Raw genomic sequence first — 53,113 nt, forward strand, 5'->3', positions numbered from 1 at the left:
GCCAGCCCCGACAGCGCGCTGCCGAGACGGCTGCGGCCGCCTTGTGTACGTCCAGTTCCGCTCATCCCAGCGCTCCCCATCCTCGGAGATCGACGATCGCTGATCCGAGCCGCACCCTACCCGCCGGTCCGCCCGCGGGTCAGCCCTCAACTGTTACCGAGTGCCCTGACCTGCGACGAGCTTCCTCCGACGCAGGACGACGACCGGCACCGCACCCGCGAGCCCCAGCGCCCCCGGTGCGACAGCCGCAGCCACGGCGCTCGAGACCGGGGTCGAGGCCCCGGCCGCAGCCGCGGCGCCCAGGCCGGGCTGGTCGAAGGTGCTGGGCACGGGCAGCGTCGACCAGCGGCCGAGCGGCCAGGCCACCACGACCGCCCGGCCGACGACGTCGTCGACCGAGACCGTGCCGTTGCCCGGGAGCTCCTGGTGGTAGCGGGAGTCCAGCGAGTTCTGCCGGTTGTCGCCCATGACCCAGATCCGGCCTTCGGGCACCTTGATCGGCCCGAACGGCTCGTCGTCGCAGGGAGTGCTGCCGGGGTGGATGTACGACGACTCGTCGAGCGCCTTGCCGTTGACGGTGACCTTTCCGCCCTGCTTGCACTCGACCGTGTCACCACCGACCGCGATGACCCGCTTGATCAGGTCCTTCTCCTCTGCGGACGGCATGAGTCCGATGAAGCTGAGGAACTTCTGCACCACGTTCGGCTCGGGGGTCTGCGTGTTCTCCAGCCAGCCGCCCGGGTCGTGGAAGACGACGACCTCGCCGCGCTCGGGCTCCGCGCCGAACCATGGCGTCAGCTTGTCGACCAGCACGCGGTCGCCCCGCTGCAGGGTGTTCATCATCGAGTCCGAGGGGATCGAGAAGGCCTGCACCAGGAAGGTCTTGATCAGGAGCGCCAGGAGCAGGGCGATACCGATCAGCAGCGGCAGTTCCTTCCAGAACGACCGGTGATTCCTCGCCGCGCCGCCGTCGGCCGACGATTCGTCGTCCGCGAAGTCGTCGTCGCCGGAACCGCCGTCGGAGGCACCGCCGCCCGACGTGCGGTCGTGGTCCGCGGGGCCATGGTCTCCGGGGCCGTCAGCCTTCCGGAAGGCGTCGCCGAATCCGCCGAATCCGCCACGGTTTCCCGAGTCTTCGGAGCCGCCAGGACCGGGGGAACGCTCCGTGAGCCGCTCGGGCCGCTCCTCCGGCTCGTCGCGTCCGGATCGTGCGCCGACCGCCAAATCCCCCACATCCACTCCTCACTCCGTGCGACCACCCGCGCCGAAAGCGGCGCAGGCCCATTACTCCCATAACGAGCGGGAGTTCCGCAGGGCTCGGGAGCAGGATCATTCCATTGGGATCCCGGGAGGACACACTATGCGACGGCCCCAGTGCCGTGGTCGTCCCGGCACGCGCATCGGGGACCGAGGCGTACGTCTCCCGCTGTTCCAGCTTGCTCCAGTGGTCGAAGGGCCACGCGATGAAGACCGCCTGGCCGACGACCTCCTCCTCGGACACCGTGCCACTGAACGGCTCCTGGAGGTGCACGCGTGAGTCGGCAGAGTTGGAGCGGTGGTCCCCCATCACGAAGAGCCGCCCGGCCGGCACCTTCACCTCGAACCTGAGTTTGGAAGGCTCGTTGCCGGGATGCAGGTACGGCTCGTTCAGCGGTTCGCCGTTGACGGTGACCCTGCCGTCCGCGTCGCAGCACTTGACCGTGTCCCCGCCGACCCCGATCACCCGCTTGATCAGGTCCTGCTCGTCGTCGGACGGCAGCAGTCCGATGAAGGTCAGCGCCTGCTTGACCTGCTTGACGACGACCGGATCGTCCTTCTTGGGAGCCTGCTCCTGCCGGAGCCAACCGCCCGGGTCCTTGAAGACGACGACGTCGCCGCGCACGGGCTTCGAGCCGAACCAGGGTGTCAGCTTGTCGACCAGCACCCGGTCGTTGATCTTGATCGTCTGTTCCATCGATCCGGACGGGATCACGAACGCCTGCACGAGAAAGGTCTTGAGCACCAGCGCGATCAGCAGCGCCACGGTGATCAGGAGGGGTATCTCCTTGACCGCGGAGCGCTGCCGCCGCCGCTTCACCTTGCGCGCCAGCTTCCGCCGCTCGGCGCGCCCCGGAAGAGGCCGCCCGCCGTCGGTGGGGCGCGTCCCGGTGGGCAGTCGTGTGTCGGACCGGTGGCTCGCGCGCCGTCCGCGGTTACCCATGGGGGCCACCGGGTTCGGGTACGCGGTCGAAGGCGGCGGTCCGCTCCAGCGCGGACCAGCGGCCGACCGGCCAGCCGATCCAGTCCGCCCGGCCGATCACCTTGTCGAGGGGCACCATTCCGCCGCCGGGCTCGCCGAGGTGGTCCCGGGAGTCGCGGGACGCACTGCGGTGGTCGCCCATGACGAACAGGGTGCCTTCCGGTACGACGATGTCGAAGGGCACCCGGGACGGGGCGTCGCCGAAGTGGACGTAACGCTCTTCGACCTGTACGCCGTTCACCTCGAGCCTTCCCTCCTTGTCGCAGCACACGACCCGGTCGCCGCTGACGCCGACCACGCGCTTCACGAAGTCGGTCTCGTCGGGCTCCGCCAGGCCCAGCGCCGCGGCCGCGCCCTGGACCAGCCCGGCGACCGCGTTCTCCTCAGGGGCTTCCCGGACGAATGATCCGGTGCCGTCGAAGACGATCACGTCCCCGCGCAGGGGCTCGGAACCGAAACGGTACGCCAGCTTGTTCACCAGGACCCGGTCGCCGACCTCCAGGGCGGGCTCCATCGAGGTGCTGGGAATCAGGAAGGGCTGCAGCACGAAGTGGCTCAGCAGCAGCAGGAAGACGCCGCAGCCGGCGCCGAGCAGACCTGCCCGCCGCAGCGAGAGGCCCGCCGGCGCGAGGCCGGGAATGCGCGCGGAGCGCGACCCCTCCTCCGCCCCGGACCCTTCGGTCCCTGATGCGGAGGAGTGGCCACGCTCCGTGTGCTGTGCTTCGGTGTCCATCGGGGCCAGATGCTATCCGGCCGCCATAAGAACCGTATGAGGCCGAAGCCCCGCGCGAATGTGAGCCGGAGCTCAGTTCTCGCGCTTCTCCTTGATCTTCGCAGCCTTGCCGCGGAGGTCGCGCAGGTAGTACAGCTTGGCGCGACGGACGTCACCGCGGGTGACGAGCTCGATCTTCTCGAAGATCGGGCTGTGCACCGGGAAGGTGCGCTCGACGCCGACGGAGAAGGAGACCTTGCGGACCGTGAAGGTCTCGCTGACACCGGAGCCCTGGCGACGGATGACGACGCCCTTGAACTGCTGGATACGGGAGCGGTTGCCCTCGATGACGCGAACGTGGACGTTCACGGTGTCACCGGGACGGAACGCGGGGACGTCGGTCCGCAGCGAGGCGGCGTTGACGGAGTCGAGCAGGTTCGACATGTTCGGCTGCTTTCTTCGCCGATGCCACAGGTCATCAGCGGTAGAGGGATCGAAATTCAGGGGCCGCGTCGTCGGAGCGGGCGTCGTGTCCCCCTGTGGCAGGGGCGCACGCCGGACGCACGGCAGCGGCCTATTCTTCCACGGCCTGCGGCCTGCGCCAAAATCGGCCGTCGGGCGAAGGCGCCCAGCCCAGGATGGAGAGGATCTCGCGGTCCTTCTTGTCGAACTGCGACGGGTCGCAGCGCTCGATGAGATCGGGCCGGTTCTCGGCCGTGCGCCGGAACGCCTCGTCCCGCCGCCAGCGTGCGATCTTCCCGTGGTGCCCGCTGAGCAGGACGTCCGGGATACCCCGGCCACGCCACTGAGGCGGCTTGGTGTAGACGGGCCCCTCGAGGAGGTTTTCCATGGCGCCGGGCGCAAAGGAGTCGTCGCGGTGCGACTCGGCGTTCCCGAGGACGCCCGGCAGCAGCCGGGCGACCGCCTCCGTGATGACGAGTACGGCCGCCTCGCCGCCGGCCAGGACGTAGTCCCCGATGGAGACCTCGTGGACCGGTATCCGGGTGGCGTACTCGTCCATGACGCGCCGGTCGATGCCCTCGTACCGGGCCGGGGTGAAAATCAGCCACGGCCGCTCGGACAGCTCGACGGCGAGCTCCTGGGTGAAGGGCCGCCCGCTGGGCGTGGGGACGACCATCACCGGGCCGTGCGCCCCGGCCTCGTAGCCGTCGGCGAGCGTCTGGTCGAGCGCGTCGCCCCAGGCCTCGGTCTTCATGACCATGCCGGGGCCGCCGCCGTACGGGGTGTCGTCGACGGTGCTGTGCCGGTCGTACGTCCAGTTCCGCAGGTCGTGCACGTGGACGTCGAGCCGGCCGCGGGCGCGCGCCTTGCCGACGAGGGAGACGTTCAGCGGCTCCAGGTACTCGGGGAAGATCGTGACGACGTCGAGCCGCATCAGGCGCCGTCCTCGTCGCGGGAGGAGGCGATCTCGGCGCGGTCGTCGATGAGCCCGGGCGGGGGATCGATGACGGCCTTCTGCTCCTTCAGGTCGATCTCGGTGACGATCTCCTCCACGAAGGGGATCATCACCTCGCTGCCGTCGGGCCGCTCCACGATGAACAGGTCCTGCGAGGGCAGATGCGAGATCTCGGTGATCCGGCCGATCTCCGTGCCGTCGGCGAGGACCACGTCCAGATCCATCAGCTGGTGGTCGTAGTACTCGTCGGGCTCCTCCGGCAGTTCGTCCGGGTCGACCTCGGCGATGAGCAGGATGTTGCGCAGGGCCTCGGCGCCGTTGCGGTCCCTTACGCCCTCGAAGCGGAGCAGCAGCTTTCCGCTGTGCACCCGTCCGGTCTCGATGGTCAGCGGTCCGGCGGAGGCCGGGTCGGTGGCCAGTACGGCTCCGGGGGGGAGCCGCAGTTCCGGCTCGTCGGTACGCACCTCGACGGTGACCTCGCCCTTGATGCCATGGGCGCGGCCGATCCGCGCGACTACCAACTGCACGCTTGCTCCTGTCATACGACGACGGGCCGGGGCGGGCCGTAAGCCCTCCCCGGCCCGTGCCGGTGTTCCGATCGAATCAGTGGACCTGGTCCACGTCGACGAGGTCGACACGGATGCCACGGCCACCGATGGCGCCCACGACGGTGCGCAGGGCGCGTGCGGTGCGGCCGTTGCGGCCGATCACCTTACCGAGGTCGTCGGGGTGCACCCGGACCTCCAGCACACGCCCGCGACGCAGAGTGCGCGAGGCGACCTGCACATCGTCCGGGTTGTCGACGATGCCCTTCACGAGGTGCTCGAGAGCCTCCTCGAGCATGCTCAGGCCTCGGTCGACTCGGCGGGAGCGGCCTCGGCCTCGTCCGCCTTCTTCTCGGTCTTCTTGGCCTTCTGGGTGATGGCCTCACCCTTGCCCTCGTCGCCCTCGAGCGCCTTGGCGAACTCGTCGAAGGAACGACGCCTGTCTTCCTTCGTCGCCGGGGCCAGCAGCGGCTTCTCCGGGGCCGGCAGGCCCTTGTGCTTCTGCCAGTCGCCGGTGAGCTTCAGGATGGCGAGAACCGGCTCGGTCGGCAGGGCGCCGACGGACAGCCAGTACTGCGCACGCTCCGAGTCGACCTCGATGCGCGACGGGTTGTAGGTCGGCTGGTACAGACCGATCTCCTCGATGGCCCGGCCGTCACGGCGGGTACGGGAGTCGGCGACGACGATGCGGTAGTGAGGCGAACGGATCTTGCCCAGACGCTTCAGCTTGATCTTGACTGCCACGGGAGTGGGATCTCCTGGTTTTGACGTGGTTGGGCACAACGAGATGCCGCGTGGGGTTGCGGACCCGATGGCCCGATGGACGCGTCAGCCGGAGGAGAGAGGGGTCCTGTGCGACTGTCGAGTACAGCTAGCCATTGTGCCACACGGCTCCGCCCCCTCAGACCCGGTCCGGTCGGCCCCCCGGCCGGGGGCGGCCCCCTCCCGCGGCTCGGGGAGCGGTCGGCTCAGCTGGCAGCGGCCACCGGCTCCGGGATTCGGAACGGCTTCCCGCAGCCGCCGCAGACGATCGGCGCCTGGGCGAGGACCGACGGCACCACTCTGACGTTGCGGCCGCAGTCGCAGACCGCCTTCACCCGCACGCCGCCGCCGGACGAGCCGTGCCGGGCGGCCGGGCCCCGGAAGGTCCGCTTGGTGTCGGAGGCCGTCGCGACCGAGTGCGCGGCGAGGGCGCGCTGAAGCCGCTCGATCGTCGGGCGATACCGCCGCTTCGCCTCGGGGTTGAGCGTGACCAGCGAGAAACCGCTGCTCGGGTGCGGCTCCTCGGGGTGGTCCAGGCCCATCTCCTCGGCGATCGCCAGGAACCGGCGGTTGTGGTAGCGGCCGGCGCGGGAGGTGTCACGGACCCCTCGGGCGGCGGCGATGCCGTGGACTGCCTCATGGAGCAGTCGCTCGAAGGAGAGCTCGTGACCGCAGGCGGACGAGGACTCTCCGATCAGGGACTCTGGCGCGGCAAGATCCGGCAGCTCGGGGTGGTGCCGCTGAATATCGGCCCACGCCTGTGCCAGCTCTGCGGCGAGAACAGGTGGTGTCGTGCTCACGTCGTGATAACGACGCCGACGGCTCGCGGGTTCCATTCCGGGGCATCCCAAATAATTTGCACTTACCCGTCAGTTGCCATTGATGCGTGGCGACGAGGGCGGGTGCGCTGATCTGCGGAGAAGTGTCACAGCTCACATCAAGGTGGTACGTAGTGAGGCGTACGCCTCGGCGCGTAGCCGGACTCCGCACGCCGGGACACGAGTGGCCGCCCGAGGCGCGGGTGAGGGGCCGGGCTCACGGGCGCGAAGGCGCCGGCCGGGCGTCGGACGTCAGGTCGGACGCCCGGTCGGACGTCAGTAGGCGCGCGCGACGATCGCGACGGTACCCGGGGCGTCATCGGCATCCGGCACCGATCCGTCCTCGGCGACCAGACACCGTACGGACACGGCCTGATCGGCGAGCACGGCCTCGCCCTCGGTGCCGAGCGTCGCCCACGGGATCCGCGCCCAGCCGCCCGCGGCCGCGGCCTCGGCGGCCTCCTCGATCGTGGTCACATCGGCAGTACGGGACTCGCGGCGTTCACGCGATTGGCTCAGCAGCAGCGCCTGGTCGTCCTCCAAGACCTTGGGCAGCAGCCCGGTGAGCGCGTCGATGGCGACGGGCTCCTTGCCCCCGGGGATGCGGCGGGCCAGCATCGCCGTACCGCTCTCCAGGTCGCGCGGGCCGACCTCGATCCGTACGGGCACACCCTTAAGCTCCCAGTCCACGGCCCGGCGGCCGAAGGGGGTGTCGGTGCGATCGTCGACCTGGACCCGAATACCGGCGGCCTTCAGCCGGTCGCCGATCTCGCGCACCTTCGCCAGCACGGCCTCGTCTCCCTTGATGGCGAGGACGACGGCCTGGACCGGCGCCAGCCGGGGTGGAACACGCAGCCCGTTGTCGTCGCCGTGCGACATGATCAGACCGCCCACCATCCGCGTGGAGGAGCCCCAGGAGGTCTGCCAGGCCAGCTCCTGCTTGCCGTCCTTCGACAGATACGTGGTGTTGAAGGCCTTGGAGAAGTTGGTGCCGAGCTCATGGCTCGTGCCCATCTGCAGGGCCTTGCCGTCGCCCATCATGCCTTCGAGCGTGAGGGTGTTGATGGCGCCGGCGAAGCGCTCCCTGGGCGTCTTGCGGCCCAGCACCACGTCGATGCCGAGGATGTTCACCATGAAGTCGGCGTAGACGTCGCGGTGGATGTGGGCGGCGTAGTCCCGTGCCTCTTCGTACGTGGCGTGCGCGGTGTGGCCCTCCTGCCAGAGGAACTCGGTCGTGCGCAGGAAGACCCTGGGGCGCAACTCCCAGCGGACCACGTTCGCCCACTGGTTGATGAGCAGCGGCAGGTCGCGGTAGCTCTGGATCCACTTGGAGAAGTATTCGTTGATGATCGTCTCGGAGGTGGGGCGGACGACGACCGGCTCCTCCAGCTCCTTGCCCCCGCCGTGCGTGACGACCGCGAGCTCGGGGGCGAAGCCCTCGACGTGCTCCGCCTCCTTGGTCAGGTACGACTGCGGGATGAAGAGGGGGAAGTACGCGTTGGACGCTCCCGCTTGCTTGATGCGGGCGTCCATCTCCTGCTGCATCCGCTCCCAGAGCCCGTACCCGTACGGACGGATCACCATCGTGCCGCGCACCGGGCCGTTGTCGGCGAGCTCGGCCTTGTTGATCAGATCCTGGTACCAGCGGGGGAAGTCCTCGGCCCTGGGCGTGAGAACGGGTGCCTTTGCCATGGCGGGAATCGTACGGCGGCTGCACCCTGGATGGGGAATCGTTCCGGGCGCGGGGGCGCACGACCGGGGCACGTCAGGCTTTGCGGCGCGACCCCTGGACGTACGGACGGATGCGGAGTTCTCTGGCATACGGGGGGAGCAAGAGCGCACGTACACGGGGGCCGTCAATCCGGGCACTTCTGACCTCTCGGCTGATTGGGGCGCTTTTCGATGGCACCTACGCTCGTCAGACACCACCCGCGTTCGGCCGCCGCCCCGGCGGACACCGCGGCGCGCGCCCGCGACTGGGCCGAGATCCAGGAGCGGATGCTGGTGCCCCTCTACGAGGCGGTGTACGAGCACGTGGAGGTCGGCAAAGGCTCCAGGCTGCTGGGACTCGGCTGCGGCTCGGGCCTCGCCCTGCTGCTGGCCGCGGCACGCGGGGCGCGCGTCACAGGCGTCGACACGGACCGTGCGCGGCTGGCGCTGGCGCGCGAGCGGCTGCTCGCCCCGGAGCCCGGCCGGTCCTGCGAGGAAGGGACGCGGCTGGTGGAGGGCGGCCCCGAGGAGGCGGCCGATCCCACGCGTCCCCGGTTCGACGTGATCACGGATTTTCAGCCGATCGGGTGTACGGCCGGTGACTCGGAAGGACTCGTACCCGCGCTGCAGGCGGCGGTTCCGCTCGCCGAGCGCGGCAGCCCGGTCGTGCTGGCGAGCTGGGGACCGCCCGAGCGGTGCGCCACGTCGGCGGTGCTGCGGGTCGCGAGCCGGCTCACCGAACGGCTGCGCACAGGCGGCGGCTGGCGCCCGACGCGGCGGGACGACCTGGAGGACGTCGCGACCCGTGCGGGCCTGAAGCCGGACGGCTCCGGCCGGGTGGCGTGCCCCTTCGGCTACGCGGACCTGGAGAGCGCGGTGCGAGGGCTGCTGTCGACCGGGCTGTTCGACGCGGCGGTGCGGGCGACGGACCAGGCCCAGGTGGAGAAGGAGGTCACCGAGGCGCTGCACGCTCATGTGCGGGCCGACGGGACGGTGTGGATGCCGAACGTCTTCCGCTATCTGATCGCGCGCACGCCGTAGGAGCCCAGGTCCGGGGGCTCGTCCTCCTAGGCCCGGCGGCGGGGCTCGTCCCCGTAGGCCCGGCGGCCCGGAATGAGCCCCCTACCCGACTCCTCCTTCATCAGGCGGACTCCTCCTTCATCAGGCGAGGGATGCCCGCAGTGCGGTACGCCTCGGCCTCCTCCAGCGTCTCGTTCGCCAGCAGCGCCTCCGCGAGCGCGTCCAGCCGGTCGCGGTTGTCGCGCAGCTGGCGGCAGGCGCTCTCGTAGCACTCGTCGACGATCCGGCGCATCTCGTGGTCCACCGCGTCCAGCGTCGCCGGCGCGGCGACGAGCCCGTACGGCTCCTGCGCATCGCCCGGGATCGCGGTGAGGCGGCCGACGCGTTCGCTCATGCCCCAGCGGCCGACCATGCCCCGGACCAGCCGGGTGGCCTGCTCCAGATCGCTCTCCGAGCCGGTCGTGACGATGCCGAAGACGACGTGCTCCGCCGCCATCCCGCCGAGCGCGCCGGTGATGCGGCCGCGCAGATACTCCTCCGTGAACGCGTACCGGTCGGCGTCCGGGGTGGAGAGGGTGACGCCCAGCGCCCGGCCGCGGGGCACGATCGTGATCTTGCGGACGGGGTCGGCGCCCGGCTGGAGCATGCCGAGGAGGGCGTGGCCGCTCTCGTGGTAGGCCGTCCTGCGGCGCTCCTCCGGAGGCATCACGAGCGACCGTTCCGCACCGAGCTGGACCTTCTCCAGGGCGTCGGAGAGCTCGCTCTGGGTGACCTCGCGCTGCTGCCGCTTGACGGCGAGCAGCGCGGCCTCGTTCGCGAGGTTGGCGAGTTCGGCGCCCGTCATGCCCGGTGTCGTCCGAGCCACTTGCGCCAGGTCGACGGTCTCGGCCAGCGGGATCTCCCGGGTGTGGATCCTGAGGATCGCCTCACGGCCGCCCCGGTCGGGCGGGCTGACCTGCACGATGCGGTCGAAGCGCCCAGGCCGGGTCAGCGCGGGGTCGAGGACGTCGGCGCGGTTCGTCGCGGCGAGCACGACGACGCCCTCGGAGCCGGTGAAGCCGTCCATCTCGGTGAGGATCTGATTGAGCGTCTGCTCGCGCTCGTCGTGGCCGCCGAGGCCCGCCCCGCCGCCGCGGACCCGTCCGATGGTGTCGATCTCGTCGATGAAGACGATGGCGGGCGCGATCTTGCGGGCCTCGGCGAAGAGTTCCCGTACGCGCGAGGCGCCCACGCCCACGATCATCTCGATGAACTCGGAGGCGGAGGCGGAGAAGAACGGCACCCCCGCCTCGCCCGCCACGGCGCGGGCGAGCAGGGTCTTTCCGGTGCCGGGCGGGCCCGCGAGCAGCACACCGCCGGGCATCCTGGCGCCCATGTCCCGATAGGCCTTGGGGTTCTTGAGGAAGTCGACGACATCGTTGAGCTCGCCCTCGACCTCGTCGATCCCGGCCACGTCGTCGAAGCTGGTGCGCTTGCCCGCCATCAGCTCGACGGGTTTGGGCGGCGCCTTGCGTCCCAGCGCCCCGGCGCCCATCCCGCCGCCCATCCGCCGGGCGAGGAACACCCACAGCAGGACGAGCAGCGCGATCGGCGCGAGCGAGATCAGCAGATTGGCCAGAAAGCCGCGCTGGACGACGACCGGCTCGGCCGTCACGGTCACGCCCTTTTGGGTCAGCTGCTGCCAGAGATCGTCATCGGCGAAGGCGGGCCGCTGGGTGGTGAACTTGGTGTAGTCGCCCTTGCCGTCCGGGAGGGGCTGTGCGTTCTTCAGCTGCCCCTGGATCGCGTCGCCCTTGGCGTAGATCTTGGTGACGTTGCCCGCCGTGACCTGCTTGCTGAACTCCGTGTACGAGACCGTCGGCTCGTCGCCGTCCCCCAGGTACGAGAGCGCCAGAAAGGCGGCGAGGAAGACGACGCATGCGGCGAGGAGGAGGGCGGGCCAGCCGCCGGGCATCTTCTTCTTCGGCGGCGGAGCTCCCTCCGAGCGCCAGGGCTGGTCGGTGCGGTCACGCGGGGGTACGGGGTTGGCCACGCTGCCCTCCTGCTCCGGTGCTCCGCTCGTCAGGCCAGATCTCCTGCCCATGACCGCACAGATCCCGGGTCCCCGCCACCGGGGCGGCCGGCTCTGCCGCGCGCCCCGGTGGACCGGTGGCCGCACGACGGAGGGCCCCGCGGTCCATGACCGCGGGGCCCGCTTCACCTACCGTCCGGGCGGATCGGCGGCCCGTGTCGGCCGCTCCCTGCCCGTGTCACCCGCCGCTGCCTGCCGGTGTCAGCCGCTGTCAGCCCATGAACTTCTTGAACTCCTCCGGGAGCTCGAAGTCCTTGGCCTGACCGCCCGCCGGGAGGCCGAACGCACCGCCCTGGGCGGCTTCCTCGCGACGGGCCGCGGCCGCCTGCTCCTCGGCCTTGCGCTTCATCGGGTTGCCGCTCTTGCGCTTGCCCTTGGCCTGCTTCTGCTGCTTCTTCTGGCGGCCGGGGCCGCCGCCCATGCCCGGGACTCCCGGCATGCCCGGCATCCCGCCGCCCTGCGCCATCCGCGACATCATCTTCCGGGCCTCGAAGAACCGCTCGACGAGGCCCTTCACCGCACTCACGTCGACACCCGAACCCTTGGCGATACGGGCGCGCCGCGAGCCGTTGATGATCGTGGGGTCGTGGCGCTCGCCGGGCGTCATCGACTTGATGATCGCGGCCGTACGGTCCACGTCACGCTCGTCGATGTTGTTGATCTGATCCTTGATCTGGGCCATACCGGGCAGCATGCCGAGCAGCTTGGAGATGGAGCCCATCTTCCTGACCTGCTCCATCTGCGCCAGGAAGTCGTCGAGCGTGAAGTCCTTGCCCTTGCTGCTCGCCAGCTTGGAGGCGACCTTGGCGGCCTCTTCCTGGCTGAAGGTCTGCTCGGCCTTCTCGATGAGCGAGAGGATGTCGCCCATGCCGAGGATGCGGGACGCCATGCGGTCCGGGTGGAACGCGTCGAAGTCGTCCAGCTTCTCGCCGTTGGAGGCGAACATGATCTGCTTGCCGGTGACGTGCGCGATGGAGAGCGCGGCACCACCGCGGGCGTCGCCGTCCAGCTTGGACAGCACGACGCCGTCGAAGCCGACGCCGTCGCGGAAGGCCTCCGCGGTGTTGACCGCGTCCTGACCGATCATCGCGTCGACGACGAAGAGGATCTCGTCGGGGCTGACCGCGTCACGGATGTCCGCGGCCTGCTGCATCATCTCCTGGTCGATACCGAGGCGGCCCGCGGTGTCGACGATGACGATGTCGTGGACCTTCGTCTTCGCGTAGTCGATCGACTCCTTGGCGACCTGCACCGGGTCGCCCACGCCGTTGCCCGGCTGGGGCCCGAAGAAGCCCACGCCCGCCCGCTCGGCGACGACGCCGAGCTGGGTGACGGCGTTCGGCCGCTGGAGGTCACAGGCGACGAGGAGCGGCGAGTGGCCCTGGCTCTTCAGCCAGAGACCGAGCTTTCCGGCAAGGGTCGTCTTACCGGCACCCTGGAGTCCCGCGAGCATGATCACGGTCGGGGACTGCTTGGCGAACCGCAGCCGGCGGGTCTCGCCACCGAGGATGCCGACGAGCTCCTCGTTGACGATCTTGATGACCTGCTGGGCCGGGTTCAGCGCCTGGGACACCTCGGATCCCATCGCGCGCTCCTTCACCTGCTTGATGAAGGAGCGGACGACGGGCAGTGCCACGTCCGCCTCGAGCAGCGCGATCCGGATCTCGCGCGCGGTGGCGTCGATGTCCGCCTCGGACAGGCGGCCCTTGCCCCGGAGGTTCTTGAATGTCGCTGCAAGGCGGTCGGAGAGGGTGTCGAACACGGTGGTCGCGGATCCTCAGGTCTCGGGGGCGGGCGGACAGATGTCTCCCAAGGGTATCCGGACGCGTGGGATGGGGTCTGCCCCCTGTCCACCGACCCGCTCGGGTTCCGTCAACCGCGCAGTGCGGTCTCGAGCGCCCGGGCCACCTCCACGGCCTCCGCGGACGGCAGTGGGGCACCTTCGGGGCCTGTGACATAGAACGCATCCACCGCATTGGCGCCGAGCGTGGACACATGCGCGCTGCGCACCCGGACCGCGGCCGTCTCCAGGGCGTGCCCGATGCGGTGCAGCAGCCCGGGCGCGTCCTGCGCGCGCACCTCGATCACGGTGGCGAGCCGGGACGCGACCGAGGCGACCGTGACCCGCGGCGGCGGCGCCGTGACCCCGCGCCGCCGCGGGTAGGCGGCGTCGCGCTCGGCCAGCCTGGCCGGGATGTCGAGGGAACCGTCGAGGGCGCGTACGAGATCGACGCGGAGCCGGGCGGCCTGCGGCAGGGAACCGTACGCCGCCGCGACCCGCCAGTTCAGGACGAGGACGGAACCCGGCCCCACCTCGCTCGGCAGCTCGATCGCGCGCAGGTCGGCGGCGCGCACGGTGAGGCGGTGCAGGGCGAGGACGCCGGCGACGGCGGGCAGCACGCCCGGCTGGTCGGGCAGGGCGATGAGCAGCTCCACGCCGACCGGCTCGGGTTCGCCGTCCGGGAGCGGGGTCTCCGCCTGGGCGTGCAGGGCCAGTACGGGCCCGCCGGTGCGCAGGGCCTCGACGGCGAGCCGCTCCTGCTCGGCGCTCGGCGCGGCGGGCTCCGGTGCGGCGGGGGCCTCTCCCGCCAGCACCCCGGCGACCCGTTTGACCAGGTCGGCGACGAGCGAGCCGCGCCACGCGGACCAGGCGGCAGGACCGGTCGCGAGGGCGTCGGCCTCGGTGAGGGCGTGCAGCAGCTCCAGGGTGCTCAGGGATCCCACGACGTCGGCGACCGAGCGCACGGTGGCGGGGTCGTCCAGGTCGCGCCGGGTGGCCGTCTCGACGAGCAGCAGGTGGTGGCGTACGAGCGTGGCGACGACGCCCACGTCGTGCTTGTCGAAGCCGATCCGGGTGGCGACGTCGCGGGCGATGGTCTCGCCGGCGACCGAGTGGTCGCCCGGCCAGCCCTTGCCGATGTCGTGCAGGAGCGCGGCGACCAGCAGCAGGTCGGGGCGGCCGACGCGCCGGGTCAGGGCCGAGGCGCGCACGGTGGCCTCGACGAGGTGACGGTCGACGGTCCAGGTGTGGACGGGGTTGCGCTGCGGACGGCACCGCACGCGCTCCCAGTCCGGCAGCAGCCGGGTGATCAGGCCTTCGGCCTCCAGTGCCTCCCACACGGCGACGGTGGGTTCGCCCGCGCCGAGGAGGGTGACGAGCTCCTCGCGGGCCTCGGACGGCCAGGGCACGGGAAGTGGTTTGGCGGCCGTGGCGAGGTGCCGTACCGCATGGAGGGAGAGCGGCAGCCCGGACTGGGCCGCCGCGGCGGCCGCCCGCAGCGGCAGCACCGGGTCGCGCTCCGGCTTGGCGGTGCGGGCGAGGACGACCTCGCCGTCCATCTCGACGACGCCTTCGGCGAGCGGGGTGCGCTCGGGCTCCGGCCGGCGACCGCCCAGCATGTTCCGCAGCCGGGGACGCGCGGAACGAGCCTTGAGCACCCGGTTCACCTCGCGCCAGGTGACGTCGGAGGCGTACGAGACGGTCCGTGCGGCCTCGTACACCTGCCGCAGCAGGGCGTCGGGGTCGAGGAGGCCCAGCTCCTCGGCGACCTGGTCCTGCTCCTGGAGGCTGAGCCGGTCGGTGGCGCGCCCGGTGGTGAGGTGGAGCGCGTCGCGGGTGTCGAGGAGGACGCGCCGCGCGTCGGCGAGCCCTTCGCGGGGTGCGTCGGCGAGCCAGGACGCGGCGACGGCGCGCAGGGCGGTGGCGTCGCGCAGTCCGCCGCGCGCCTCCTTGAGGTCGGGCTCGAGCAGGAACTGCAGCTCGCCCTGGCGTTCGGCCCGCTCGCGGCACAGCTCGTCGAGCTCGGGGAGCCGTTTGGGCGCCTGGTTGCGCCAGTCGGCGAGTACGGCGGTGCGCAGCTCGGAGACGAGGCCCAGGTCTCCGGCGACGCCGCGGGCGTCGAGCAGCCCGAGCTGCACCTTGAGGTCGTCGCCCGCGGTCTTGCGGGCCTCGCCCGGGGTCCGTACGGAGTGGTCCAGGGCCAGCCCGAGATCCCAGACCGGGTACCAGATGCGGTCGGCGAGAGAGGCGATCGCTCCCGCGTCGGCGCTGCCGTCGTGCAGCAGGAGCAGATCGAGGTCGCTGCGCGGGGAGAGCTCGCCGCGTCCGTATCCGCCGACGGCGACGAGCGCGGCCCCGCGCACGCCGATGCTCTGCGCCGCCGTGGTGAAGAGCGCGGAGAGCCAGTCGTCGGTCAGCCGTGCCAGGGCGGCACGGCGCGGCGGCCCGGACCGCGCCTTCTCCTGGAGAAGGCGCAGCCGGGCCGCCGCATAGCCGCTGGGTCCCGAGTCTTCTGCTTCCGTGGTCACATCGAGGCTCGTCACCCAGCAACTCCTGTCTACAGTGCGTCCGGGCCGCGTTCGCCGGTCCGTACCCGGACAGCGGTCTCGACCGGAACGCTCCACACCTTGCCGTCACCGATCTTGCCGGTCCGGGCGGCCTTCACGACGACGTCGATGAGCTGTTCGGCGTCATCGTCCTCGACCAGAACCTCGATCCGGATCTTGGGGACGAGGTCGACGGTGTACTCAGCGCCCCGGTAGACCTCGGTGTGGCCGCGCTGCCGTCCGTAGCCGCTGGCCTCGGTGACCGTGAGCCCCTGGATTCCGAAGGCCTGCAGGGCCTCCTTGATCTCGTCCAGCCGGTGCGGCTTCACGACTGCGGTGATGAGCTTCATGCGTCCACCTTCTTGTTCTGCGGTGCGGCTGCCACGGAGTCGGCGGGGGCGGGAGCGGCCTTGCGCGATCCCGCGCCGCCGCCCGCTCCGCTGAAGTCGTACGCGGTCTCGGCATGCTCGACCTGGTCGATGCCGGAGATCTCGTCGTCCTCGCTGACCCGCATCCCCATCGTCTTGTCGATCAGGAAGGCGAGGAGCGCGGAGACGATCAGAGAGTAGGCCAGGACCGCGAAGACACCGATGGCCTGCTTGCCGAGCTGGTCGAACCCGCCGCCGTAGAAGAGACCCTTGGCGTCGGACTGGACACCACCGGTGGCGAAGAAGCCGACGAGCAGGGAGCCGGCGACACCGCCGACGAGGTGGACGCCGACGACGTCCAGGGAGTCGTCGTAGCCGAGCTTGTACTTGAGGCCGACGGCCATGGCGCACACCAGACCGGCGATGGCGCCGATGGCGATGGCACCGAGCGGGGAGCAGGAGCCGCCGGACGGGGTGATGGCGACGAGGCCCGCGACCGCACCGGATGCGGCACCGAGGGTGGTGAAGGAGCCGTGCCGGACCTTCTCGTAGGCGAGCCAGGCGAGCATCGCGGCGGCGGTGGCGACCTGCGTGTTGACGAACATCACCGCGCCGACGCCGTCGTCGTTGCCGAGCCACGATCCGGCGTTGAAGCCGAACCAGCCGAACCACAGGAGACCGGCACCGAGCATCACCAGCGGCAGGCTGTGCGGCCGCATCGGGTCCTTCTTGAAGCCGACGCGCTTGCCGATGACGAGGATCACGCCGAGGGCCGCGGCACCGGCGTTGATGTGGACGGCGGTACCACCGGCGAAGTCGATGACGCCCAGTTCGAACAGCCAGCCGCCCGCGCCCCAGACCCAGTGCGCGACCGGGAAGTAGACGACGGTGACCCACAGTGCGACGAACAGGGCCCAGGCGGTGAACTTGACCCGGTCCGCGAGCGCGCCGCTGATCAGCGCGGGCGTGATGATCGCGAACATCAGCTGGAAGACGGCGAAGACGTACACCGGGATGGTGTAGCCGTCCCACAGCTGGGTGAGGCCGATGCCGCTCAGTCCGACGTAGTCGGAGGACCAGCCGATGAGGGAGCCTGAGTCGGTGCCGAAGGCGAGGCTGAAGCCGTACAGCACCCACAGGATCGTGACGATCCCGAGGCTGATGAAGCTCATCATCAGCATGTTCAGGGTGCTCTTGACGCGGACCATGCCTCCGTAGAAGAAGGCCAGACCCGGCGTCATGAGCATCACCAGCGCGGAGCAGATGAGCATGAACCCGGTGTTGGCGGCAGACAGCGTGGGTGCGTCTGCGGCAAGCGTGATGCCTGGGGGCATCGGCGTCTCCTCGTCGTCGTACGGCCTGTGCGGGGCGGGAGCCTGTTCGGCTGGACAACCGGTGCGGCTGGATCCGGTGCGGCTGCCTGTGGAGTCGGCCGGTTATGCGCCATGAGGTTGGCGCGCCGCGGTTTCCGCCGATGCCGCTCGATGTTTCACCGCAGTGACGAAGAGGTCAGGTGTGTTACGCGCTCATGAACTGAAGGGTCACGGGAATATCACGCGCGTACCCTCTGCGAGCAGTCCCCTGGAGCCTGGCCGGTCGCGACGGTCACCCGACTGACCTGGCGTGGGGGGCCGAGTCGGGCTGTTCGGGGTGACCGTCGCGCCGGGGTTCGGGGTGGCGGCCCGCGTCAGACCGCCTCGGCTGTCTCGGGCAGCTGGGCCGTGAGCAGATCCGTGAGGCGGACGACCTCGGCGACATCGCCGAAGTCCCTGGCCGCCGTGTCGACGGTCTTGCGCAGCCTGGTGTTGACCCGCTCTGAGCGGACCCGCTTGGCGACATGCAGGGCCTGCTCCGCGAGCTGCGTGGACTGCTCGGGCTCCCGCTTCAGCAGGTGCACCGTGGCCATGCCGATCAGGTTCAGTGCATACGAGCGCTGGTGCTCGTCGTCCTTGCCGAAGAGGTCGACGGCACGCTCCATGACGGGCTCGGCGAGCGAGGCGTACGTGGGGCTGCGGCCCGCGACATAGGCGAGGTCGCGGTAGGAGTGGGCGTTCTCCCCGTTGAGCTCGGCCTCGGAGAAGAAGCGGATCCAGTCGGGCTCGGGCTCGTGGGCCTCGAGCGCGTCGGCGAAGGTGTCCTCGGCCATCCGGACGGCCCGCTTGGTCTTGCTGGGCTGGCCCATGTTTGCGTACGCGCGGGCCTCCATCGCATACAGCATCGCCTGGGTGCGCGGGGTCGCGCAGTCGCGGCTGCCGTACTGCGCGAGATGGATGAGCTCCAGGGCGTCGTCGGGCCGGCCGAGGTGGATCATCTGGCGGCTCATGGACGAGAGGATGTACGACCCGAGGGGCTTGTCGCCGGCCTCCTTCGCGGCGTGCAGCGCGAGGACGAAGTACTTCTGGGCGGTGGGCTGCAGGCCCACGTCGTAGCTCATCCAGCCGGCCAGTTCGGCCAGTTCGGCGGCAACCTTGAAGAGCCGCGTGGTGGTGGCTTCGGGCTGGGGCTCCTGGAGCAGGTCGGTCACTTCGTGCAGCTGGCCGACGACCGCCTTGCGGCGCAGTCCGCCGCCGCACTGGGCGTCCCACTGGCGGAACATCGCGGTGGTGGACTCGAGCAGGTCGAGCTCGGGCTTGGAGAGCCGGGACGGGCGGCGCACGGCCGCGGAATCGGACGGTCCGGACTCGGCGGCGGGGCTGGGGACCAGCCAGCGCTGCATGGGCTCGATCAGGGCGGGGCCCGCGGAGAGCGCGAGCGAGGTGCCGAGGAAGCCGCGGCGGGCCAGCATGAGATCGCTGCGGGAGAACTCGCCGAGCAGGGCGACGGTCTGGGGGCCGGCCCAGGGCAGGTCGACTCCGGAGACGGAGGGCGACTGGTGGGCCGCCCGCAGTCCGAGGTCCTCGATGGCGACGACGCTGCCGAAACGCTCGGAGAACAGTTCGGAGAGGATGCGCGGGATGGGCTCGCGGGGCTGTTCGCCGTCGAGCCAACGGCGCACGCGCGAGGTGTCCGTGCTGATGTGGTGCGCGCCGATCTGGCGTGCCCTGCGGTTCACCTGCCGTGCGAGCTCGCCCTTCGACCAGCCGCTGCGCACGAACCACGAGCTCAGCTGCTCGTTCGGGCGCTTGCCGGTGGCCGTACCGTCTGCGCCGCTGCCACTCACTGGAATGCCCCCATCCGCATGATGCCTTCGTCGCGCGAACCCGTATCAGAATGCCGTGAGTTGCTGCCCTCCGTAGTGAGCTTTCACCCCATCGAACGGGAAATCGATTTGCCTCCGGCATACCCACCGGTGCAGAGATTTCCAGGGTTCGTGTACCGAAAGTAATCCTACGATCACCGCTCCGGCCATGGCGATTCCAAAAACGCCACCATTCGCCACCCCTTCGAATGAACTCTCCGGCCACCAGGCGCGATTCACTTGACATGCGACGAGCAGGAGTGGGCGGAGCGTTGCGCGCCAGGGCGCGCGGACCGGAACGCACCACCCCGAGTGCCGCGGGGCGCCGCCGGGCCCGGGTCGGGCCGGAGTGAATGGGAACTCTGCGTCACCGGAACACTCCGGGTCGTAACCACCGGCGAGTTCGACCCGTTGGAGGGGGCATGGGCTTCACGATCGGCGGCAGCCGGGGCGTCCGGGAGATCCGGACCGGCTCACGGCGCCGCGGCCGCGCGACGGAGTGCACAGTGGTGGCCGAGTACACCGGGCTCTGGGGCTGGGACGTCGTCCCGGGCGCCAGGGCGTCGGCGGGACGCTGCTCGTGCGGGGATCCCGCGTGTGCGGCGCCTGGTGCGCATCCGCTGGACTTCGCGCCCGAGGTGCCGGCGGGAGCGACGCTCGACGACGCGACGAAGGCCTGGGCGCAGGTGCCGGGGGCGGCGATTCTGCTGCCCGTGGGGCGCACGTTCGACGTGCTGGAGGTGACGGTCGCGGTGGGTCGGCGTGCGCTGGTCCGCCTCGAGCGGATGGGCCTCCCGCTCGGCCCGGTCTCCGCGACACCGGCGGGGCGCGCGCAGTTCTTCGTGGCGCCGGGTGCGGCCTCCGAGATGCCCGAGCTGCTCTACCGCATGGGCTGGGACGACGCGGACCTGGACCTGCGCTGCCTGGAGCCCGGCACCTGCATCACGGCGCCGCCGTCGGACCACGCGGGCCTCGGGCCCTCGTACTGGCTCCGCCCGCCGTCGCTGGACACCACGTCTCCCCCGCCCCAGGCGCGCCTCCTCCTGGGCACCCTGGCGTACATCTGCCACCGGTCCGCGCTGGCGTGACGCCCGCGGCCACGGCCCTGGCCGCCTGCGGCGGGCGTTGCCCGATCCCGCCCCTTCAGAAGCCCCAGGGCCGACAAAAGGCCCGCCCACAGTAAGGCGCCCCGGCCCCGCGCCCGTCAGGGCGCAGCGGACCGGGGCGGAACCGCTGACGCGGTCTAGTCGCCGATCAGCGCGTCCACGAACGCCTCGGGCTCGAAGGGCGCCAGGTCGTCCGGGCCCTCGCCCAGGCCGACCAGCTTCACCGGGACACCCAGTTCACGCTGGACCGCGACGACGATGCCGCCCTTGGCCGTGCCGTCGAGCTTGGTGAGGACGATGCCGGTGATGTCGACGACCTCGGCGAAGACACGGGCCTGGATCAGACCGTTCTGGCCGGTCGTCGCATCGAGCACGAGCAGGATCTCGTCCAGCGGGCCGTGCTTCTCCACGACGCGCTTGACCTTGCCGAGCTCGTCCATGAGACCGGTCTTCGTGTGGAGCCGGCCGGCCGTGTCGATGAGCACGACGTCCGCGCCCTCGGCGATGCCCTCCTTGACCGCGTCGAAGGCGATCGACGCCGGGTCGCCGCCCTCCGGCCCGCGCACCGTGCGCGCACCGACACGCTCGCCCCAGGTCTGGAGCTGGTCGGCCGCGGCGGCCCGGAAGGTGTCCGCCGCGCCCAGCACGACCGAGCGCCCGTCGGCCACCAGCACCCGCGCCAGCTTGCCCGTCGTCGTGGTCTTGCCGGTGCCGTTGACGCCGACGACCATGACGACGCCCGGGGTGTCCTGACCGCCGTCGGTCTTCACCGCGCGGTCGAAGTCCGTGCCCAGCAGGCGCAGGAGCTCCTCGCGGAGCAGCCCGCGCAGCTCATCGGGCGTGCGGGTGCCGAGCACCTTCACGCGCTCCCGCAGGTGCTCGACCAGCTCCTGCGTGGGGGCGACGCCGACGTCCGCGGTCAGGAGCGTGTCCTCGATCTCCTCCCACGTCTCCTCGTCGAGGTGCTCGCGCGAGAGCAGGGTCAGCAGGCCCTTGCCGAGCGTGTTCTGCGAGCGGGCCAGCCGGGCGCGGAGCCGTACGAGACGGCCCGCGGTCGGTTCCGGGACCTCGATCGCTGGCGCCTCCGGCTCCGCGACGATCGTGTCCTCGACCGGGACCGGCGCCTCGGCGACCTCCTCCGCCGTGGGGAGGTCGACCTCCTCGATGGTGCGGCGTGGTTGTTCCCGAGGGGCCTCCGCCTCCTCGCCGACGTGCGGCTCGGCGGGCGGAGCGGTGATGGTCGGCGTGCTCGACGGGGCGGACGGCGGCAGCTGCTTCTTCCGGCGGCTGCTGACCAGGAGCCCGCTGATCGCGCCGACCGCGACCAGAGCGATGACTACAGCAAGGATGACGAATTCCATAACCCGTCCAGTATGCGTGACCTGCCGCCTGACGATTCGTTCTCCTGGCACGGGTCTCTGACCCTGCGGGCCGGGCTGGTCCGTCGGCCGGCCTTGTGTCGGCGAGAAGCCCGAGAGGGCGGAGTCACAACCCACCTGGTATCAGGAAAAAGACGGGTCGGGTCTGGTGCACACAGCGCACCCAGGGTCGGCTCTGCCCATGCCGTGGGCTGAGCCGACCCTTGCGGATGCGAGTCGCCATCATGCGGACTTTTGGGGTGAACGTAGAATTATGGGCGTTTAGCCGCGCGGCAAGCCCGGCCTGGACCCCCGCACCCCCGCACCCCCGCACCCCCGCACCCCCGCACCCCCGCACCCCCGCACCCGTACGGAGCCTTTTCCATGCCCCACGCCTCCGAATCCGAAGGCGCGATAGAGACCCGTGGCCTCGAACCCGTCCCCGACGACGAGCGCACCGGCCACGTCCGCGAACTCTTCCCGACCTGGGTCGCGGCGAACATCAGTGTGCTGCTGCTCACCATGGGCGCCGGCCTGATCGTCTTCAACGGACTCAACATCTGGCAGGTCCTGGTCGTCGGGGTCACGGCGCCCGTCGTCTCCTACGGGGTCGTCGGACTGATCTCCCTCGCCGGGAAGCGCGGAGGCTCCCCCGGCATGGCGCTCTCCCGCGCCGTCTTCGGCCAGCGCGGCAACCTCTTCCCCGGCTCACTGATCTGGGTGGCGCGCTGGGGCTGGGAAACCATCAACGCCGTCACCGGCGCCTACGCGCTGCTGACCGTGTTCGACCTGGTCTTCGGCATCCGGCCCAACACCGCGCTGATCGTCGTCACGCTCCTCGTCTTCGTCGCCGCGACCTTCCTGGTGTCGGGGCTCGGCATCAACGCGCTGCGCGTGTGCAGCAAGTGGTCGACCTATCTCTTCGGCGGCTTCTCGGTGCTCGTGCTCGCCTACCTCGTCGCCACCACCGACTGGTCGGCCGTCCTCGGCAAGCCCGCCGGTTCCACGGCGATGACGATCGCCGGTATCGGCACCCTCGCGGCGGGCGGCATCAGCTGGGTGCCCTCGGGCCCTGACTTCACCCGGTACCTGCCGCGCACCGCGTCGAGCCGCGCGGTGGTCGGCTCGACGGTCGGCGGCGCCGGCATCGTGGTCCTGCCGATGGTGCTCATGGGTGCGGTGATGGCGGTGGCCACGCCGGACCTGGCCTCGGCCCAGGACCCGGTCTCGTTCATCGGCGAGCTGCTGCCGGTGTGGATCTCGGTGCCGTATCTGCTGATCGCGCTGATCGGCATGCTGCTGATCAACTCGATGTCGATGTACTCGGCCGGCTTCACCGCGCAGACGCTGGGCATCAAGGTGCCGCGCGCGTGGGCCGTCAGCGTCAACGCCGTCATCTCGCTCGTCTTCGGCTTCCTGCTGATGGTGGTGGCGACCAGCTTCATCGGCTCGTTCATCTCGTTCCTGACGCTGCTGGCGGTGGCGTTCTCGGCGTGGATCGGCGTCTTCGGCGTCGACATGCTGCGCCGCCGCACGTACGACGGCGAGGCGCTGATGGACACCACGCGCACCAGCGCCTACTGGTACCGGGGCGGCTTCGCCTGGCAGGCGATGACCGCCTGGGGCGTGGCCCTCGTCGTCGGCCTGATCTTCACCAAGGTCGACTGGTTCGCGGGCCCGCTGGCCTCGTCGTGGGTCGGCGAGAACGGTCTGGGCTGGGCAGTGACGATCGTCGTCGCGGCGCTGCTGTACGCCGTACTGCCATGCACGGGCACACGGACGGGCACGGGCACGGCCGCCGCGGCGGAGCCTGCGGAGCAGCGCGCGCAGGAGCGCACGCCCGCGACTGTTTCCATCTGACGCAACGTCAGCTAACGTCCCCCTTCGCTACCGGCACCCGGCGGAGGGGGACGTCTCGTCATGGCCTTCACAGTCGTACGGTTCAACCTCGTCGAACCCGCGGCGACGCCCGAGTCCCTCGCGGCCCGCTACCGGGCCGCCCTGGAGATGGCCGCGTACGCGGACGACCGCGGCGTGGACACGATCCAGACCGAGGAGCACCACGGCGCCGCCGACAACTGGCTGCCGTCCCCCTTCGCCTTCGCGGGCGCGGTCTTCGGCGCGACCCGGAGGATCGCGGTCACCGTCTCGGCGATCATCGGCCCGCTGCACGATCCGCTGCGGCTCGCCGAGGAGATCGCCGTACTCGATCTGCTGAGCAAAGGGCGTCTGGTCACGGTCGCGGGCATCGGCTACAGGCCCGAGGAGTACGCGGCCCACGGCGTCGACTGGAAACGCCGCGGCGCGCTCCAGGACGAGCTCCTGGACACGCTCCTCGCGGCCTGGACCGGCGAGGAGTTCACCCATCGGAGCCGTACGGTCCGGGTCATGCCCCGGCCGTACACCCAGCCGCACCCGATGCTGCTCGTCGGCGGCTCGTCCAGGCCGGCCGCCCGGCGCGCCGCCCGCCTCGGGCTGCCGTTCTTCCCGAGCGCACATCTGCCGGAACTGGAGGCGTACTACCACCGGCTGCGCGAGGAGTACGGGACGGACGGCTTCTGCATGATGCCGGCGGCGAGCACGCCGCTGCTGCACATCGCCGAGGACCCGGACGAGACCTGGGCGCGGTACGGGGAGCACTTCCTGCACGAGGCGCGCACGTACGCCTCCTGGCAGTCCAAGGACATCCGCTCGGCGGTGAAGTCGGCGGCGACGACGGTGGCGGAGTTGCGGGCCGAGGGGGTGTACCGGGTGCTCACGCCGGACGAGTGCGCGCAGCTGGACGCCGACAGTCTCGTACTGCATCCGCTGTGCGGCGGGATGCCGGTCGACGAGGGCTGGCGCAGCGTCCATCTGTTCTGCGAACAGGTACTGCCCCGGCTCAAGGGCTGAGCCGGGGCAGTTCCGTGGCGAGGAGAGGGGCAGCGGGGATCAGCCCATCTCCTCCAACGCCTTGCCCTTCGTCTCCGGCACCCATTTGAGGATGAACGGGATCGAGAGCACGGCGAAGGCCGTGTAGATCACGTAGGCGCCCGACAGGTTCCAGTCCGAAAGGGTCGGGAAGGTCACGGTGATCAGCCAGTTGGCGAGCCACTGGGCCGATGCGGCTACACCCAGCGCGGCGGCGCGGATCTTGCCCGGGAACATCTCGCCGAGCAGCACCCACACCACGACGCCCCAGGAGAGGGCGAAGAAGAGTACGAAGGAGTTGGCGGCGAGGATCGCCACGGTGCCCTGGAGGCTGGGCAGCGAGACCTGATCGCCGACTCCGGTCTTGTACGAGAACGCCCAGGCGGCGAGCGCCAGCGAGATCGCCATGCCGACGGAGCCGATGAGGGCGAGCGGCTTGCGGCCGATCCGGTCGACGAGGACCATCGCGATCACCGTGCCGATGATGTTCACGATCGACGTCTCGAACGAGTAGAAGAACGAGCTCTCCGGGTTGATGCCGACCGACTGCCACAGCGAGGAGCTGTAGTAGAAGATCACGTTGATGCCGACGAGCTGCTGGAAGACCGACAGGCCGATACCGATCCAGACGATCGGCAGGAAGAGGAACCTGCCCCCGAGGAGGTCCTTGAACGAGGGCTTCACCTCGTGCCGCATGTTCTGCTCGATCTCGGCGACCCGGGTGTCGAGGTTGATGTCCTTGCCCTCGACGTCGCGGAGCACCTTGCGCGCCTGGCCGTACCGGCCGGCGGAGATCAGGTAGCGGGGCGACTCGGGGATGACGAAGGACAGCAGTCCGTAGAGCACGGCCGGGATCACCATGATGCCGAGCATCCACTGCCAGGCCTCGAGACCGCCGACCCTGCCGCGCTGGTCACCGTCGGCGAGGTTGAGGACGCCCCAGTTGACCAGCTGCGAGATGGCGATGCCCGTGACGATGGCCGCCTGCTGGAAGGAGGCGAGACGGCCGCGGTACGCGGACGGGGAGACCTCGGCGATGTAGGCGGGGGCGATGACCGAGGCCATGCCGATGGCGATGCCGCCGATGACGCGCCACATGGCGAGGTCCCAGAGCGCGAACGGCAGTGCCGAGCCGAGCGCGCTGGCGGTGAAGAGCACGGAGGCGATCTGCATGACGCGGATCCGGCCGATCCGGTCGGCGATGCGGCCGGCGGTGGCCGCGCCGATGGCACAGCCGATCAGCGCGGCGGCGATGACCTGGGCCAGGGCCTCGGGACCGACGTCGAAGCGGTCGCGGATCGCCACGACGGCTCCATTGATCACCGCGCTGTCGTAGCCGAAGAGGAAGCCTCCCATCGCGGCCGCTGCCGCGATGAAGATGACATGGCTGAGATGCTCCGGCCTGGCTTTGCGGCCTTCGGGCATCTGCGCCTGCGGTGTGCTGGTCACGTGAACTCCTGGGCCGCCCGGCAGCGGCGCCGGACGTTGTGGGGCGAGCCCTTCAAGTGGCGCACAAGATCATGCCGCCCACCACTTGAAGGTAAAAGCAATGCTGCAGAGACTATGCCTTCAAGTTTCGAAGCTAAAACCAAGATCGAGGCTGCGAGACCGGCTCACCATGACACCTTGGGTTCAAGTATTGAAGATCTGATGGAGATACGTGCCCAAGCTCAGCGAAGTCGCTGGCTGATGACCTTCGAGACGCCGTCGCCCTGCATGGACACGCCGTACAGCGCGTCGGCGACCTCCATCGTCCGCTTCTGGTGCGTGATCACGATCAGCTGGGAGCTCTCCTGGAGCTCCTGCATGATCCGGATCAGCCGCTGGAGGTTGGTGTCGTCCAGGGCCGCCTCGACCTCGTCCATGACATAGAAGGGACTGGGTCTGGCCTTGAAGATCGACACCAGCATGGCCACCGCGGTCAGCGACCGCTCGCCGCCCGACAGCAGTGACAGGCGCTTGACCTTCTTGCCCGGCGGGCGGGCCTCGACGTCGACGCCCGTGGTGAGCATGTTCTCGGGGTCGGTCAGGATGAGCCGTCCCTCGCCGCCCGGGAAGAGGCGCGAGAAGACACCCTCGAACTCGCGTGCGGTGTCCCGGTACGCCTCCGTGAAGACCTGCTCGACGCGCTCGTCGACCTCCTTGACGACCTGCAGGAGATCGGCGCGGGTCTTCTTCAGGTCTTCGAGCTGCTCGGAGAGGAACTTGTGGCGTTCCTCCAGCGCCGCGAACTCCTCGAGGGCGAGCGGATTCACCTTTCCGAGCTGCTGGTACGCCCTTTCGGCGGACTTGAGCCGCTTCTCCTGCTCGGCGCGGACGAAGGGCCGCGGCTGGTTCCGCGGATGCTCCGGGTCCTCGGGGAGCTCCTCGCCCTCCGCGGGCAGCGACGGCGGCACGAGCTGGTCGGGGCCGTACTCGGACACGAGGCCCGCGGGCTCGACGCCGAGCTCCTCCAGGGCCTTGGTCTCCAACTGCTCGATGCGCAGCCGCTTCTCGGCACCCAGCACCTCGCCGCGGTGAACGGAGTCGGTGAGCTTGTCGAGCTCGCTCTTGAGCTCGCGGCCGTCGGTCCGGGCGGCGGCCAGCTCCTGCTCGCGGGCCGACTTGGCGGCCTCGGCCGCGGCGCGCTCGTGCTCGGCGCGCACCACGGAGACCTCGACATGCGCGAGAAGCTGGCGAGCGCCATGGGCCACGGCCTCGGCGACCACGGCCTCGTGGCGGAGCCGGGCGCGGCGCTGCTCGGCGCGTGATCTTGCCTCACGCTCGGCGCGCGCCCCGCGGTCGAGCGTGTCGGCGCGGCCGGCGAGCCCTTTGACGCGCTCCTCGTGGGTACGGACCTGGAGGCGGGCCTCCATCTCGGTCTGGCGGGCGTTGGCGCCGTCGGCCGCGAGGCGGTCCCGTACGGATGTGTCGGGCTCGTCCTCGACCGGGGTCTCCTCGGCGACGGCGAGCCGCTCGGCGAGCTCCTCGGCCTCGTACAGCGCCTTCTCCAGCGCCTCCTGGGCGCGCGCGGCCGCCGCTGCCGTCCGCTCGGCCTCCCCGGCGGCGCCGCGCGCCTGCCCGGCGAGCCGTCCCAGCTGCTGGGCGACCCCGGCCTTCTCCTTCTCGGCCGCCCGGCGCCGCTCCCCCAACTCCTCGACGAGCCGCCCGCACTCCGCGCGCCGCGCCGCGGCCTCCTGCTGCTGCCCGGCCAGCTCCTCGCACCGCACGGCCAGCTCATCGAGCTGCGCCGCGGCCTCGTCGACGGCCGCCTGCACCTCCAGGAGACTGGGCGCCCCGGCCGACCCGCCGTGCGCGAAGTGCGCGCCCAGCACATCCCCTTCGGCGGTGACGGCGGTCACCCCGGGCCGGGCCTGGACGAGGTCCTCCGCGTCCTCCAGGGTCCCGACGACCACCATGTCCCGCACCAGCCGCTCCACGGCAGGCATCAACTCGCGCGGCCCACGCACCAGGTCGACGACGCGAGGGGCTCGGCCCTGCGTACCGGCCTCGTCACGCGGGGCGCCTATGCCGGGCACCTGGCCGCTCTCGCCGTTCGAGGCCGTACCGGGGTGCGGGACGCCACCGGTTGCGGCGGGCCCGTGCGCCGACGCCATCGCAACGACGTCGTTCGCCGGCGCGGCGGAAACCGCGCCGGGCGCGCCCACCGACGCCGCGCCGGTGCCGGACTCGTCGGGCGCGGGAGCGGCCGTCGCGCCCTGCGCGGGCACGGACAGCAGCAGCGACGCGCGCCCCGCGTCCTGCTTGCGCAGCAGGCGGATCGCCTCCGCCGCGGTGGCGGGGTCGCGTACCGCGATCGCGTCCGCGGCCGCCCCGAGTGCCGCCGCGACCGGGATCTCGTAGCCGGGAGTCACCGTCAGAAGTTCGGCGGCCGGGCCCAGGAGGCCGGAGAGCGTGTCCCTGGCCGAGAGCAGCGCGCCGGTGCCGTCCTTCCGGCGCAGGCCCTGGGCGAGGGCCTCGTGGCGGGCGGCGAGGGCCGCGCGCTTGCGCTCCGCCGCGGTGGCCGCCTCGCGGGAGGCGGACAATGCCGCCTCCGCCTCCGCCAGTTCACGCTTGGCCGCGTCGTGCTGGTCCGCCAGGGCCGAGTCGTCCGCGTCCAGTCCGTCGACCTCGGCCTTGAGCTGCTCGTACTCCTCCTGTGCCGCGGTCGCCCGCTCGTGTGCCTCGTCGCGGGCGGCGGCCAGCCGGCCGATCTCCGCCTGGGCCGAGGCCGCGCGCGAACGGGCCGCGTTGACCTGCCCGTTCAGCCGTGCGAGACCCTCGCGGCGGTCGGCGATCGCCCGTGCGACATCCTTCAGCCGACGTTCCTCTCCGGCGAGCTCGCGCTCCAGTTCGGCGCGGTGCGCGACGGTGTCCTCCAGCGCGCGCTCGGCCGCCTCCAACGCGGCTTCCAGCTCCGCCTCCTGCTCACGGATCCGGGCGGCCTCGCGCTCCATGTCCTCGGGGTCCCGGCCGCGCCGCTCCTCCGTGGGCGCCGACGTCGCACTCTTGACCCGGGCGTCGGCCAGCGACACCGTGCCCCGCACCCGCTCGGCCAGCTGCGACAGTTCGTACCAGGTCTGCTGTGCCCGCTGCAGCCGCGGCGCCAGCCGCCGCACCTCGTCCTCGAGCTCCGCCTCGCGCGACTGAGCCGCCCGGAGCTCCGCCTCCGCGGACTCCTTGCGCTGCTTCAGCGCGGCCTCGTCGGCGATCTCCGACTTCAGCGCCTCCCGCATCCGTACGAGATCGTCGGCGAGCAGCCGCAGCCGGGCATCGCGCAGATCCGCCTGGATGACGGCGGCCCGCCGCGCCACCGCGGCCTGACGTCCCAGTGGTTTGAGCTGCCGCCGCAGCTCGTCGGTCAGGTCCTGGACGCGTGCGAGGTTCGCCTGCATCGCGTCCAGCTTCCGCAGCGCCTTCTCTTTCCGCTTGCGGTGTTTGAGGACGCCGGCCGCTTCCTCGATGAATGCCCGCCGGCCCATCGGATCAGCGTGCAGGACCGAGTCGAGCTGTCCCTGCCCGACGATGACGTGCATCTCCCGCCCGATACCCGAGTCGGAGAGCAGTTCCTGAATGTCCAGCAAGCGGCAGGTGTCACCATTGATCTGGTATTCGCTGCCGCCGTTGCGGAACATGATCCGTGTAATGGTGACTTCGGCGTACTCGATGGGCAGCGCACCGTCGGAGTTGTCGATCGTGAGGGACACCTCGGCGCGGCCGAGCGGCGGCCGCCCGGTCGTCCCGGCGAAGATGACGTCCTCCATCTTGCCGCCGCGGAGCGACTTCGCGCCCTGCTCTCCCATGACCCACGAGAGCGCGTCCACCACATTGGACTTGCCTGAGCCGTTCGGCCCCACGACACACGTGATGCCGGGCTCGAAACGCAGCGTCGTGGCGGACGCGAAGGATTTGAACCCACGCAGGGTCAGGGCCTTGAGGTGCACGCCCGAGGACTCTACCTTTCGGTCTCGGTTTCACCTATGAAGGTGCAGGGCACATCAGACGGTAAAGCACGGTAAACGCAGCCCAACCCCGGGGGAGACAAAGGGGAGAGGAAAGAAAGAAGGGACGCCGAAGCGTCCCTTGCATACCTACCTTGCGAGAGTGTTTCTCACCTGATCCCGACAGACTGATCAGGTGAGCGCCGGCTCGCCCTTGGGTACGTCGATGTCGATGCCTTCGAGCAGCGACTCGCCACGGTGCTGTGCGGCGGCACTCAGCGCGTCGTTCTCGGACTGGATCCGTACGAGCTCGGACTCCAGGTCCTGGACGCGCTGCTGAAGCCGTCGCATCTCGGCGAGGAGTCGCGGGTCAGAACCGCCGACGTAACCGAGAAGCGCCTTTGCCATGATGGATGGTCCTCCACACTGAGTGACCGACCGATGCGGTGTGGGTCGTGAGGGATTCGCACCCGCGATGCCTGGCAGCGCTGGTGATCACTGCGGTTCGTACTGCCAAACAGCTGAGGTGCGCGGGGCTTCCAGCGTCTCACCAAAAAGTTTGACGGTCAACACGATCACGCCCCGCATGACGGACAGCCCGGGGTCTCACGGCCGTCGACGTCACGGCAGCGGCGCTCCAGCGGGGCCCTGGGGGCGTGGAGATCATCCTTACGTCGGCAGCCTGGCACGGCAGAGCCGTTATTGGCAACCACCTGGCCGTTTCCATCGAACACATGCGCTTTCGGCAGTCATCTGAACACACCGTGTGGTCGTCCGCCCGACTGCTTTCCGGTACCTCGCTCAGCGGATCGCGAACCCGTCGTAGCCGCCGCGCGGAGTGCCCCAGATCTCGGTGACTCCGTCAACCTTGCCGGGCGTGTCGGACGAGCGGAGCCAGTCCAGCAGGCGGTGGCAATTCTCACGTGGCCCCTCCGCCACAACGTGCACTCTGCCGTCGTCGAGATTGAGGGCGAAGCCGTGGAGGCAACCGATCTCCAGAGCGTTTGCCCTGGTGAACCAGCGGAATCCCACTCCCTGTACTCGGCCGCGTACCCAGGCGGTGAGCCGTGCGTGTTCATTCATGCGCGCAAGCTAACCGACCAATTGTTTTCGTCTCACATCGCCCTCGCGTCTCTTCGCGTACAGTCGCGACGCAATGGGCCTCACTCGTTCGGGTGAGTCCCTCCCTTGTCGGGTTTGTGAAGTCGAGTAGAGAAAGGGCGAGCGGATGGGACGCCACCGCCGGAAGAAGCGGGCTGCAGTGCCCGTACGTACCGGATTGCTCGGAGTCTCCGCCGCCATGGCGGTGGGCGCCGTGGCCGTGGCTTCCGGTCTGCTGCCGGGCGGAGAGACGTTCGTCATGGGCGAGAGCACCAGCGGTCAGCAGGTGCGCGAATCGGCCTCCGGGCAGTTGAGCGCCCAGGGCGGCGCCTCCGCCACGCCGTCGGGCCGCCCCTCGACGCCCGTGAGCGGCGGGGCCGCGTCGCAGGGCGCGTCGTCGACGTCCGGCAAGACGTCCGCGACGCCGTCGCAGCCGAGGACGAAGGCGCCCGGGACGACGAAGCCGGCCGCCCCGGAGAAGAAGGCACCGGAGAAGCCGGTGCAGCAGAAGACCGAGGCTCCGGAGCGCAAGGCCCCGGCAGCTCCGTCGAAGCCGCCCAGGTCCAAGGCGCCGACCGGCGCGGACGCGGCGGAGGCCGCGGTGCTGCAGTTGGTGAACGAGGAGCGCGCGAAGGTGGGCTGCAGCGCGGTGCGTGCGGATGCGTCGCTGGCGTCGCTCGCCGGGGCGTTCAGCGCGGACATGGCGACGCGTGGCTTCTTCGACCACACCGACCTGGACGGCGACACCCCGTGGGACCGGGCGGCACAGGCCGGGATCACCGGGATGGCCGCGGAGAACATAGCCCGCGGGCAGGCCGACGCGGAGACCGTGATGCGGTCGTGGATGAACAGCGACGGCCACCGCGCGAACATCCTCAACTGCGACTACAGGACGATGGGCGTGGGTGTGTACTTCGCCGACGGCGGTCCGTGGTGGACCCAGGACTTCGGTTTCTGAGATTCCCGCAGGTCAGCGACCTATGAGCCATCATGGGGCGTCTCAGACCGCGTTTGAGAACTGCCGTAGCCGTGGGCTGACGTGCTCGTTGAACTCTCCGTGAGTGGTTCTGGGGGCGGATATCCGTCGGACCTGACGGACGAGCAGTGGGCGCTGGTGGAGCCGTTGCTGCCGCCGGCGCGGGTAGGGCCGAAGGGCGGGCGGCGGGAGAAGCATCCGCGGCGTCGGATCGTGGACGCGATCTTCTACGTGGTGCGGACCGGGTGCGCCTGGCGGCAGCTGCCGAAGGACTTCCCGCCCTGGCCAACGGTGTACTGGTACTTCACCTGGTGGCACGACGACGGCACCGTCGAGCGCGTCCACGACGCACTGCGGGACAGGGTGCGCGAGGCTGACAGCCGCAATGCCGAGCCGAGCGCCGGCCTGATCGACTCGCAGTCCATCCGCACCGCTGACACCGTCCCCGCCGCAACCAGGGGCTGTCGGCGGTCTCCTCGGCGTTCAGTCCGTCGTGGACGGCCTGGGCGGCCAGTGTTCGGGCTTCTTCCAGTCCGGCGTCCAGCGTCAGGCCTGGTCCTTCGACCACGCCGTCGGTGACCATGACCAGCGCGCTGTCCTCGTCCAGGGTGAAGGTCTCCTCGCGGTATTTGATGCCGGGCACGACGCCCAGGACCGGCCCGCCCGGCAGCTCACGGACAACGTGGCTGCCGTTCCTGTGCGCGCACAGCGCCGGCACATGGCCGGCGCTGGTGCCGGTGACCCGTCCATCGCGCGAGTCGAGACACAACATGGTGCAGCTGGCGAATCGTGCGGGATCCATTGTGGTCAGCAGCTCGTTGGTGCGGGTCAGCACGGTTCCGGGATCCTGTTCCTGGGCGGCGATCGCGCGCATGGACAAGCGGGCCTGTCCCATGAAGGCGGCGGCGTCCACGTCGTGCCCCTGAACGTCGCCGATCTCCAGGGCGATCGCGCCGTCGGGCATCACGAAGGCGTCGTACCAGTCTCCGCCGATGTCCAGCCCGTCCCGGCTGGGCCGGTAGCGGGCGGCGACCTCCAGACCCGGGAGGTGCTCGGGCAGCGTGGGGGTGTCTGACCGCCTGCGTCGAGTGACGACGGCAGGAACTTGGTGGAGGCAGTTCGGTGACACGGTCGCTGAGTGCCAGCGCCTGTATGGCCGGGAGACGTCTACGGGCGGCGACGTAGGCGCTGACATCCATGGCTGACACCGACGGCGACGGACGGGGCAGGAAGAGCATGGACGCTGATGCGCGGCCGACCTGGGGCTGCGGGCGTTCGACTCACACAGAGTGACCTCAGGCTCGATCTGAGAAGGAAGAGGCCACAGGTTCAAGACTGCACGAACCGGAGGCGGCACATGCGCGCGGCCGGGGCCGTCTCTGGGCCGTCCGAGGGCGCACAACGACGACCAACGCTGACAACCGTTGACCACTCGACCGCAGGTCACAGCATTGATCGTCTAGCCGGCCCCAGGTCAGCAGACTCCCGGATCACTTATTCGGTTTCCAGGACTTCGGTTTCCAGGACTTCGTCCTCTTTCAGGTCTTCGTCCCCGCAAGCACTAACTGCTGGTTAGCGCAGGCGTATGGTTTCTGTCGTGGACAGCGACCTCACCTTCGACGTGTTCGACCGCCAGTGTCCGTCGCGCGGCACGCTGGAGCATGCGACCGGGCGGTGGGGAATCCTGACGCTGGGTGCCCTGTCCCAGTCCGGCTTCCGCTTCAACCAGCTGCGGCGGCGTGTCGACGGCGTCAGCGAGAAGATGCTGTCGCAGACGCTGCAGGCCCTGGAGCGGGACGGGCTGGTGCATCGCGAGGCCCAGCCGACGAATCCGCCCCGCGTCGACTACGAGCTGACGCCGCTCGGGCGGGATGTCGCCGAGCGGCTGCTCGGGCTGATCCAGCTCGTGGAGAACCGGATGCCCGAGGTGCTGACGGCGCGCGAGCGTTACGACGCGGCGCGCACGGCGGACGACGCGGCGCGCGGCGGACGCTGACAGCGCGGGCAGAAGTAGCTCGACCGGTTCATCCAGGGGCGCCGGCGCATCAGCGTGCCGCAGCGGCGGCACGGCTCGCCCTCGCGGCCGTACGCGTCCAGGGAGCGGTCGAAGTACCCCGATTCGCCGTTCACATTGACGTAGAGACTGTCGAAACTGGTGCCGCCGGCGGCGAGGGCGGCGTTCATGACGTCCCGGGCATGCCCCAGGAGCTCGGCGGCCCGGGGCCGGGGCAGCGTCGCCGTCGGCCGGTCGTAGTGCAGCTTCGCGCGCCACAGGGCCTCGTCGGCGTAGATGTTGCCGACCCCGCTGATGAGCGACTGGTCGAGCAGGGCGCGCTTGACGGTCGTGCGGCGCAGGCGCAGTGCGGTGACGAACACGTCGTCGTCGAACTCGGGGTCGAGCGGGTCCCGCGCGATGTGCGCGATGGCCTCGGGGAGACCGTCGGGGGTGGTGTCGTGCACCGACAGGCCACCGAAGGTGCGCTGATCGACGAAGCGGAGCTCGGTGCCGAGATCGTCGGCGAACCGGACCCGGATCCGCAGATGCTTCTCGTCGGCGGCCGCTTCGGGCTGGACGAGCAGCTGTCCGCTCATGCCCAGATGCCCGAGCACCGCGGCGCCGCTGTCCTCCAGCGGCAGCCAGAGGTACTTGCCCCGGCGCCGTGCGGGCCCGACCCGATGGCCCTTGAGCCGCGCGGCGAAGTCCGCTCCGCCTCCGAGGTGCCGCCTGACGGCCCGCGGGTGCAGCACCTCGACCTCCGCGACGACCCGCCCGGCGACCCAGGCCTCGAGGCCCCGCCGCACGACTTCAACCTCGGGCAACTCGGGCACGGGTCTCCTCCGCAGGAGCTACGGTACGACGCCCGCAGCCTACCTCCGGGCCTCCCCGCTTCCGGCCCCGGGGGCGGCGTGCCGGGCGGCGCCTGCGGCGCGGCTCAACCTGAGCCCGTCGGCGTCTGAGGACGGACACTCCGGTCCGCTGCCCGGCACCGGACGCGAGTGCCGGACACGCCCCAGGGTCCAGGGCGGGAGCCCTCGGCCCGGGAGGACGGAAGGCGGGGAGAAGAAACCCCCCGCCGCGCACAGCGCAGCGGGGGGCTCGAAGCGAGGTGGCGTCAGGCCGTTGCCTGAGGCGAAGGGGTGTCGGCGGCCCCTTCGGCCTCGGGAGCGGCGACCTTCGCCGCCGCGGCGCGTTCGTCCGCGGCCGCGCGGATCGCGCGCCACGCGGACTCGGCAGCCTGCTGCTCCGCTTCCTTCTTGCTGCGGCCGGTGCCGGTGCCGTACGAGACACCACCGACGCGGGCAGCAGCAGTAAAGGTCTTCTCGTGGTCCGGACCGGTCTCGGTGACCAGGTACTCGGGCACACCGAGCCCCTCGGCAGCGGTCAGCTCCTGGAGACTGGTCTTCCAGTCCAGGCCGGCGCCGAGGTTCGAGGACTTCTCGATCAGCGGGTCGAAGAGCCGGTGAACCAGCTCGGCCGCCACCTCGAGGCCCTGGTCGAGATAGACCGCGCCGATCACCGCTTCAAGGGTGTCGGCGAGGATGGACGCCTTGTCCCGGCCGCCCGTGCCCTCTTCGCCCCGGCCCAGCCGGATGAAGGAGCCCAGGTCGAGGCCGCGCCCGACCTCCGCCAGCGCACGCGAATTGACCACCGCGGCCCGCAGCTTGGCCAGCTGGCCTTCGGGCAGGTCGGGGTGGGTGCGGTAGAGCGTGTCCGTGACCACCAGTCCGAGCACCGAGTCCCCGAGGAACTCGAGCCGCTCGTTGGTGGGCAGGCCGCCGTTCTCGTACGCGTACGAACGGTGGGTCAGCGCACGCACCAGAAGGGCGGACTCGACCGGATAGCCGAGCCGCCCTTCCAGAAGCGTGTGGGACGAGGCTGCGCTTGCGTTGTCCGCCTGCTTACTGTTGCCGGCGTCAGACATGGAGCCTCTCACCAGCCGCTCAGACCTCGAGAACCTGGCGCTTGTTGTAGGTGCCGCAGCTCGGGCACGCGATGTGCTGCAGCTTCGGCTCCTGGCAACGCTCACACGAAACCAGGGTGGGGACCGCAGCCTTCCACTGCGACCGGCGGTGGCGCGTGTTGCTGCGCGACATCTTCCGCTTCGGAACAGCCACGGCTACTTCTCCTGCTTCTCGTCGACGCCCGCTTCGGCGCCGCTCATGTTGTCCTTCTCACCGGTTCCCAGCGAACCGGTGAGTCCCTGCAGTGCCGCCCAACGGATGTCGACGGCGTCGTGATGGTGGTCCGGTTCGTCGTTCAGGTTGATCCCGCATTCGGAACACAGGCCTGCACAGTCCTCCCGGCACACCGGCTGCATCGGCAGTGCGAGCACCACCGCATCCCGCAGCACGGGTTCGAGGCCGAGCAAGCCGTCCTCGAGGAAGAGCCTGTCCTCGTCGTCCTCGGCGTCGTCGACGGGTTCCGCCTTTGGGCGGCCCCGGTCGTCGGCGTCAGGGTACGAGAACATCTCCTGGAAGTCCGCCGCAACCTCCTGGCGCAGCGGCTCCAGACACCTTACGCACTCCCCCTCGACCGTGGCACGGGCGGTGCCTGTGACGAGCACACCTTCCATGACCGACTCGAGGCGGAGCTCCAGCTCCACGGGCGCGCCCTCGGGCACACCGATGACCCCTTCGATACCGAAGTCCTTGGGGGCCGCGACCGAGCGGGAGAGCCGCTGGAGCGCGCCGGGCCGCCGACCCAGCTCGTGCGTGTCGAACACGAGGGGGTCACGGTGGTCGAGGCGGGCGTTCAGGGCTCTTCCTGCTTTCGGATCGTGTGGGGGCCGCGATATCTGCGCAGCATCCGCTGCGGCGCAGACGCGACCGAAGAGCCAGGATACTGGACCGTTCGCTGAAGGCCCAATCCGGTCCGTACCGGATCAGCGGCCCTGCTCGTAGCGGCGCAGCTGTTCCATGTCGATCATGCTCGTGTCGAAGAAGCTGGTCTCGTCGAGCTGCTGCTGCGTCTGCACCTGGGGCTGCTGGGCCTGGTGCTGCGGCTGCTGCTGGTACGCGTACGGGTCCTGCTGCTGGTAGGCGTAGCCCTGCTCGTACCCCTGCTGCTGGTACGCGTACGGGTCCTGCTGGTACGCGTACACGTCCTGCTGCTGGTACGCGTACGGATCCGCGTGAGCCGGGACCTGCTGAACCTGCTGGGCGTGCTCGGCGTGCTGCACCTGGACCTGCGGCTGCACCTGGACCTGCGGCTGGGCCTGGGGCTCCGGGTCGGCCAGCTCCGCCAGTCCCGCGAGATAGTCCGCGTCGCTCGTGTGCTGCATCCCGGCCGCGTCCTGGGCGGCCATGTGCGCGCCGAGCTCGTCGGTGGCGATGCGGCCGTGCAGCTTCTGCCGGCCTCGGCCCACGGCCTCGAGCGTCTTGGAGAGCACCGCCTCGAAGGCGCCCAGCTTGGCGTCGACGTACTCGTCGGCCCGCTGGATCAGTATCTGCGGGTCGGCGCTGTACTCGGGGGCGTCGTCCTCGGCGGGGTCGATGTATCCGTGCTCGTCCAGGCCGGGGCCCCGGCCGAGCAGCTTCTCGCGGCCGCGGTCGACGGAGCCGATGGTCTTGTTGAGCACGACCTCGAAGTTCGCGAGCTTGGAGTCGACGTAGTCGTCGGCCTCGGCGCGGATCTCCTCGGCCTCACGGCGGGCCTCGGCGAGGATGCGGTCGGCCTCCTCCTGGGACTGCCGGGCGATCTGGGTGCCGGAGATCAGCGACCCGCGCTCGGAGTGGGCGGCCTCGATGATCTGCTCGGCCTCCTGGCGGGCCTGCTCGACCAGCTGCTCCCGCCCGCCGATCAGCTCCTGCGCCTGGGCGAGCGAGCCGGGCAGGGCCTGCCGCACTTCTTCGAGCATCGCGAGCAGGTCGGCGCGGTTGACCACGCAGGAGGCCGACATGGGCATGGACCGGGCGTTCCCGACCGCCTCGACGATCTCGTCGAGCTTCTTCTGCACGTCCACCGTGTGCTCGCCACTCTCTACAGTCACTACAGCCGATTTGGAGACGGACGGGACGACTGTACGGGCAGTCGGCGCCCTCCCCCAATGCCCTGGGGGCATGGGGGCACCCCCAGACACCGGGTGACGGTCAGTCAGGACGTGACGTCCGACCCGTCGTACGTCGCGTCGTACGACGCGAGGTACGACGGGACGTCCGGCGTCACTTCCCGGGTCACTTCTTCGGAAGCCGGTCGGTCAGGGCCGCGAGGACCGGCGGCGGCACCAGGTGGGACACGTCGCCGCCCCACGCCGCGACCTCCTTGACCAGGGAGGACGACAGGAAGCTGTAGGTCGGGCTGGTGGGCACGAACAGCGTCTCGACGCCCGACAGGCCGTTGTTCATCTGGGCCATCTGCAGCTCGTAGTCGAAGTCGCTGACGGCGCGCAGGCCCTTGACGATGGCGGGGATGTCCCGTTCCTTGCAGTAGTCGACGAGCAGGCCGTGGTAGGCCTCCACCTCGACGTTCCCGTACTCCGCGGTGACCTCGCGGATCAGCTCGATCCGCTCCTCCACCGTGAACAGGCCCTTCTTGGCCTGGTTGATCATCACCACGACGTGCACGACGTCGTACAGCTTGGAGGCGCGGGCGATGATGTCGAGATGTCCGTTGGTGATGGGGTCGAACGACCCCGGACAGACGGCGCGGCGCAACTGAAGTCCCTCGCTCTCCGGTCCGGTCATGGTGCGTCTTCGCACGTAGAGGCGGCGCGACCGTACCAAAGCGTTCCTTCGCCGTAGCGACGGGCCCGCAGTGGCTCGATGCCCGTCGGCCAGACGAACTCCCCGCCTCTGGTGCTGCGCTCCACGGTGACGAGGGCATCGTCGGCGAGCCAGCCCTCTGTGCGGAGTGTGAGGAGAATCTCCCGAAGATCGTCGTCCGTGACGGCGTACGGCGGGTCCAGGAACACGATGTCGTACGGTGCCTCCGGCACCGGTCCCTGGACGATCTGCTCGGCACGGCCGGTGCGGACCTCGGCGCCGGGCAGGGCGAGCGTCCGCACGTTCTCCCGGACGGTGCGCGCGGCGCGGCCGTCGGCCTCGACGAGGAGCGCGTGGGACGCGCCGCGCGACAGTGCCTCCAGGCCGACGGCTCCGGAGCCCGCGTACAGGTCGGCGACCCGGATGCCCTGCAGCGTGCCGAGCAGCGACTCCCAGGTGGAGAACAGCCCCTCGCGCGCCCGGTCGGAGGTGGGGCGGGTGCCGTTGCCCGGCGGCACGGCCAGGCGACGTCCGCCGGCCGCGCCGGCGATCACGCGGGTCATCTGAGTCCTTCTGGGCGCTGTTCGGTCCGGTCCGGTCACCTCCACGATATCCGCGGCAGGAGGTCAGCCCTTGTCCAGATACTGCTCGCGGTCCTTGTCGAGCAGCGCGTCCAGTGCGGTGCGCAGCTCCGGAAGCCCCTCCAGCTCCGGGTCCGCGGTGACGACCGCGACGGCCTCCTCGCGGGCCGCGGCGATGACCTCCTCGTCGTCGATGACCGCGAGGACCCGCAGCGAGGAGCGGACGCCGGACTGGGCCTGGCCCAGCACATCGCCCTCCCTGCGCTGTTCGAGGTCGATACGGGACAGCTCGAAGCCGTCGAGCGTGGCGGCGACCGCGCCGAGCCGGGCCCGGGCGGGGCTCGCCTCCGGCATCTCGGTGACGAGCAGACACAGTCCGGGGGCCGAGCCGCGCCCGACGCGGCCGCGCAGCTGGTGCAGCTGGGAGACGCCGAAGCGGTCGGCGTCCATGATCACCATCGCGGTCGCGTTCGGCACGTTCACACCGACCTCGATGACCGTGGTGGCCACCAGCACGTCCACGTCGCCGGCGGTGAAGCGGCGCATGACGTCGTCCTTGTCGTCCGGCGGCATCCTCCCGTGCAGCACCTCCACCCGCAGGCCCTTCAGCGGGCCGGCCGCGAGCTGCTCGGCGACGTCCAGGACGGCGAGCGGAGGCCGCTTCTCGGCCTCGTCCTCCGCGGACTTCTTCCCCGGCTCGTCCTGATCGTCGCCGATGCGAGGACACACGACGTACGCCTGGTGACCGCCCTCGACCTCCTCACGCACGCGCTCCCAGGCCCGCGCCAGGAAGTGGGGCTTGTCGGCGGCCGGGACCACATGGGTGGCGATCGGAGAGCGTCCGGCCGGCAGCTGGTCCAGTACGGAGGTCTCCAGATCCCCGAAGACCGTCATGGCGACCGTGCGCGGAATGGGCGTGGCGGTCATGACCAGCAGATGCGGGGGCTGTTTGCCCTTGCCCCGGAGGGCGTCGCGCTGCTCCACGCCGAAGCGGTGCTGCTCGTCGACGACGACCAGCCCCAGGTCGTGGAACTGCACCTTGTCCTCGATCAGCGCATGGGTGCCGATGACCACCCCGGCCTCGCCGGTGACCAGGTCGAGCAGGGCCTGACGGCGGGCGGCGGCACCCATGGAGCCGGTGAGCAGCACGACCTTGGTCGCATGCTCGGCGCCGCCGAGCATGCCGCCCTCGGCGAGGTCGCCCATCATCTCGACGATCGAGCGGTGATGCTGCTGGGCGAGGACTTCGGTGGGCGCGAGCATGGCGGCCTGGCCGCCCGCGTCGACCACGGCGAGCATGGCCCGCAGGGCGACCATGGTCTTTCCGGAGCCGACCTCGCCCTGGAGCAGCCGGTGCATCGGGTGCTCGGTGGCCAGATCGCCGAAGATCTCCGCGGACACCTTCCGCTGGCCCTCGGTGAGGCTGAACGGCAGCCGGGCGTCGAAGGCGTCCAGCAGCCCGCCGGGGGCGGCTTTGCGGGCGACCGCGGGGAGCTGTGTGTCCGCGTGGCGCCGCCGGGCGAGGGCGACTTGGAGTACGAACGCCTCGTCCCACTTCAGACGCTGCCTGGCGTCCTCGATGTCGGCCTTGGTCTGCGGACGGTGGATCTTGAGCAGCGCCTCCGGGAGGGAGACGAAACCCCGGCCTTCGCGCAGCGCGGGCGGCAGCGGGTCGACGGCCTCGTGGGCCTGCGGAAGGACCGCGTCGACGGCCTTGGCGATCTTCCACGACTCCAGTCCCTTGCAGGCCGGATAGATCGGGATGAGCTTCCCGGCGAACGTGGTGACCGCGCCCTCGCCGCTGTCCGCGTCCAGCCGCTCGTAGGTCGGGTGGGCGAGCTGCAACTTGCGGTTGAACATGGACACCTTGCCGGCGAACATCGCGCGGCTGCCGGGCAGCAGGTCCTTGTGCGGCTTGTGGATGCCGCGGCCGAAGAAGACGAGCTGGAGCCGGCCGCTGCCGTCGGTGATGGTGATCTCCAGCCGCTGCCCGCGCCCGGCGTTGAACGTGAGCACGCGAGAGTCCGCGACCTGTGCGACGACCGTGACGTGCTCGTCGAGCGGCAGTTCGGCGAGCCGGGTGAGCTGGCCCCGCTCCTCGTACCGCCGCGGGTAGTGGTGGAGCAGATCACCGACGGTGTGCAGGTCGAGATTCTCGGCCATGACCTTGGCGGTCGCGGGACCGAGCGTCTTCTTCAGCGACTCACCCAGCACAGCGCGTCGTCCTCTTCAGTGGTTCATTGAGCGCGGACACGGCATCCATTGCACACCACCGCACCGACAACCGTCGCGCACCGAGCGATATCCGCTGGTCACAACGGTGCCGTGGCCCTAGGATGGCGCGGTCTCCCCCGCCTTTCCACGCCGCGATCACCGACGTAACGGGATCGCCCGACCCGCGCCGCCGCTCGCCCCCCACCGGCGCAGCGACGATGACTGCTGAGACCTCTGAGACTTCCGAGACGTCCGAGACCACTCCTCACACCTTCCAGGTCGATCTGCGCGGCCTGGTGGATCTCCTCTCCCACCACCTCTACTCCAGTCCCAAGGTCTATCTGCGCGAGCTGCTGCAGAACGCCGTGGACGCCATCACCGCACGCCACTCCCTCCAGCCGGACGCGCCCGCCCGGGTACGGCTGTACGCCGAGGGCGGCGCGCTGCGCGTCGAGGACAGCGGCATCGGCTGACCGAGGCGGATGTGCACAGCCTGCTCGCCACGATCGGCCGCAGTTCGAAGCGGGACGGCGGCCTGGAGTCGGCGCGGGCCGAGTTCCTGGGCCAGTTCGGGATCGGGCTGCTCGCCTGTTTCGTCGTCGCGGCGGAGATACGGGTGGTCAGCCGATCCGCGCGTACGCCGGACGCGCTGCCCGTCGAGTGGACGGCGCGGGACGACGGTTCGTACACCGTGCGCACGCTCCCGGACGGCGCCCGTACCGAGCCCGGGACGACCGTGCACCTCACCGCCCGTCCCGGCAGCGGCGATTGGCTGAGCGAGGACCGGGTGCGTGCGCTCGCGCGGGACTTCGGGTCCCTGCTGCCGTACGACGTCCGGGTCGGCGACGAACCCGTGACCGACCTGCCGGCGCCGTGGGACCGCCGGTACCCCAGCCCCGCAGCTCGCCGCGTCGCGCTCGCCCGCCACTGCCACGACCTCTTCGGGTTCACTCCGCTCGACTCGATCGACCTGGATCTGCCGCTCGCGGGTGTCCGGGGCGTCGCCTACGTACTGCCTTCGGCCGTGAGTCCGGCGCAGCGTGCGGGACACCGGGTGCACCTCAAGGGGATGCTGCTCACGGACCGCGCGGACGAACTCCTGCCCGACTGGGCCTTCTTCGTACGCTGCGTGCTGGACACCGACAGCCTGCGGCCCACGGCGTCGCGCGAGTCGCTGTACGCGGACGAGACCCTCGCGGCCGTACGGGACGCGCTCGGGGCCCGTATGCGCGACTGGCTCACCGGGCTCGCCGCCGGCGATCCCGAACGGCTCGCGCAGTTCCTGTCCGTGCACCACCTGGGCGTGAAGTCGCTGGCCCGGCACGACGACGACATGCTGCGCACGATGCTGCCGTGGCTGCCGTCGAGACGACCGACGGCCGTCTCTCGCTGGAGGAGTTCGCCCAGCGGCACCCGGTGGTGCACTTCACGCGCACCGTCGAGGAGTACCGGCAGGTCGCCCCCATCGCGTCCGCCCAGGGCGTCGGCGTGGTCAACGGCGGCTACACCTACGACTCCGAGCTCGTCGAGCGGCTCCCCTCGGCCCGCCCGGGAACGGCGGTCGCCGAGCTCGACGCGGACACGGTGACCGCGCATCTCGACGCGGTCGATCCGGCCGACGAACTGGCGCTCGCGGGCTTCCTGTCAGTGGCCCGTGCCACGCTGGATCCCCTCGGCTGTGATGTGTCCCTGCGTTCCTTCCACCCCCTGACCGTTCCCGCGCTGCACCTCGACGACCGGGCGGCCCGCCATGAGCAGGCCCGCGCGGAGGCCGAGGAGCAGGCGGACGACCTGTGGGCGGGCATCCTCGGCTCGCTGCGCGGCAGCGCGCCGCGGGCCCGTCTCGTCCTCAACCACCTGAACCCGCTGATCCGCCGGATCAGCGCCCTCGACGACCCGGAGCTCGCGGGCACGGCCGTCGAGTCGCTCTACGGGCAGGCCCTGCTCATGGCGCAGCGTCCGCTGCGCCCCGCCGACTCGGCCCTGCTCAACCGCGCGTTCATCGGCCTGCTCGCATGGGCCACCCACCACGAGACCGACCCGGAGGAGGAGAGCCGGTGAGCCAGGACGTCGCCGCGATACGGCAGGCGCTGTACGACAACCACCGGGCGCCGGAGGGCGCCGCACGCAACGCCCGCGCGGAGCGTCTGCTCGCCGAGGCCGAGCAGACGGGCGACACACCGCTGCTCATCGAGGCCCTCTCGAACCTCCTCCAGGCGTACAACTACAGCTCGGAGCGGGACAAGCTGTTCGTGCCGTTCGCCCGGCTGCTGCGGCTGTGGGACGGGCAGCCCGGGGAGTTCGACGAGCAGGCGGCGCACTCGCTGCACTGGTACTTCAAGTGGGTCTCCACGGACATGCTCGACCAGCCGCACATCCCGCTCGCCTCCATGGAGAAGTGGCTCGGCGAGATGGAACACCGCTACCGGCTGGGCGGCCACTCCGAACGGGCCGTTCGGCAGGGCGAGTTCTGTCTCGCCCGGCACATCGGCGACCGGGAACGCGCCGAACGGGCGTACGCGGCGTGGCTCGCGGCCGACCGGGACCGGATGGCCGACTGCCACGCGTGCGAGCTGCACGACCAGGGTTCCTGGCAGGCCCGGCTGGGCCGGGACGAGCAGGCGCTGGAACTGTGGCGTCCGGTCCTGGACGGCCGGTACACGTGCGCGCACGAGCCGCACGCCGTGCTCGCCGCCTCCCTGCTGCCGCTGCTGCGGCTCGGCCGCGCGGACGAGGCCCGCGCCCACCATCTGCGGGGCTATCGCATGCTCCGCCCCATGGAGAGCATGCGCGGATGGGTCGCCATGCACGTCGAGTTCTGCGCGCTGACCGGCAACGAGGCACGGGGACTGGAGATCCTCTCGGACCGGCCCGCGTACTTCACGGACAGCGGCAACCCCGATTCCCTGATGGACCATCCCGCCGTCACCGCGCTGCTGATGGACCGGCTCGTGATCCTCGGGCACGGCGATCAGACCGTGCCGGGTCCCGCCGGGACGGCCTGGACGGCCCGGGCGCTCGCGGAGCACGCACGCGGGGAGGCGCTCGCGATCGCCGCGCGCTTCGACGCCCGCAACGGCACGGACGCGGTCAGCGCCCTCGTACGGGAGCGGCTTGCGCAGGAGCCCCTGGTCGAGCGGCTGCCCCTGGGGATGCGGTCGGCCCGGCCGGCGCCCACCGCTCCCGCGAAGGCGCCCGCGCCCTCGGCCGCACCGGAACCGGCCGGCGTGGACGAGCTCCTCGCCGAGGCGCGGCGGCTGTCGGAAGCACGGCACCCCGACGCCGGCCGCGCATGGGCGGCCGTCGCCGAGGCCGCGGGTGACACGGTGCCGGACGACCTGGCGCTCGCCGAGATCGACGACCACCGTGCCATGGCCCGTACGACCGATGCTGCGGAGGCGATCCGGCTGTTCCGGTCCGCCGCCGCGCGGTACGAGGCCGCGGGCGACCCCGGTGAGGCTGCGGCGGCACGGGCCCGTGGTGCGCTCGCGCTCGCACTGGGCGGCGACGCGGAGGCGGCCGTCGTGGCCGTGGACGAGGCCGTCGCCCGCGCGCTCGCGCTGCACGCCGAGGGGGAGGCGAGCACGCGCCAGGCGGCCGGGGCGCTGCTCTGCCGGGTCCGTATCCATCTGCTCCGACTGCACGACGAGGACGACACCGGGGCGCCCGGGCGGACTGCGGCGCCGGAGGTGGCCGTGGCCGAACTCCTCGACTTCGCCGGACCGCACCGCGCCGACCCGCTCGTCATGGACCGGGTCGCCGATGCGATGTGCGTACGGGGCGACCTCGCCGCCCACAGCGGCGACGCCTCGGCCGCCGCCGAGCTGTACACCGCCGCGGCCTCGCTCTTCCACGAGGCCGGGCTGCCCTGGTACGCGGCCTCGCCCGAGGCCCGCCTCGTGCCCATGGCCCGCCATCTCGGCGACCTCGAGACCGCGGAGCGGGCCGCCCGGTCGGCACTGGAGCACGGCGCCGCGTACCTCGAGGCGTCCGGGAGCGCCGGCTGCACCTCCACCTCACCGAAATCCTCGTCGGCACGGGCCGGTTCGAGGAAGCCGTGGAGCACGCCCTGGAGGCCGGGCACTGGGCCGACGCGGCCGGGGAGAGCGCGGATGCCGGCGCGTACGCCCGGCACCAGCTGGGTGGTTCGCTGCTGCGGGCCGGGCGGGCGGCGGAAGCGGCGGCCGTCCTGGAGGGGGTGCTCCCCGATCTCACCGTGGACGACCACGGCGACGGCATGGTCGTCCAGACCCTGTGGTGGCTCGGCGACGCCCTGACCGAGCTCGGGGAACCGCGAGGGGCGGCCGAGCACTGGCTCAAGGCGGCCGACATCGCCCGTGGCCGGCCCGAGCAGGACGACCACGCGATGCTCGCCGACCTCGCGGGCCAGGCGCTGTACCGGGCCGGGCTCCATGCGGAGGCCGACCGCGCGTACGAGCGCGCGTGCGCGCTCTGGCGCGACCTGGGCGACGTGCACGGGGTCGTGCGGGCGCTGCGGGTGCGGGCGTGGATCACGGTCCGCGAGGGTCGGGCGGGACCGGAGGCGGCCCGTGCCTTCATGGCGGCCGCGGCGGAGGAGTGCGAGCGGGCGCTCCCGGCGGCGGAGGACCCGGCGGCCCGCGCCCGGCTGCGCGCCGAGCTAGCCGACACCCACCGGCAGACGGGCGAGCTGATCGCGGACCAGGGCGCGGACGGGGCGACGTACGGGGAGGCTCTGCCGTACGTCGAGAAGGCCGTCTCCGGCTTCATGGAGGCGGGCGAGGACTTCACCGACCTGCGTACGGCGGCGGAGCTGATGGCCGCGTGGCTGGAGGCCGATCTGGGCGACAAGCCCGCGGCGACGCGGCGTGCGGAGTCGGTGCTGGCGACGTACGCCGACGCCACGGGCGACACGGCGGACGCACGGCGGGCGGAGGCGACGTCGGTCCTGGAGTACGTGGCCTGACCGGGTGTGCCCGGTGAGCCCGGTGTGCCCGGTGCCGTGGGTTGCCCGGTGCCGGGCCCACACGGCGGTGCCGGTACGGGCACACCGCCCGCGCCCCGGCGGGCAGTCGGAGGGGCAACGCCCCCTACTCCACGCCGATCAGGAGCGGCGCCCCCCGCCCCCCGTGGTGGACCACCGTGTCCACCGCCAGGTGGCCGCGCGTCACATGGGTCTCGAGGCGTTCCGCCAGGTCGGCCGGGGCGTCGTCGGGAAGGACGAGGGTGACCAGTTCACCGCCCGCGGAGAGCATGCGGTCCAGGACGTTCTCCGCCGTCTCCGCGAGATCCGCGCCGATCACCGCCACATCGCCGTCGATCAGGCCCAGCACGTCCCCGGCCTGGCAGACCCCCGCCGACGTGAAGGACTGCCGCTCGGCGACGGCCAGTTCGCCGTAGCGGGTCGCGCCGGCCGCCGAGGTCATCGCGACGACGTCCTCGTCGAAGCGGCGGTCGGGTTCGTGGACCGCGAGCGCCGCGATGCCCTGGACCGCGGAGCGGGTCGGGATGAGGGCGACCCTTACGCCCTCGGCGCGGGCCTGCTCCGCGGCCGCCGCAGCCGTGTGCCGCAGTTCCGCGTCGTTCGGCAGGAGCACGACCTCGCGCGCATGTGCCCGCCGGATCGCCTCGACGAGTTCGCCGCTCGCCGGGGGCTCCCCGGGCCGCACGAGCACCGTCGTCGCCCCTGCCGTCTCGCAGAGGCCGGCCAGCCCTTCGCCGCGGACCACGGCGACGACGGCCCGCTGCACCGGCTCGCGCCGCTCGGCGTGGTCGGCCGCGGCGAAGTGGGTGATGCGGATCCGGTACGGCCGTCCGGCCTCGACGCCCGCCTCGACCGCCGCGCCCGCGTCGTCGACGTGCACATGGACGTTCCACAGCCCGTCGCCGCCGACCACGACGAGCGAGTCGCCCAGCCCGTCGAGGCGGGCCCTGAGGCGGGTCACGGCAGCGTCTTCCGCCTCCAGGAGGTAGATCACCTCGAAGGCGGGCCCTCCGTCGGCACACGGTTCGGCGGCAGCCGCGACCGCCGGGTGGGGCCGTCCCGTGGGCCGTGCCGCCGGAGCCTCCCCCGTCATCGCCTCGACGAGCGCGCCGAGCACCGCCACCAGACCCTGGCCGCCCGCGTCCACGACGCCTGCGCGGCCCAGCACCTCCAGCTGTCCCGGTGTGTTCTCGAGTGCCCGGCAGGCGCATGCGTACGCCGCCCTCACCGCCGCCGCGTCACCGTCGGAGACCGCCGCGTTCGCCGCGTCCGCCGCCGCCGACGCCACGCTCAGGATCGTGCCCTCCACCGGATGCGCCACCGCCTCGCGCGCGGACTCCGCGGCCCGGCGCAGCGCGCCCGCAGCCCTGCCGTCGCGGTCCACGAGCACCTCGGCCATGCCCCGCAGGAGCTGCGCCAGGATCGTTCCCGAGTTGCCGCGCGCCCCGATCAGCGCCCCGTGCGCCATGGCCCCCATCGCGTCGGCCAGCACGGGGGTCGCCGAGCCGGTCTCGTACGCCTCGAAGACCGCCTCGACGGCCCGGGCGGCGGACTCCACGGTCAGATAGAGATTCGTGCCGGTGTCTCCGTCCGCGACCGGATAGACGTTGATCGCGTCGATCTCCTCGCGTTCCCGGCCCAGCGCCTCCAGCGCGAGTGAGCACCATGTACGTACCGCGAGGGCATCGAGAGTCTGCGGCAACTGATGTCCTCCTCGTGGTGCTGGGATGCACCGCAGCGTAGACCCGGGCCTGACCTGCGGCCGGGGCGGGGGCGGGGGAAGCCATGGTAGTTTCGTGTCTCGGAGGCAGCCGTTGTATGCTGCTCCGGTTGCCCGATGAGAATCGGGCCGTATCCCCCGGCAGGCCACTTCAGATCACTGATTCCGGCACGCCGGATTTCACTGTAAGTGCATCTGAAGTCTTTGGAGTGACCCGTGGCTGCCAACTGCGACGTCTGCGGCAAGGGGCCGGGCTTCGGCAACAACATTTCGCACTCGCACCGCCGTACGTCCCGTCGCTGGAACCCGAACATCCAGCGCGTGCGTGCCGTGGTCGGTCGGACGCCGAAGCGGCTCAACGTCTGCACCTCGTGCATCAAGGCCGGCAAGGTCTCGCGCTAAGAGATGCTCCCCGCGTTCGTGCGGGGATGATCCCGCCGACGCTTCGTCGTAGCGCAGCCCCTGCGGTTGCCTTGAAAGCCGGTCCACCTCGGTGGACCGGCTTTTCGCCGTCCTCAGGAACGCCGGCGCCAGGCGTGGTCGACCGGACCGATCCCGCCGCCGAGCGCGAATCCCGCGGCGATGGCACCGGTGACGTACTCCTTCGCCGCCCGTGACGCCTCGGGGACGGACAGCCCCTTCGCCAGACCGGACGCGACCGCGGAGGCGAGGGTGCAGCCGGTGCCGTGCGTGTGGCGGTTGTCGTGGCGGGGCGCGCGCAGCCAGTACTCCTCGGTGCCGTCCGTGAGCAGATCCACGGCGTCCCCCTCCAGATGCCCGCCCTTGATCAGCGCCCAGCGCGGCCCGTACGCGAGCACCGCTTCGGCCGCGCGCCGCAGATCGGTCTCGGTCTTGACCTGTACGCCGGTGAGCTGGGCGACCTCGTCCAGGTTCGGGGTCGCCACGGTCGCGGCCGGCAGGAGTCTCGTCCGGACCGAATCCAGCGCGGAGGCGGCGAGCAGTGCGTCCCCGTGCTTGGAGACGCCGACCGGGTCGACGACGACGGGCGCGTCGGTCCCGGCCAGCAACTCGGCGACGGTCTCGACGAGCTCGGCCGACGCGAGCATGCCGGTCTTCACCGCCTGTACGCCGATGTCGTCGACGACGCTCCTGAACTGTGCCCGCACCGCCTCGGCGGGCAGCTCCCAGGCACCCTGCACGCCCAGCGAGTTCTGCGCCGTGACGGCCGTGATCACGCTCATGCCGTGGACACCGAGCGCCAGCATGGTCTTGAGGTCGGCCTGGATGCCGGCGCCACCGCCGGAGTCGGACCCGGCAACGGTCAGCACCCGGGGCGGGGCCGAGGTCACGATCCCTCCGCGAAGTGGTCCCAGCCGCCCTTGTTCGTCCACGGCGCCCCGTCCACCGTCACCTGCGGCAGGGCCGACGGGTTGAGCACCTCGCCGATCACCTTCCAGCGGGCGGGCAGCTTCACATCGGCGGGGAAGGTCGCGACGATCGCGTGGTCCTCGCCCCCGCTGAGGACCCACTGCAGCGGGTCGACGCCGACGGCCTGGCCGATGTCGTTCATCTGCGAGGGGATGTCGAAGAGTCCGGAGCGCAGGTCTATGCGGACCTTGCTGGCCTCGGCGATGTGCCCGAGGTCGGCGACGAGTCCGTCGCTGACGTCGGTCATCGCGGTCGCGCCGAGCCCGGCCGCGGCGGGCCCCGCGTGGTACGGCGGTTCGGGGCGGCGATGGGCCTCGACGAAGGCGCGGGGCGAGCGGAAGCCGCGCGAGAGGACCGCGTGTCCGGCGGCGGACCAGCCCAACCAGCCGGTGTAGGCGACGACATCGCCGGGCTGGGCGCCGGCGCGGGTCACCGGGTCGTGGTTGCGCAGATCGCCGAGTGCCGTGATCGCGATGGTGATGATGTCGCCGCGCACGACATCGCCGCCGACCACCGCCGCGCCCGCGACCTGGCATTCGTCGCGGATGCCGTCCATCAGCTCGGTGGCCCAGGTGACGGGCAGATCGACGGGGACGACAAGGCCGAGCAGCAGCGCGGTCGGCACGGCGCCCATGGCGGCGATGTCGGCGAGGTTCTGCGCGGCCGCCTTGCGGCCCACGTCGTACGCGGTCGACCAGTCGCGCCGGAAGTGCCGCCCCTCCAGCAGAAGGTCGGTGCTGGCGACGACCCTGCGGTCGGGGGCGGCCACGACCGCGGCGTCGTCGCCGGGTCCCAGCCGTACGGCGGGGGTGGAGGTGAGCCGGGAGGTGAGCTCCCTGATGAGCCCGAACTCCCCCAGTTCGCCCACGGTGCCCTTCATTCCTGTGCTCCTTCTGCCCCAGTGCGCTTGCGGTCGCGAGCCGTCACTGCTGTCGGTACCGTCGAGTAGGCCGAGCAGGCCGTCAACTTCTGTGCTTCGTACGCCACGCTGCGCACGCCTCGGGGCGCCCGGGTCTCCCCGTGGCCCGCGGCGACGCGATACCGTGGCGTCCCTTCTCCCCACATGATCCTCGTGGCCGCCCTGGAGGTTCCGTGGTACAGGCGTACATCCTTATTCAGACCGAGGTGGGCAAGGCGTCGACCGTCGCCGACACCATCTCCAAGATCCCGGGGGTGATCCAGGCCGAGGACGTGACGGGCCCTTACGACGTGATCGTGCGCGCCCAGGCCGACACGGTCGACGATCTGGGCCGCATGGTGGTCGCCAAGGTCCAGCAAGTGGACGGCATCACGCGAACGCTGACCTGCCCGGTCGTGCACCTGTAGCCCCCGTCTACGCTTGGCCGGTGATGCTCCCTCGCCGGCTTCTGTCTCTGCCCGCCACGGCCGCCGTGCTGCTGGCCGCTTCGGGCTGCTCCTCCACGGACGCACCGGCGTCGATCACGGTTCCTTCTCCCCCTCCCGAGGAGAAGGCCCTGTGCCGTGCCCTGCACGAGGCGCTGCCCGAGTCGGTGGCCGGTAAGGACCGCCAGGACCCCGAGCCGCGTTCCGAGCTGACCGCCGGGTGGGGGGACGCCGCGATCGTACTGCGCTGCGGGGTCCCCCGGCCCGCGGGGCTGACCGATTGGCGCGCGGACGGGGTGGAGGTCGAGGGTGTCGAGTGGTACGCCGAGGAGCTCAAGGACAGCGCACGGTTCACCACCACGTACCGCAGGACCTATGTCGAGGTGACGCTGTCGAAGCGGTTCGGCGATGTCGGCCCGCTGACGGAGCTGGCGGGACCGGTCACGAAGACGGTCCCGCCGCTCTTCTCGGAAACCCCCTGAAGGGGAATCGGTTCAGCGCAGTCCGGTGGAGCGGCGCAGCGCCGCCTGGATGAGGCGGTCGACGAGCTCCGGGTAGCCGACGCCGGTCTCCTGCCACATCCGCGGGTACATGGAGATCGGCGTGAAGCCCGGCATGGTGTTGATCTCGTTGATCACGAACTCGCCGTCCTCGGTGAGGAAGAAGTCCGCGCGGACCAAGCCCTCGCACGACGCGGCCTCGAACGCCTCGACCGCGAGCCGCCGCACTTCGGCGGTCTGCTCCTCGGTGAGCGGCGCGGGCACCAGACCGGTGGCCGAGTCGATGTACTTGGCCTCGAAGTCGTAGAAGTCGTGCGCGGTGACAGGCGGGATCTCGGCGGGCACGCTGGCGCGCGGACCGTCCTCGAACTCCAGCACTCCGCATTCGATCTCGCGGCCGCGCAGCAGCGACTCCACCAGGATCTTGGGGTCGTGGCGCTGCGCCTCGGCGATGGCGTCATCGAGCCCGGAGAGGTCGTCGACCTTGGTGATGCCGATCGAGGAGCCGGCGCGCGCGGGCTTCACGAAGAGGGGCCAGCCGTGCTCGCCGGCGAAATCGATGATCTTCTTGCGGGCGGCGGAGGGATCCTGCTCCCACTCACGGGGCCGGATCACCACGTACGGGCCGACGGGCAGCCCGAAGGAGAGGAAGACCCGCTTCATGTACTCCTTGTCCTGGCCGACGGCCGAGGCGAGGACGCCCGAGCCGACGTAGGGGACGCCGGAGAGTTCCAGCAGGCCCTGCAGGGTGCCGTCCTCGCCGTACGGGCCGTGCAGCATCGGGAAGACGACGTCGACCTCGCCGAGCGCCTTGGGCACGGAGCCCGGTTCGCTGTAGACCACCTCGCGGTTGGCCGGGTCGACGGAGAGGACGACGCCGCCCTCGCTCGACTCGGCGAGGCCGTCGACGGACGGCAGTTTCCGGTCGGCGATGGCCATCCGGTCCGGCTCGTCGGCGGTCAGCGCCCAGCGGCCGTCCGTCGTGATGCCGATGGGCAGCACGTCGTACTTCGTGCGGTCGATGGAGCGCAGCACGGCGCCGGCCGTCACGACGGAGATCGCGTGCTCGGAGCTGCGGCCGCCGAAGACGACCGCGACGCGCGGCTTGCGGCGCGCCTCGCCTCCGGCGGAGGCGAGGTCGGGGCTGTGGGAGGGGTTCTCGCTCATATCGCGACGAGACTACCCTGCGCGTTCTGCCTGCCCCAGGGGCGCGCCCGCTCCTGCGTGAACCGAGCACTGTGCGGCACCGTCCGTGCGTGTTCGGTGAATGACCGCACCGGGCAGTGGACCCGGATGCCCGTCCTCGGGCGCCGACGAGGCCCGGAATGAGCCTCGCCGGAGTCCCTTTACGCCGCAGGGCGCGGGGCGGAGAGGGAGCTTGAGGCACGAGAGCGCGGTGCGGGAGCAAAGCCGCGCGGTGCGGGAGCAGAGCCGCGCGGTGCGGGAGCAAAGCCGCGCGGTGCGGGAGCAGAGCCGCGCGGTGCGGGAGCAGAGCCGCGCGGTGCGGGAGCAGAGCGCGGTGCGGGAGCAGAGCGCGGTGCGGGAGCGGAACCTCCGGAAACGGAGGGCTAGTGCTGCTCCGCGGAAGTTCGTGGAGGGTGTTGATCAGGCTGCCTTGAGCGGGGTGCCCTCGTAGGTCCAGCGGTAGGGCTTGGCCGTCTCG

The 53,113-nt window shown here is 71.1% G+C and carries 42 protein-coding genes and 5 pseudogenes (1 of these 47 running past the window's edge); 12 read left to right on the plus strand and 35 right to left on the minus strand.

What is annotated here, in order from left to right:
* The 11 genes and pseudogenes from lepB (ACWCP0_RS23840) to proS all read right to left on the minus strand — a co-directional run.
* A protein-coding gene (lepB, locus tag ACWCP0_RS23840) for a signal peptidase I (RefSeq protein WP_451080826.1) crosses the window boundary here: on the minus strand, positions 1–65 show its 5' end (the start). It extends 685 nt beyond the left edge of the window; the window shows 65 of its 750 coding nt (coding positions 1–65); the start codon lies at positions 63–65; the stop codon falls past the left edge of the window.
* 88 nt (positions 66–153) lie between these two features.
* Positions 154–1,224, minus strand: coding sequence for a signal peptidase I (gene lepB / locus ACWCP0_RS23845; RefSeq protein WP_451080859.1), 1,071 nt, complete (start codon positions 1,222–1,224; stop codon positions 154–156).
* A pseudogene (gene lepB, locus ACWCP0_RS23850) lies at positions 1,172–2,200 on the minus strand (signal peptidase I); the annotation flags it as partial. The pseudogene lepB (ACWCP0_RS23850) and the gene lepB (ACWCP0_RS23845), both read right to left, overlap by 53 nt.
* On the minus strand, positions 2,193–2,972 hold the full coding sequence (gene lepB / locus ACWCP0_RS23855; RefSeq protein WP_451080827.1) for a signal peptidase I: 780 nt from the start codon (positions 2,970–2,972) through the stop codon (positions 2,193–2,195). The pseudogene lepB (ACWCP0_RS23850) and the gene lepB (ACWCP0_RS23855), both read right to left, overlap by 8 nt.
* 72 nt (positions 2,973–3,044) lie before the next feature.
* Positions 3,045–3,395 carry a 50S ribosomal protein L19 gene (gene rplS / locus ACWCP0_RS23860; protein WP_351223532.1) on the minus strand — a complete coding sequence of 117 codons (351 nt, stop codon included), beginning with the start codon at positions 3,393–3,395 and terminating at the stop codon, positions 3,045–3,047.
* A gap of 130 nt (positions 3,396–3,525) precedes the next feature.
* Entirely contained in the window at positions 3,526–4,347 is an 822-nt protein-coding gene (trmD, locus tag ACWCP0_RS23865) for a tRNA (guanosine(37)-N1)-methyltransferase TrmD (RefSeq protein WP_451080828.1), read from the minus strand.
* Positions 4,347–4,895 (minus strand): ribosome maturation factor RimM, encoded by a 549-nt coding sequence (gene rimM, locus ACWCP0_RS23870; protein ID WP_451080829.1) that lies wholly within the window; start codon positions 4,893–4,895, stop codon positions 4,347–4,349. The genes trmD and rimM overlap by 1 nt, the downstream gene beginning before the upstream one ends.
* 76 nt (positions 4,896–4,971) lie before the next feature.
* Positions 4,972–5,211 carry an RNA-binding protein gene (locus ACWCP0_RS23875; protein WP_033266910.1) on the minus strand — a complete coding sequence of 80 codons (240 nt, stop codon included), beginning with the start codon at positions 5,209–5,211 and terminating at the stop codon, positions 4,972–4,974.
* A gap of 2 nt (positions 5,212–5,213) precedes the next feature.
* Positions 5,214–5,657 carry a 30S ribosomal protein S16 gene (gene rpsP, locus ACWCP0_RS23880; RefSeq protein ID WP_451080830.1) on the minus strand — a complete coding sequence of 148 codons (444 nt, stop codon included), beginning with the start codon at positions 5,655–5,657 and terminating at the stop codon, positions 5,214–5,216.
* Between the two features lie 224 nt (positions 5,658–5,881).
* On the minus strand, positions 5,882–6,511 hold the full coding sequence (locus ACWCP0_RS23885; protein ID WP_451080831.1) for a hypothetical protein: 630 nt from the start codon (positions 6,509–6,511) through the stop codon (positions 5,882–5,884).
* Between the two features lie 258 nt (positions 6,512–6,769).
* Positions 6,770–8,185 (minus strand): proline--tRNA ligase, encoded by a 1,416-nt coding sequence (proS, locus tag ACWCP0_RS23890; RefSeq protein WP_451080832.1) that lies wholly within the window; start codon positions 8,183–8,185, stop codon positions 6,770–6,772.
* 210 nt (positions 8,186–8,395) lie between these two features.
* Between proS and ACWCP0_RS23895 the strand changes: the two genes are divergently transcribed.
* Entirely contained in the window at positions 8,396–9,244 is an 849-nt protein-coding gene (locus ACWCP0_RS23895; RefSeq protein WP_451080833.1) for a methyltransferase domain-containing protein, read from the plus strand.
* A 100-nt stretch (positions 9,245–9,344) separates the two neighbouring features.
* On the opposite strand, the gene ftsH is transcribed toward ACWCP0_RS23895, so the two are convergent.
* The 6 genes from ftsH to nsdA all read right to left on the minus strand — a co-directional run bounded on the left by ftsH (position 9,345) and on the right by nsdA (position 19,148).
* Positions 9,345–11,255 (minus strand): ATP-dependent zinc metalloprotease FtsH, encoded by a 1,911-nt coding sequence (gene ftsH, locus ACWCP0_RS23900; RefSeq protein ID WP_451080834.1) that lies wholly within the window; start codon positions 11,253–11,255, stop codon positions 9,345–9,347.
* Positions 11,256–11,505: 250 nt separating this feature from the next.
* Positions 11,506–13,056, minus strand: coding sequence for a signal recognition particle protein (ffh, locus tag ACWCP0_RS23905; protein ID WP_451080835.1), 1,551 nt, complete (start codon positions 13,054–13,056; stop codon positions 11,506–11,508).
* A gap of 110 nt (positions 13,057–13,166) precedes the next feature.
* On the minus strand, positions 13,167–15,617 hold the full coding sequence (locus ACWCP0_RS23910) for a [protein-PII] uridylyltransferase (protein ID WP_451080836.1): 2,451 nt from the start codon (positions 15,615–15,617) through the stop codon (positions 13,167–13,169).
* Between the two features lie 14 nt (positions 15,618–15,631).
* Positions 15,632–15,970, minus strand: a complete 339-nt coding sequence (locus tag ACWCP0_RS23915) for a P-II family nitrogen regulator (protein ID WP_242330074.1) — start codon at positions 15,968–15,970, stop codon at positions 15,632–15,634.
* Complete coding sequence (locus tag ACWCP0_RS23920) at positions 15,967–17,322, minus strand: ammonium transporter (protein WP_451080837.1); 1,356 nt, start codon at positions 17,320–17,322, stop codon at positions 15,967–15,969. The genes ACWCP0_RS23915 and ACWCP0_RS23920 overlap by 4 nt, the downstream gene beginning before the upstream one ends.
* 353 nt (positions 17,323–17,675) lie before the next feature.
* Positions 17,676–19,148: a transcriptional repressor NsdA gene (nsdA, locus tag ACWCP0_RS23925; RefSeq protein ID WP_451080838.1), complete on the minus strand. Its 1,473-nt coding sequence runs from the start codon at positions 19,146–19,148 to the stop codon at positions 17,676–17,678.
* 440 nt (positions 19,149–19,588) lie between these two features.
* On the opposite strand from nsdA, the gene ACWCP0_RS23930 reads away from it, so the two are divergent.
* Positions 19,589–20,254 carry a bifunctional DNA primase/polymerase gene (locus tag ACWCP0_RS23930; RefSeq protein ID WP_451080839.1) on the plus strand — a complete coding sequence of 222 codons (666 nt, stop codon included), beginning with the start codon at positions 19,589–19,591 and terminating at the stop codon, positions 20,252–20,254.
* 155 nt (positions 20,255–20,409) lie between these two features.
* On the opposite strand, the gene ftsY is transcribed toward ACWCP0_RS23930, so the two are convergent.
* The gene (gene ftsY / locus ACWCP0_RS23935) at positions 20,410–21,633 is read right to left on the minus strand and encodes a signal recognition particle-docking protein FtsY (protein WP_451080840.1); all 1,224 of its coding nucleotides are present in this window, start codon (positions 21,631–21,633) and stop codon (positions 20,410–20,412) included.
* A 381-nt stretch (positions 21,634–22,014) separates the two neighbouring features.
* Here ftsY and ACWCP0_RS23940 point away from each other — a divergent pair, with 381 nt between their 5' ends.
* Both ACWCP0_RS23940 and ACWCP0_RS23945 read left to right on the plus strand, forming a co-directional pair.
* On the plus strand, positions 22,015–23,490 hold the full coding sequence (locus ACWCP0_RS23940; protein ID WP_451080841.1) for a cytosine permease: 1,476 nt from the start codon (positions 22,015–22,017) through the stop codon (positions 23,488–23,490).
* Between the two features lie 60 nt (positions 23,491–23,550).
* Entirely contained in the window at positions 23,551–24,522 is a 972-nt protein-coding gene (locus ACWCP0_RS23945) for an LLM class flavin-dependent oxidoreductase (protein ID WP_451080842.1), read from the plus strand.
* Between the two features lie 39 nt (positions 24,523–24,561).
* Here the strand turns inward: ACWCP0_RS23945 and ACWCP0_RS23950 are convergent, their stop codons facing one another.
* The 4 genes from ACWCP0_RS23950 to ACWCP0_RS23965 all read right to left on the minus strand — a co-directional run bounded on the left by ACWCP0_RS23950 (position 24,562) and on the right by ACWCP0_RS23965 (position 31,043).
* Entirely contained in the window at positions 24,562–25,989 is a 1,428-nt protein-coding gene (locus ACWCP0_RS23950; protein ID WP_451080843.1) for a sugar porter family MFS transporter, read from the minus strand.
* A gap of 221 nt (positions 25,990–26,210) precedes the next feature.
* Positions 26,211–29,963 (minus strand): AAA family ATPase, encoded by a 3,753-nt coding sequence (locus tag ACWCP0_RS23955; RefSeq protein ID WP_451080844.1) that lies wholly within the window; start codon positions 29,961–29,963, stop codon positions 26,211–26,213.
* A gap of 189 nt (positions 29,964–30,152) precedes the next feature.
* Complete coding sequence (locus ACWCP0_RS23960) at positions 30,153–30,368, minus strand: hypothetical protein (RefSeq protein WP_352107282.1); 216 nt, start codon at positions 30,366–30,368, stop codon at positions 30,153–30,155.
* Between the two features lie 393 nt (positions 30,369–30,761).
* Positions 30,762–31,043 (minus strand): acylphosphatase, encoded by a 282-nt coding sequence (locus ACWCP0_RS23965; RefSeq protein ID WP_451080845.1) that lies wholly within the window; start codon positions 31,041–31,043, stop codon positions 30,762–30,764.
* Between the two features lie 145 nt (positions 31,044–31,188).
* Between ACWCP0_RS23965 and ACWCP0_RS23970 the strand changes: the two genes are divergently transcribed.
* Complete coding sequence (locus ACWCP0_RS23970) at positions 31,189–32,019, plus strand: CAP domain-containing protein (protein ID WP_451080846.1); 831 nt, start codon at positions 31,189–31,191, stop codon at positions 32,017–32,019.
* Positions 32,020–32,100: 81 nt separating this feature from the next.
* Positions 32,101–32,499: pseudogene (locus tag ACWCP0_RS23975) on the plus strand (IS5 family transposase); the annotation flags it as partial.
* A gap of 13 nt (positions 32,500–32,512) precedes the next feature.
* Here the strand turns inward: ACWCP0_RS23975 and ACWCP0_RS23980 are convergent.
* Positions 32,513–33,232: pseudogene (locus ACWCP0_RS23980) on the minus strand (PP2C family protein-serine/threonine phosphatase); the annotation flags it as partial.
* Between the two features lie 390 nt (positions 33,233–33,622).
* Here ACWCP0_RS23980 and ACWCP0_RS23985 point away from each other — a divergent pair.
* Entirely contained in the window at positions 33,623–34,033 is a 411-nt protein-coding gene (locus ACWCP0_RS23985) for a winged helix-turn-helix transcriptional regulator (protein ID WP_451080847.1), read from the plus strand.
* Here the strand turns inward: ACWCP0_RS23985 and mutM are convergent.
* The 8 genes from mutM to recG all read right to left on the minus strand — a co-directional run bounded on the left by mutM (position 33,985) and on the right by recG (position 41,483).
* Positions 33,985–34,866 carry a bifunctional DNA-formamidopyrimidine glycosylase/DNA-(apurinic or apyrimidinic site) lyase gene (gene mutM, locus ACWCP0_RS23990; protein ID WP_451080848.1) on the minus strand — a complete coding sequence of 294 codons (882 nt, stop codon included), beginning with the start codon at positions 34,864–34,866 and terminating at the stop codon, positions 33,985–33,987. The genes ACWCP0_RS23985 and mutM overlap by 49 nt on opposite strands.
* Positions 34,867–35,150: 284 nt before the next feature.
* Positions 35,151–35,960, minus strand: coding sequence for a ribonuclease III (gene rnc / locus ACWCP0_RS23995; RefSeq protein ID WP_451080849.1), 810 nt, complete (start codon positions 35,958–35,960; stop codon positions 35,151–35,153).
* A gap of 19 nt (positions 35,961–35,979) precedes the next feature.
* The gene (gene rpmF / locus ACWCP0_RS24000) at positions 35,980–36,153 is read right to left on the minus strand and encodes a 50S ribosomal protein L32 (RefSeq protein WP_003965982.1); all 174 of its coding nucleotides are present in this window, start codon (positions 36,151–36,153) and stop codon (positions 35,980–35,982) included.
* Between the two features lie 2 nt (positions 36,154–36,155).
* Positions 36,156–36,794 carry a YceD family protein gene (locus ACWCP0_RS24005; RefSeq protein ID WP_451080860.1) on the minus strand — a complete coding sequence of 213 codons (639 nt, stop codon included), beginning with the start codon at positions 36,792–36,794 and terminating at the stop codon, positions 36,156–36,158.
* 126 nt (positions 36,795–36,920) lie between these two features.
* Positions 36,921–38,000, minus strand: coding sequence for an ATP synthase F0 subunit B (locus ACWCP0_RS24010; RefSeq protein ID WP_451080861.1), 1,080 nt, complete (start codon positions 37,998–38,000; stop codon positions 36,921–36,923).
* A gap of 211 nt (positions 38,001–38,211) precedes the next feature.
* On the minus strand, positions 38,212–38,721 hold the full coding sequence (coaD, locus tag ACWCP0_RS24015; protein WP_351223487.1) for a pantetheine-phosphate adenylyltransferase: 510 nt from the start codon (positions 38,719–38,721) through the stop codon (positions 38,212–38,214).
* Positions 38,718–39,302, minus strand: coding sequence for a 16S rRNA (guanine(966)-N(2))-methyltransferase RsmD (gene rsmD / locus ACWCP0_RS24020; protein WP_451080850.1), 585 nt, complete (start codon positions 39,300–39,302; stop codon positions 38,718–38,720). Before rsmD ends, coaD begins: the two co-directional genes overlap by 4 nt.
* Positions 39,303–39,365: 63 nt before the next feature.
* On the minus strand, positions 39,366–41,483 hold the full coding sequence (gene recG / locus ACWCP0_RS24025; protein ID WP_451080862.1) for an ATP-dependent DNA helicase RecG: 2,118 nt from the start codon (positions 41,481–41,483) through the stop codon (positions 39,366–39,368).
* Positions 41,484–41,752: 269 nt separating this feature from the next.
* On the opposite strand from recG, the pseudogene ACWCP0_RS24030 reads away from it, so the two are divergent.
* Together ACWCP0_RS24030 and ACWCP0_RS24035 are read left to right on the plus strand one after the other, a co-directional pair.
* A pseudogene (locus ACWCP0_RS24030) lies at positions 41,753–43,595 on the plus strand (HSP90 family protein).
* Positions 43,550–46,479: pseudogene (locus ACWCP0_RS24035) on the plus strand (tetratricopeptide repeat protein). The pseudogenes ACWCP0_RS24030 and ACWCP0_RS24035 overlap by 46 nt, the downstream one beginning before the upstream one ends.
* A 124-nt stretch (positions 46,480–46,603) precedes the next feature.
* Here the strand turns inward: ACWCP0_RS24035 and ACWCP0_RS24040 are convergent.
* On the minus strand, positions 46,604–48,226 hold the full coding sequence (locus ACWCP0_RS24040; protein WP_451080863.1) for a DAK2 domain-containing protein: 1,623 nt from the start codon (positions 48,224–48,226) through the stop codon (positions 46,604–46,606).
* A 207-nt stretch (positions 48,227–48,433) separates the two neighbouring features.
* Here ACWCP0_RS24040 and rpmB point away from each other — a divergent pair, with 207 nt between their 5' ends.
* Positions 48,434–48,619, plus strand: coding sequence for a 50S ribosomal protein L28 (gene rpmB, locus ACWCP0_RS24045; protein ID WP_003957616.1), 186 nt, complete (start codon positions 48,434–48,436; stop codon positions 48,617–48,619).
* 113 nt (positions 48,620–48,732) lie between these two features.
* On the opposite strand, the gene thiD is transcribed toward rpmB, so the two are convergent.
* Complete coding sequence (gene thiD / locus ACWCP0_RS24050; RefSeq protein ID WP_451080851.1) at positions 48,733–49,527, minus strand: bifunctional hydroxymethylpyrimidine kinase/phosphomethylpyrimidine kinase; 795 nt, start codon at positions 49,525–49,527, stop codon at positions 48,733–48,735.
* Complete coding sequence (locus tag ACWCP0_RS24055; protein ID WP_451080852.1) at positions 49,524–50,486, minus strand: thiamine-phosphate kinase; 963 nt, start codon at positions 50,484–50,486, stop codon at positions 49,524–49,526. The genes thiD and ACWCP0_RS24055 overlap by 4 nt, the downstream gene beginning before the upstream one ends.
* 212 nt (positions 50,487–50,698) lie before the next feature.
* Between ACWCP0_RS24055 and ACWCP0_RS24060 the strand changes: the two genes are divergently transcribed.
* Together ACWCP0_RS24060 and ACWCP0_RS24065 are read left to right on the plus strand one after the other, a co-directional pair.
* On the plus strand, positions 50,699–50,932 hold the full coding sequence (locus ACWCP0_RS24060; RefSeq protein ID WP_019068732.1) for an Lrp/AsnC family transcriptional regulator: 234 nt from the start codon (positions 50,699–50,701) through the stop codon (positions 50,930–50,932).
* Positions 50,933–50,955: 23 nt separating this feature from the next.
* The gene (locus tag ACWCP0_RS24065) at positions 50,956–51,432 is read left to right on the plus strand and encodes a DUF3515 domain-containing protein (RefSeq protein WP_451080864.1); all 477 of its coding nucleotides are present in this window, start codon (positions 50,956–50,958) and stop codon (positions 51,430–51,432) included.
* 12 nt (positions 51,433–51,444) lie between these two features.
* Here the strand turns inward: ACWCP0_RS24065 and ACWCP0_RS24070 are convergent, their stop codons facing one another.
* Complete coding sequence (locus ACWCP0_RS24070) at positions 51,445–52,617, minus strand: D-alanine--D-alanine ligase family protein (RefSeq protein WP_451080853.1); 1,173 nt, start codon at positions 52,615–52,617, stop codon at positions 51,445–51,447.
* Positions 52,618–53,113: the final 496 nt, after the last annotated feature.

It is taken from the genome of Streptomyces sp. NPDC001970, assembly GCF_053594115.1.

Excerpts from the sequence above, each read along its gene's own strand:
- lepB (WP_451080827.1), bottom strand. The coding sequence starts at position 2,972 with ATGGACACCGAAGCACAGCACACGGAGCGTGGCCACTCCTCCGCATCA.
- rplS (WP_351223532.1), bottom strand. The coding sequence starts at position 3,395 with ATGTCGAACCTGCTCGACTCCGTCAACGCCGCCTCGCTGCGGACCGAC.
- trmD (WP_451080828.1), bottom strand. The coding sequence starts at position 4,347 with ATGCGGCTCGACGTCGTCACGATCTTCCCCGAGTACCTGGAGCCGCTG.
- ACWCP0_RS23875 (WP_033266910.1), bottom strand. The coding sequence starts at position 5,211 with ATGCTCGAGGAGGCTCTCGAGCACCTCGTGAAGGGCATCGTCGACAAC.
- ACWCP0_RS23885 (WP_451080831.1), bottom strand. The coding sequence starts at position 6,511 with ATGGAACCCGCGAGCCGTCGGCGTCGTTATCACGACGTGAGCACGACA.
- proS (WP_451080832.1), bottom strand. The coding sequence starts at position 8,185 with ATGGCAAAGGCACCCGTTCTCACGCCCAGGGCCGAGGACTTCCCCCGC.
- ACWCP0_RS23895 (WP_451080833.1), top strand. The coding sequence starts at position 8,396 with ATGGCACCTACGCTCGTCAGACACCACCCGCGTTCGGCCGCCGCCCCG.
- ACWCP0_RS23915 (WP_242330074.1), bottom strand. The coding sequence starts at position 15,970 with ATGAAGCTCATCACCGCAGTCGTGAAGCCGCACCGGCTGGACGAGATC.
- ACWCP0_RS23920 (WP_451080837.1), bottom strand. The coding sequence starts at position 17,322 with ATGCCCCCAGGCATCACGCTTGCCGCAGACGCACCCACGCTGTCTGCC.
- ACWCP0_RS23930 (WP_451080839.1), top strand. The coding sequence starts at position 19,589 with ATGGGCTTCACGATCGGCGGCAGCCGGGGCGTCCGGGAGATCCGGACC.
- ftsY (WP_451080840.1), bottom strand. The coding sequence starts at position 21,633 with ATGGAATTCGTCATCCTTGCTGTAGTCATCGCTCTGGTCGCGGTCGGC.
- ACWCP0_RS23940 (WP_451080841.1), top strand. The coding sequence starts at position 22,015 with ATGCCCCACGCCTCCGAATCCGAAGGCGCGATAGAGACCCGTGGCCTC.
- ACWCP0_RS23945 (WP_451080842.1), top strand. The coding sequence starts at position 23,551 with ATGGCCTTCACAGTCGTACGGTTCAACCTCGTCGAACCCGCGGCGACG.
- ACWCP0_RS23960 (WP_352107282.1), bottom strand. The coding sequence starts at position 30,368 with ATGGCAAAGGCGCTTCTCGGTTACGTCGGCGGTTCTGACCCGCGACTC.
- ACWCP0_RS23965 (WP_451080845.1), bottom strand. The coding sequence starts at position 31,043 with ATGAATGAACACGCACGGCTCACCGCCTGGGTACGCGGCCGAGTACAG.
- ACWCP0_RS23970 (WP_451080846.1), top strand. The coding sequence starts at position 31,189 with ATGGGACGCCACCGCCGGAAGAAGCGGGCTGCAGTGCCCGTACGTACC.
- ACWCP0_RS23985 (WP_451080847.1), top strand. The coding sequence starts at position 33,623 with ATGGTTTCTGTCGTGGACAGCGACCTCACCTTCGACGTGTTCGACCGC.
- rnc (WP_451080849.1), bottom strand. The coding sequence starts at position 35,960 with ATGTCTGACGCCGGCAACAGTAAGCAGGCGGACAACGCAAGCGCAGCC.
- coaD (WP_351223487.1), bottom strand. The coding sequence starts at position 38,721 with ATGACCGGACCGGAGAGCGAGGGACTTCAGTTGCGCCGCGCCGTCTGT.
- rsmD (WP_451080850.1), bottom strand. The coding sequence starts at position 39,302 with ATGACCCGCGTGATCGCCGGCGCGGCCGGCGGACGTCGCCTGGCCGTG.
- recG (WP_451080862.1), bottom strand. The coding sequence starts at position 41,483 with ATGGCCGAGAATCTCGACCTGCACACCGTCGGTGATCTGCTCCACCAC.
- ACWCP0_RS24055 (WP_451080852.1), bottom strand. The coding sequence starts at position 50,486 with ATGAAGGGCACCGTGGGCGAACTGGGGGAGTTCGGGCTCATCAGGGAG.
- ACWCP0_RS24065 (WP_451080864.1), top strand. The coding sequence starts at position 50,956 with ATGCTCCCTCGCCGGCTTCTGTCTCTGCCCGCCACGGCCGCCGTGCTG.
- ACWCP0_RS24070 (WP_451080853.1), bottom strand. The coding sequence starts at position 52,617 with ATGAGCGAGAACCCCTCCCACAGCCCCGACCTCGCCTCCGCCGGAGGC.